Origin of the sequence: Bacteroides sp. 43_46 (assembly GCF_001915455.1) — a bacterium.
Lineage (GTDB): Bacteria > Bacteroidota > Bacteroidia > Bacteroidales > Bacteroidaceae > Bacteroides > Bacteroides caccae.
In genome coordinates this window covers 1-57671 of the sequence record NZ_MNQN01000123.1, presented here as the reverse complement: position 1 = coordinate 57671, position 57671 = coordinate 1, and the positions used below count along the sequence as shown (strand labels likewise).

The following is a 57671-nucleotide window of genomic DNA, read 5'->3' as shown; positions in this document are numbered from 1 at the left end:
TAGCATCACCGGGATCAGTTTGGAGAGAGAAGAGTTTTTACTGTTTTCCATTGTTATATCTACTATTTTATAAATTCTGTGTCCTTATGGCTTAACCGGTCCGCCCCTACGGGAATAAACCCGTTTACCGCTTATACAGTTGATGTTTCATACTGATATAATAGGATGAAAGCTACGGTAATGTTGGTTCGCCACGGCCGTGACGAATTCTTTCCATGGCTATGGAGAGATCTCTTCATGGCTGTGGAGAGAAGTTACCACGGCCGTGGTGAGGTATTAATACCGTAAGCCTGACAGAAGTATACCGTTGCCTTCAGTGTACTAATCCGTAGGGGTAGACATACTCTGCCGTAGGGAATCAGGAAAAGAGCGCATAGATTAAATGGCAGAAGCTTATTGCTTCAACCGGTAGACGATAAACGAGTCTACCTTGTAGGCTCCGCCTTTGCTGTAAAAATCGATGTGATTGTAAGGTTCCGAAGGGAAGACCTGATTGGTCATTGCGAAACGCCCGCCGTCACCAAATGCTTCCACGCTTGATTTATCTACAAACAAATGAAGCTTCAGCTCATTCTTACCGCTTTCAACAGCTGTCCACGTCAGTGCCGGAAAATTCTCGTTGAAGCCGACATCACCACTTTTACGACGGTCCATAGAGAATCTATTCTCTTTCATATCATATTGCATATCCACTTCTTCGCCCTTGTCATTGTAAAGGCGGAAGCCGATAATGTCCGCATGCTGGCGCTTGATAGACAGTTCTATTTCGTAGGCGCCTTCGTTGACCGGAATCATTTCTTTTACCGTACGTGTTCCGTTCACTCTGAACGAACGTTTCTTTGAGATGCCACGCAGTTTCTGCAATTCGGGAGACGGGTCAGATTGGAGATAAGTCTCACCGCCGACGGTAAAGAGGCCCAAATCGCGGGGAACGGAGTTCGGACTGCGGTATTGGGAAGTCGGAACATCGTTGGCATATTGCCAGTTGCTCATCCATGCGATAGCGATACGGCGGTTGTCGGGAGCATCGCTCCAAGTCACGGTTGCATAATGGTCTTTTCCCCAGTCCATCCATTTGGTTTTGGAGGGAGATTCGTTTACAAATTCTTTTCCGTTGAAGGTTCCTACAAAATATTGAGTGGCACTTCCTCCGAACGGACCGCCGGGATTCAAATTACAAAGCAACACCCACTTCTTTTCATTCGTCCCTTCTACCGGAAGTTCAAACAAATCGGGACATTCCCATACGCCACCATGTGCGCCCTGGCCTTCTCCGAAACTGCTTTCGTACGTCCAGTCTTTCAGATTGGGAGAAGAAAAAATCTGCATCTCCTGTCCTACTGCCAATATCATAATCCAGCGCCGGGTTTCTTTATGCCAAAAGACTTTCGGGTCGCGGAAGTCACGTGCATCGGATGTCAGTACGGGATTGTTCTCATAGCAGGTGAAAGTGCGTCCGTTGTCGGTACTGTAAGCAATGCTTTGTACTTGCCGGTCGCTGTTTTGCGTATAAATGGCGATGATAGCTCCCGCACCGAAACCGGCAGTGTTATCGGTATCGACAACAGCCGAACCGCTGAAGATAGTTCCCAATGCATCGGGCGCAATGGCTACGGGGAGATGTTGCCAGTTTACGAGGTCTTTGCTGATAGCATGTCCCCAGCTCATATTTCCCCATTTGGAGCCGTAAGGGTTGTATTGGTAGAAAAGGTGGTATTCGCCATCCTTGTATACCATTCCATTGGGGTCGTTCATCCAACCGTAAAGAGGTGAGAAGTGATAGGTGGGACGGAACTTTTCGCGGTTGCCGGTATCGAAGGTGTCGGCCAACTTCATCTCCTTGCAGCAAACAGCAGAAAGTTTGCCCCGTACAGGGTCGTTCGAGCCCAACTTAAACTTCAATAGTACGTTTTTGCCGGTATAGCCCGAAAGGTCCAGCGGAACGAAATAGTCCACTCTGTTCACCGCCAGACGAACGTCCGCAGCCTTCACCTCTTTATTATTAACGATCATACTGACACGCACATCAGGCATCACCTCCTCAACGGGGAGAAGCAAATATCGTTGGTTCGTGTTTATCTGTACCAGACAATGCCCTTCGCCCAGGTCCTTGATTATCAAGGAAGGTGCGTCGGCAACAGCGTCCGGAAATGAGAAAATCATCATAGCCAGCATTGCCAATAAGGTCCGTAACTGTTTAAACGAGAATAATACATTCATATCAATATGGTATTAGATTAATTATTAGTATTCATAGCCTTTCATTTGTCACAATGCAAAGATAGGCGTAACGGATAGCTACACCTATCACTTTTGTTTCAAAAGATAGAAAAAATGTTACCTGCCTATTTCTTAGCGCTTAGATAATGCAATATGTTCTTCGTCATGAGCATGATATTATCCTGATAAACGTTCAGATTACTATTCTGGTTCCATTCGTAAGCAGCCAGTCCGAGAGCGATGCAAGTTCCTTGATATTCCGTTGTCGGGGCAAATTCCACCATTCCGGCACAACAATAGTCCGTCACATGACCCCATGTTGCCAAAACGGTAGCGTTATTTTCCTCTTCAAACGCTTTCACCACATTTCCTGCATTGGGGTAAAGGCCGGGGAAACCATAAGAATTCAAATCCCACATACAGTTATGGTCTTCACGCTGTCCGGGACCGATCAACGGGAATGTTTCGTGAGAGAATTGGTCGGAAGTAACCATACCGGCAAAAGCAGGATGCGAGCGATGGTCATACTCCATTCCGATATTGGCATTAATCGTCCAAATGTCTGCACCTGATCCGCCTTCACCGTCTCCAAATATTCCGGGAGCCCGTTCGGTACGTCCCAAAGGTACAACCAACTGAGTCGCATGATTGCTCAGGAACAGGTTTCCACCATTCTTATAATAGGTTGTCAACGCGGCAACCGCATCGGCAGACAAAGGTAACTTGTCCCAGCCGGCTCCAATACCCACACGGTCTATATGTACCCAAATAACATCATAAGCAGAAAGATCCTCGCCAGCCAATGCAGCGGCAGTAATGACTTTGCCATTTACAAACTGTTTCTTGAACCATGCATAGGAGGCCTTTTCATCATCATCTTCTATCTCTTCGGGAGTGTCATACGTTATCACATAAGCTGCGTTCGTAAAGTCCTGCGCTTCAGACGGTTTCACCTTTATATTTTCTTCTGTCACTCCGCAATCTATCACTTCGGACGATTCGCTGACATAAAAGACTTGATTGCTGTTCGTATTTTCTATCGTGAAACTTGCGAAACGGTTATTTTCCCCTTCCGCAGCATTCACAGTCACGGGGTTTTCTATACCGTCACTCCAATCCGCATGAATGGTGTTCGACGTGAAGTGGTTATATTCTCCTTTCACATGAATCACTCCATAGTCCGCCTCTTTGCCATTGAGTTGATTATCGCTCCTGTTTACGGTGAACACGTTGTCACTTATCAGATTGTTTTGCCCGCTTATATCAAAGAAGGTCATTTTGTTTCCTGTAAATTCATTATCCGAGATATTCACCCGGCTGCAACCTGTAAAGCTGGCACAACGGTCATCTTCCGCCGTCAGTTTGTTGTGAGAGAATATCAGGTTACTTTCACCGGAGATACGCGCCGCCACACCGCCCTGCGCTGATCCGAAGAGGGAGTTGGTCACCATATTCTGTATGCCACCGTTCATTTCAATACCATTCACTGCGTCGGTTGCATCTATCCGAGCCAATGTAATGGCATCACATCCCTGGAGTTTAATACCCTGGTACATATTCTCCATTCTGATGTTGAAGAAGTGCAGGCGATCGTTATCGTGCTCGACAAAGATTCCGGTTCCCTGATGATCGGCCTTTCCCACAAGTGTAAGTCCGTTTACCTCCACACCGCTGATACGGTTCTTACGTCCGTCTATATCGGCAACAGGGGCAACGTGTAATGCATATTCGGCATTTCCCAGTATCAGGCGACTTTCCCGGGCATCGGCAGCAGTAGCAGCGACGTCGTCATTCACGCCTTTCAGCGTCACGAAATTGCGGGTGAGCTGAATGGGACTATCCAAACGAAACGTTCCTTCGGGAATAAGTATCGTACCTCCCTCGGGCGGAAGGTCGGCTATTATGGCATTGATGAGGTCGGCACAATCGGTAGAGCCGTCGGTCGGAAGCCCGAACTGGGTTATATCTATTATCTTCTGACCGTTACATTCATCACAAAGCGTATAGTTATCGTCATTACTGCAAGATGTGCCCAGTATAAAGAGCAGTCCGCTTATTAAGAATTTATTTATCTTCATGGTGTTATTATATTAATAATGGTATATGATAGGAAGGTTATTCTACTATGCTCACCTTATCGGATGATACACAATTGGAGACTTCGGTTTGTGCGTTCACCAGAAATACCCGACAGCTCTCCAAGTTGTCAACAAAGCAATTCTTGAACACGTTACCGGTTCCCTGAACGGCATTTACAGTCACAGCGCCGGCATAAGCCCATTCGCACGACAAGCTATTGGATGTAACCATATTATTGTTGCCCTTTACGTTGATGATGCCAAAGTCGTCGCCGTGGTCGAGCAGCTGGTTCTGAACAGCTCCCGTAAGCCAGAAGATGTTCTTATTCACCGTATTGTCATTACCGTTCAACACCAGAATACCATTATAGTAGCTCTTGAAGTTGTTGCCCTCAATCACACAATTATTACAAGCGTCAAGTATCAGATTTTCACGTCCGTCGGGATAGACCTGATTATTGATGAACGAAAGTTTGTTCACTTCCTGCACCTTGCAAGTAATCCCCGCAGGTTGAGCACCCAATTGGCAGTTCTTCACAACAATATTTTCACCGCCAATCAACTCGATACTATTAGGGAGTTCGCATACCCAGCAATTGACTATCTGCATATTTTTTGCCTGTTCTATCTTAACACCGGTATGCAAATTTATACCGATAATATTAGAAAGCATTCCATTATCGGTCGCGCCGACAAAGTGTATGCCGATGTTCCTGGCTTCCGTGCCGCCTGACACCATCAGGTTCATAATCTTTACGCCTTTCATGCCCGTCTCCACTTTTATGGCAGCCTCGGCATTACGCGCCACCAATTTACTTCCACCGCCAGGACCCAAGAGGTCATTTATTCCATTCACGTCAATATTGCTGCGCATACCGGGATTCAATCCCTTGATCGTCACATTATGCTTATTGATTACAATGGGAGCGTCAAGTACAAAGTCACCTTCGGGAATCACCAATACTCCCCCTTCGGCGGGCAACGAGGCTATTGCACTATTTATAGCTTTCGAACAGTCGGTCTTTCCATCGCCAACAGCTCCGAATGCAGTAACATCACCTTCGATGTCAGTATGGGTACCATAGCACAACAGGTTATTGTCATCACTATCGCAGGCCGTGAACATACACAGGCAGAAGGCGCTCATCAAGTATCTTTTTATTTTCATCATATCTATATTTAAGGAGTTTATATTAGTTAAACTTACCATATCCTGGGTTTTGTACATAAGTACCTTCAGAGAAGTTATATTGTGCATTGGGAATGGGTAAGTATTCATCCCTGCCACCGATGAAGCGGGCACCGCGATAATAAACACGCTTGTTTTGCTCCACAACGATGTAACTGTTCATGGTTTCCTCAGCAATCCCCCAACGTACCAGATCGAAGAAACGGTCACCTTCCATGGCAAACTCCATGCGACGTTCCCAACGTAATGCTTTGCGGGCAAAGTCCTGATTCCAACCTTCAGCCGGATATTCGCCTATCAGGTAATTGGCCGCATTTTGTTCGGGATGCTTAAAGTCCTTCACATAAGGACTATTCTTGGCACGCAGACGAATACGGTTAATAATCTTGCGGGCTTCTTCCAGTCCGGCAGCTTCGCCAATCTCTATCAAGGCTTCAGCCTTCCACAATAATACATCAGCATAGCGGATTATCTGCCAGTTAAGATGAGAGGCTCCCCAAGGCCACCCCTGGAACATATCTTCACTTTCAGGCGAGATGTAAAAGCGCTTGGTGCAGTTAAAGCCATATTCGCCACTGTTACGTATCCAATTTGCTTTGCAAGGCTCAACTGTGTAAGTTTTCCAGGTAATGCCCGGACGACCGGTAACAAAATCCAGACGGGGATCTACTGTTGCCTCAACGTTAGTGAGCTCATTCCCTTCGTACGTTCCATAATCACTGTTGTTGAAGGTATCAAACAAAGGCAGTCCATAGGCATCTGTCTTATACGCGTTTATCAGATTCTGACTGGGCAGGAAGAATCCGTCGCCACCGTAAGGACCTTTGGGGGCATTGAGCAGGTTGCTCCAATTTATGTTTCCGGCACCTTCGGTTTCATCATCCATCGAATATTGTACGGCAAACACAGACTCTACCCCATTTTCATATTCCAGTTGGTCGAGCTTCTGGAAGTCATTCAAAAGATCATACGCCTTCCCTTGCGCACCTACTTTATCACAAAGAGCCGCTACTTCAGCAAGCAACTGTTTGTCGACAGCAATGACCTGATTATTCTCATCTTGTTGGTAAGCCTGATAAAGTTTGGCTTTGGCAGCGTATGCGTATGCTATGTTCTTGGTGATACGGCCTATTTGGGATTGAGTGTCAGGCAAGTCGTTAGCGGCGTCAAGAAACTCCTGCGCAATCTTGCCAAGAAGTTCTTCGCGGGTAAACTGATTGTTGGGGATGTATTTATAATCATCAATATCCACGTTTTCGTCAAAGTAAGGTACTTGTTTGAAAAGGCGAACCAGTTCGAAGAAGAAATGTGCACGAATCACTTTCATTTCAGCTTTACGGCTCTTAAGTACCGGCAAGGTGTTCTCATCAAGTGTATTCATGACTCTCAATGCACTGTTGCAACGTTGCAAGCAACAATAAAGTTGAAACCATTTTTCATCGGCATTAGCCCATGTAGCATCTATCTTAAAAGTTTCAAGCAGTGTACAAAAGTCACCATCGTTTACACCACCGCCACCTTTATAGGCATTGTCCGAACGTACTTCACCATACGTCCAATTGGTCATCGGTACCCAGTGCATATCACGATTGGGACCTTTCAGCCCGGCGTAAGCCGAAGTGACCAGGAGTTCCATACCTTCAGCCGACGACAACAAATCGTCATTGAGTGTACCCTGAGGTTTAGTATCAAGAAAACGACTCTCATCACAACCGGCCAATAGTGCCACAACACCTGCCGCAAGGATATATTTCAATTTCATAATGTTCTGTATTTAGGATAAAAGATTAAAAACCAAGTGATAGACCGAATGTGTAGGTACGAGGCTGAGGATATGGATAGCCCAATCCTTCAGGGTCGGCACCAGTATAATTAGTCAGCGTGAAGACATTCTGCGCTTGCAGATATACACGCAAATTAGAAAGACGTGCTTTCTTAATCCACTTATCGGGGAAGGTGTAGCCCAGTGTCAAAGTCTTCAACTTCACATAAGAACCATCTTCAATAAAGAAAGTAGAACTGCGTGTTTCCACATTATTATCAACCACCGTCAGTGCAGGGATATTACAATTATAGACTCCGGTTTGCTCATACACATTCCAAGCATTCATTGCATCAATCAGACGCGTAGAGTGATTGCCCGTCCAGCCTTGGAAAAGATCCGTATAGAACTTTGAGTTATTCCATGCATCGCGAATCATACCGTTGAAGAATACGGAAAGATCAAACCCTTTGTAGGATGCACCTATGTTCAGACCACCGATAAACTTAGGCTGGTCACTGCCTTGCCAGTCCATATCGGCAGTATTGATGATGTTGTCGCCATTAAGATCCTTATAGCGAATACGTCCCACACCGGGAGCACCAATCTGTACATCATACTTGCTCAGGTATTCATATACCTCTTGCTTGGTCTTGAATATGCCATCGGCTTTATATGACATCCATGAACCGAAAGGCTGTCCTACAATGGTTTTATCCACACCATTACCACCTCCCCAAGTGTATTTGATGACATCCGGAAGTTCGGTTATCTTATTTTTGTAATAAGAGAGGTTGAATGAGATGTCATATTTGAAGTCCTTTATTTCGTCCCTCCAGGTCAAAGTCGCTTCTACACCGTTATTATCCATACTGGCTGCATTATACCATTTATAACCACCTTCACCGATCACACCGATATATGGTTTCTGAATTAACATATCAGTGGTTTTCTTCTGAAAATAGTCCAGAGTCACCCCCAAACGAGCGTCGAAGAAGGCTGCATCAATACCGAAATTCAATTGTTTAGTTTCCTCCCACTTCAAATCGTTGTTGCCCGAACGGTCTTTCTGTACGCCGGGTACCACCGTCGCCCCGTCGCCGTTGAAATTGTAGGAACCATTGGACATATTGGTGTAATAGAGATTGTATGTAGCATTATTGTCAATCTGGTCGTTACCATTAATACCCCATGATGCACGCAGTTTAAGGTCTGACAGCCAACTTTGTGTACGTTCCATAAATCTCTCGCGTGAAACTCTCCAGCCGGCTGATACCGAAGGAAAGATTGCTGAATTGTTACCTTTACCGAAACGTGAGGAAGCATCACGGCGTACCGTTCCTGATATCAGGTACTTATCATCGAACGCATAGTTCACCTTACCGAAGTAAGAAACCATAGCATAAGTGGAAGCATTGTTACTCACACTTTTTCCTTCGGTCACTGTGTCCAGATAGCGATAGTCGAGGTCTTCTATCACCAATCCGCGACCATACCCCTGCAAATGTTCACCGTTTTCTTTCTTGGCCTCGGTTCCTATCACAGCACTGATATTGTTCTTTCCTAATTCTATGCTATAATTGGCGGTATTCGACCATACCCACTGCACACTATTATCCTGCCGCACAGTCAGCTCATTTATATCGACCTTACGATCGGCTTCGCTCCACTTCGGGACGAAGGTTGAGTTGAAACCGGTAGTGTAGTTCAATCCAAACTGACTCTTCAATACCAGGTTTTTAATTGGCTCTACTTCCAAATAAGCACTGCCAAAGATACGCCAGCTTTTATGACGATTATCAGCTTCGTTATCTGTCAAGCGAACGGCATTCGGCTTATCCCCCAATATGTCTACGTAACCACCGGCATATCCTCCGTTTTCATCATACACAGGAATAGCAGGATGCTGGGCAATCACAAGTTCTTCTATACCGGACGGATTGAGATGTTCCAACCAGTGGTTCACGGAAATGCTTTCACCCACACGTACTTTGCCATCAACAAAGCGGAAATTAGAAGCCAGGCGAGAATTAAAACGTTCATAGTCAGTGTTGCGACAAAGACCATCCTGATTCATATAGTTTATAGTAAGAGCTACATTACCGTCTTTGAATCCCTTAGAGAGAGAAAGGTTGTAATTCTGCATCAAAGCCGTACCGAATATCTCCTTTGCCCAATCGGTGTTACCCGATTTTATTTTGACTCCGTTCTGGTCGAAATAATATTCCTGCAACTGGGCTTTTTCCCCATTTCCATACACTACACTGTTCGGATGAGTTCCGTAAGTGTTTTTATAGGCTTGCCAATAAACATCTCCCCATTGGTAAGCATCGAGCATATCAACACCACCGGCAAAAGTCTGGGCAGTGAGTGACATATCAAAACTCACTTTCACATCACCTTCCTTAGCACGCTTTGTGGTAATGATAATGACACCGTTGGCGGCCTGCGCACCATAGATCGCTGCAGAGGCCGCATCTTTCAGCACCTGAATGGATTCAACATCATTGGAAGAAATAATTGAAGCGACATTGTCATGTGTCTGAATGCCATCTATCACATAAAGAGGGGAAGAATTATTAATGGTAGTAATACCGCGCAACTTAGTATCCGTGTTCCCACCACCGGGTTTACCATCGGTTGTTACATTCATACCGGCTACACGACCCTGCAAGCCCGACATCACATTACCTGTGGGAATATCAGCCACTTCTTTCATCTTCACCACGGCTACCGAACCTGTCAGGCTGGCTTTCTTCTCAGCCATATAACCTGTCACAACCACTTCATCAATCATCTTGGAATCTTCTTCCATTACTATCTTCAACGAAGGTTTTGCTGCAATAATCACTTCTTTATATCCTATATAAGAGATAGCTAATGATGCATTCTTCGGCACACTAATAGTAAAGTTACCGTCCAAGTCTGTAATAGTCCCTGTTGATTTCGAATCGTTTTGCACCACGGAAGCACCGATAATCGGTTGCCCGTCCGTCTTGGAAGTCACATTTCCCTTTACCGTTATGTTTTGCCCCCAAAGGACTGACACGAAAGCAAACAGGAAACAAACACTACAAAGAATTTTTTTGTTCTTCATAATACTGAGCATTAGTTTAATGTTATTAATTTAAAAGTACGAATATTCTCTTTATCGCTGTTGCAAATTACGGTTGATTTATGTCAATCGGCTAAAAAAAATGTTTCAAAGGCTGTAATATTTGTTGCATACCTCCTTATTTTATGGGATTTCAGAGGTGTTTCTCCTTGTCATAGGCTTAATCTATGTACTTTAAAAGTATCGACTTTGAATGTCCCGCCCTTGCTGTAAAAACACATACGATTGTATGGCTCTGTCGGGAAAACAAGATTGCTCATCGCTATCTTTCCTTCGTTCAAAAAGATCTCTACCGAACATTTATCTACGAAAATATCCAATCGGTACTTATTCTCTTTTCGGACAGGTGCCCATGTAGCTAATGCAAAATCATCAATGTAGTTGATAGAAGTCGTTTTCCGACGGTCGTGCACCTCTATCTCATGTGTCACACTGTTTTTGCCAAAATCTACGATACCACTCTTTGTACGATCCATTACCAGTTTCCTTTCAGGAAGATTAAAGTAAATATCCACCTTCTCACCTTTATCATTGAACAGGCTGAATCCAATAATTTCAGCTTTTTCTGCCATAATGTCCAATGAAAGTTCGTAAGCACCTTCATTATCCGGTAATAAAGATTCAATATGATAATCATTTGCAACGGTAAAAGCAGGAATTTCTTTTGTCTCTTTCCTTAGATTTTTCACTTCCGCTACCGGAGCTGCAGAAAGATAAATATCACCGCTTTGCGTATAAAGCCCCAGTTCACGCGGCAAGGCGTTGACGCCACGAAACGGTTTGGTTGGGACATTATTACAATATTGCCAGTTACTCATCCAAGGCACTACAATCACACGTCTTCCCATATTCGAAAAGGAAACTGTCGCATAATGGTCTTTTCCCCAGTCCAACCATTTCGTAACATCCGGTTTGCTATCACAAATAAATCTTGTTCCGTCAAAATCACCTATGAAATATTGGGTCGCACTGCCTCCGAAATAACAGCCGGGATTTACATTGACAATCAATGCCCATTTCTTATGTTCCGTATCACCGTCTACCGGTAACTCTACCATATCCGGACACTCAAACTGACAAGGCTGTACGCCATAACCTTCACCAAAGCTACTCATATAATTCCAGTCTTTCAGATCTTCTGAATCATAGAAACGCATCTCTTTATCGGCAGCAACAATCATTATCCATTTATTTCCCGGAGCATACCAGAATACCTTCGGATCACGAAAATCTTTCCTTCTATCGGAAGAACGCAAAATCGGATTCTTATCATATTTGGTAAATGTGCGACCGTTATCATTGCTATAAGCGAGACATTGAATCTGCCCGTTTTTATCGCTGGCAGAAGTATAAAAAGCTAATATGGCACCTGTACCGTAACCTGCCACATTTTCCTGATCAACAATAGAACTGCCGGAAAATATATGTCCCAACGTATCACGAACTATAGCAGGTGCCAAATGTTCCCAATGCATCAAATCTTTGCTTATCGAATGCCCCCAATGCATATTCCCCCATTTAGAACCATAAGGATTATACTGATAATATAAATGATATTCTTCATCTTCATAAACCAGCCCGTTCGCATTATTCATCCAACCATAAAGGGGAGCATGGTGATATACAGGGCGAAACTTATCTGTATGGGACGGATCGAATGTATCGGATAATTTCATTTCTTTCCAGCAAAGAGCATCTCCAAGGCTCTTTTGCACACGTACTGTTACAGTTTTAGCATCAGCAGGTAGGACAAACGGAACCCAATAGTCTACTTTAGTCTGTGCAAGCCGAATATCCATATCAGTATCCGCTGCATCTCCTATGTCCAGACGAACCCGGCTTTCTTCCGCTGCCTCTTCGATCGGAAGCAATATATAATTAGTAGGATTGGTGATGTGAATGAGAGTCAGGCTGTCTCCTTTCTGTTCCAACATAAATTTGCTTTTATTCGTATGGCAATAAATCAGTCCGTAAGAGACCGCCAATGCAAGTACCGCACCTTTACATAATTTCATCCAAGAGGTTGTTTTCATGGTAACAAAGTATTCTGTTTTATACAAGTATCTAATCAAAATTGACGGAGGCAAAAATAGGTCATATCTTCACCTCCGTCTATCAACTTTGTTTCAAAGGGTATCACTTTTGATGCAAGTCCTGAACATTTTCTTTTTTGCCTGTCACATCGCAATGAAGCTATCCCTCTCTTTGCATACCTGAATTTATTTTCCTACTTTTGAGACAAAGCTTTATTCTTCTGCTTATGCCAGCTAATAGAATACTTTCTTCGATGATCTGGTAAGAGTAACTAAAAATTCCGGAAGCAAAGCAGAAATAGTGAGCTTCAAAGTAGCGGCTGCCGAACAGTATAAGTAACTTACTTCTTTCATCTAAAAAATAGAGCTATAGAGATGTAAGAATCTGTTTATTTTTCGACCAAATTTCTTGCACATTCGTACCCTTCCTCATAAAATTCTGTCAGTTTCTGCACATCCCGTTCAATACGATCTACCATCACAGGATTCTGCGGACGGATAACGAAAATCTTTCCTTCATCCTCCATTTTCTCAACCATTTCCAACTGTTCATTGTAGACAGCACAACGGCGGCTGAGTGCTTCACGGAGTTTAGGATATTTCCGGTATACAAACGAAGGGACACGAATATCTTTTGAATCTTTCCGGTATCCCCGGTTGCGGGTAAGTACTACGACATTTCTCGTATAACCATCAGCAATCGCTCTTTGCAAAGGAATAGAATCTACAATTCCCCCATCAAGCATGGGAATATTATCTACATAAGTAATAGGACATACAAAAGGCAGACTACTAGACGCACGGACAATGTCTATCACCCGGCGTTTATCTTTCTTTTCTTCAAAATAGTTAGCTTCCCCTGTGATACAATTGGTAGTTACCATAACGAAACGTTCCGAAGAAGCGAAATAAGTTTCGTAATCATAAGGAAGAATATGTTCCGGAAACTCATTGAACAACAGATCGAAATCGAGAATATTCCGTTTTTTAAGCAGATGTTTCAGACCGATATAATTGTATTTCTCCAACAAGTCAATATTACTGTATTTAGCACGTCCTCGTTGGCGCGATGCATAGGACAGCCCGTTGCACGCACCGGCAGAAACTCCTATCGCATAAGGAAACCGGATATCATGATCCATAAAATAATCAAGCACGCCGCAAGTAAATACTCCGCGCATTCCCCCGCCCTCCAACACCAACCCTGTAGATTCATCAATTTTCAAGTTCTTCATCTTAATCTTCCCAATTTTATATTTATCACTCTCTTTACATACCCCGTTTTATTACTGTTTGTTGCATATATATTATAAAAACAAACAAAAAAGGCAGAACATTTGGCAAAAATAGCAAATATTTAAACAAAACCTTGCTTTTTTGCTTCAATCTACGTAACTTTAGGCTAGCTTAATTGTTTTAAGGAGGAAATTATAAAAAAGTCCTGCCCGCAGGCAAGCACCATGAGAATACAGTTTGAGATTAAAGAAAAGTTGCCGGAAATTATTGAAGAAATCATGAATTCCGGAAAATGGCAAACTTCCGTGAAAGAAGAACTTAGCGGTCGGACGACCGTTGTGATCCGTGACCAAGCGTATGGCTCAGAAGCAACCATTGAAATCTATGCCAAATCCATTGAGATTAAAACCGCATGGTCAAAGTACTCCTACCGTATATTTGTCGCTAACGATATTGTATGGTGTGAATATAACGGGGCTTATCGTGGCCTACTGGAACAAGTACTCTTACCAACCATTACCCCTAAGGAAAGCTTGCTTGATTCTGACGTAACCGAAAGTTCACTCTATGGACGTGAACATAAAAAATTAAGAGAATATGCTGAAGACAATCTGAAACTGAAACAATTCCGACGGGAAAACTTCAATGAACAGAGAAACGGAACAGCAGCATTTGATCATCCGAAGCGTGTATACGACGAATTTATTAAAGAAGATTACGTAGTAACACCTAAAGACAATAAATAATGAAGAAGAGGGTATCCCCAAAGGATACCCTTATACTATTATCTATTTTATTTTAATTTAGCTCTGTAAGTCTTTTCCGAGAAAGTGATATTCAGGAAGAAAGCCAGTTTCTGTCCTTGAAACCTCCCTGAACTTACCTTAAATTGATCTGTATATTTTACCCCTAACGAAAGCGTACTGCGGCTACGGTATTCAAAATTAATTCCGGTACTGAGATAATAATTAGTTGTCGTCTTATTCTGAATAGAAAGATACGAATTCCCTATTCCGGCCCCGAGTAACAGACGTACAGGTTTCCGATAGGGATTCCCTAATGTATAACTCCCTCCCAACATCAAACGGTGCTGGTTATGAAAACTAACACTAGAACGAGAAGACTCCAACCGACTCCAGTCAACAAACTTATAATCGGCGGAAGCCATCCAACGCAACGTATTATAAGATACCCCTACTCCGAAAAACTGCGGTAAGCAGGTACGATACTTCTTACCTTTTTCTGTAATACTCCCACTACTACTGCTACTACTTACCGAATGATCGTTGTCTTGAAGCAAATCCTGGGAATATCCATATACAGCACCCGCTACCAACGAACGGTCACGCTCTATCTCATAAGTATACTGTAATCCAAAATCAACATACACTGTATGTTTATACGAACTGTTTGTTTCCGTAGCACTTCCCTGACTCTCCGATTGCGTAATAGTACCACCCACATAAGAAAAGTTAGCTCCCAGCGAAAGCCCTTTCCACAACTGATGAGCAACGCTGATTCCAACTTTGGATAATCCGCCTTCCCCTTGAAAAAGTGAAGTCACAGTCTCGCCATTTGTACCCGCTACATCCTGCTCGAGCGATATGGCATACCCCACACTACTGACAGGAGCCATAAAAATAGCCCCATACCACCGGGGAGCAATACGAAACCCGGCACCCAAATTATTAAGATTACCATTAAAAGAATGATTGTTTGCACCGGACTGTGAATACTTTTCATACGCTCCGCTAACTCCCAAATCGAAGAAAAAATACTGCGGCATCAATCCCGTCAAAGAAGCCGGGTTCGCACTATTATAAGCATTTTCTCCCCGCAATGCGATACCAACTCCCCCCATACCGGAATAGATTCCTCCTTCTCCGGTAGACAATTCACCCAGTCCGAACATAGAAGCCGGAGAGTTCGTCATGTTTTGAGCAGTAAGATTCAATAAGTTTGCACTTAATATGAAAATAGATAAAACTTTTCTTTTCATTTCGTATATGTCTTGTAATAAATAGTGAGAGATACATTATTATTATGGTCATTCACGGGGTGTTTACTATCTCCGAAAATGACTCCCTGAACTGTGTTATAAAAATCATTGTCGGAGAGAAACAACTGTAATTTTTCGCGGCTCTGTCCTGCCGTCCCCAGATTATTCTGAATGAACGAGGTAATATCAAATGAATAATGAGTATCCTCATAATAGACATTGTCTTCTACCAGATTTCCTGTTTGTACGGAATTTCCGGAAAGGTCCGTTATGACACTTTGGGTTGAATTATTCTGGTCTGCCGTATAGAGAGTCAATGATTTCGGCAACGGATATTTTCCGTTATAAGTACCTTTTATAGGATAGAGTTTAAGTACCGCACTTTCAATGGAGACAAGTCTCCCTTTCTGGTTCAGATTATTCAGATGCGGAAATTCGAGATTGATATACATACCGGTCAATCCTTGCAGATACACCTGATGATCACTTTCAGAAGAAAAAAGATTATAATCAGTACCGGCTCTGAGAGATTCTATGGGAGTACCGGTACGGTCGTGTTCCACCTTTGTATAATTCAATGAACTGCTGGCCTTAAACACTAAAGTCTGTTCCGTAGGCTTTTCTTTGAGTTCATGATAATAAAGAGTCAGACAAAAACTGGAATCATTCACCTGAAAGCCGTTAATGCACGTCCCATTTTCATCGGGTATAAAAGCTATTCCTTTAAAAAAAGCGCGGAAACGCTCCTGCGATTCCATACATTCTTCATCTTCCAACATCAGATTAAACCATTTTTTTCCCCATTCGTCAGGCAGACGTAATTCATGCATCTCGTTACGGTGTCCGGGAGTAGGACGTATAGAAAGAGTAGCAAGAAGATTATTCCGGTTATAATTAACATTGGTCTTATTAAAAAGGTAACCATCATCTTCCAATGAGATTCCTTGTGACAGACTAAATAACTCAATACGATGATAAACCAGTGTATCGCCCAGATAATTCCCTGAAGAATACCATTTGAAGGTAATAGAGTCAAACTGATATTCAGTTGTTTCATTAAGAGAATGAGAAGGTACTTCATATTCCGCATAAAACGAAGTCTTAATTTCTCCATATAGATTGTCTTTATATCGCCCGATCTGGCAAACCGTATCTCCCGAAGTTGCCAAAGAGTCACTTAGCAAAGTACTTAACGTTACTGTACACGTATCTGTTACAGCATTCATAAAAGAACTATCCACCCATTTAGCCCCAATGGAAGAGGATTCATCCCTGCAAGAGAATAGGATACAAAACAACAGTAAAGAATAAAAAAGTGTAATAAATAGTCTCATAACGAATCTTATTTTTGAGTTGCAAAGGAACCCCTTTAGGAAAATATCCCCAAAATTTATCGACTATTACCCGCTATTTATAGACTCGCATTTTTTAGATAGAGGAAATAAAGCTGTTTGTCGATAACTTTTTTCTCAAAACACATTGATAGCTACATTTGCGCCAAGTTTAAAATGTAATAAAACGAATGGAAATAATGAAAAAACTACAACTATTATTAGTGTCGGTAGCTATGCTATCAATTTTCTCATGTTCGGATGATGATGATGACACATTAGGAGTGTGGTATCGCCGTTCCGACTTCGATGGAAGGGCAAGAGAGGATGCAGCCGGATTTGTGATAGGTAACCGAGGGTACTTATGCGGAGGATATCGGGGAAAAGACCAACGGGAAAAAGACTGTTGGGAATACAATATTGATAATGACTGGTGGACACAATGCAAAGATATGCCCGACGATGCAACAGCCCGGAATGGCGCTGCCGGATTCGCAGTAGGCTCGAAAGGATATGTGACCACCGGATACACCGTATATAAAGATGATGATCCGATGCATACCGGAGGATACGCATATCTAAAAGACACATGGGAATATGACCCGGCAACAAATGAATGGAGACAAATGGATGATTATCCCGGAGATGCGCGAATCAATGCAATAGCCTTCACTATCGGTAACTACGGTTATGTGGGAACCGGACAATCCAAAGACGATAAACAGACAAAGGATTTTTATCGTTTCGACCCGACAGCCCCTTCAGGTAGCCAGTGGAGCATTGTAAACGGATTCGGCGGTCAGAAAAGAACCGGCGGCTTATCCTTTATCATCGACAATGTAGCTTACATCGTAGGAGGAACCAACAACGGTCAGGATGTTACCGACTTCTGGAAATTCGATCCCAGCAAGAGTGAAGAAAATAAATGGACCCGTCTCCGCGAAATCAAGGATGACAGCAGTGATGATTATGATGATGATTATAATTCAATCACCCGGACATACGGCTGCGCTTTTGTTATAGACGGCCAGGCTTATATCACTTTAGGGCAGACATCCGGTTCAAGCCTACGAAATAACTACTGGATATATGACCCCAACACAGATTTATGGCGTAGTAGTGACACGGAAGATGATTTTGACTATACCCCTTTCGAAGGAAGTGCACGCACAAAAGCGATTTGTTTCTCTACCGGCAAACGGGGTATTATAACTACCGGAGGAAGCAGTGGATACTATTATGACGATACTTGGGAATTACATCCGTATGAATGGGAAGAAGATGACTAAGAAAAACAGCAGCCGGCTCTTTGTTGCAGGAATATTAACAGCTGCCATTTGCCTGGCGTTTTCCGTAGCAGCCACCTCCGACACGCATTATTCGATCGAAATAATCGAAGTAAACGGAGGATACGGTTATCAAATATCCTACAACAACCATATAACCATATTCCAGCCTTTTATTCCCGCCATTTCGGGGAAAAAGCCTTTCATGGAAAAAGAGGATGCCAAAAAGGTAGGGAAATTAGTCATGAGACGCATGAAAACCGGAGAAAACTATACTGTTACCCGTCATGATTTAGAGAATCTCGGAATTAAAATAAAATAAATAAAAAGCGGAAAGTGAATTGAAAATAATTCTCTTTCCGCTTTTTGTTCATGAAAAAATAGAATATACACTATTTTTTATTCTTTTTTTATGCAAATTGTATACAGGAATATGGAATTACCCCAAGGATTCTCTATCTTTGTAACCAAAACAAATTTAATATTAATGTCATAAGAATGAAAAAGAGTATCCTTATCGCTGCTCTAGGCCTATTCAGCCTGAGCACAATGGCACAAGACGCAAAACCCGAAGAGGGCTTCGTTTTCACGACAGTGAAAGAAAATCCGATTACTTCAATCAAGAACCAAAACCGTTCGAGCACTTGCTGGAGTTTCTCAACTCTCGGATTCGTTGAATCAGAATTGCTACGTTTAGGCAAAGGCGAATATGATCTGGCTGAAATGTTTGTGGTACACAAAACGATGCAAGACCGTGGAGCCAATTATGTACGTTATCACGGTGACAGTTCTTTCTCGCCGGGAGGAAGTTTCTATGATGTGATGTACTGCATCAAAAATTACGGTATCGTTCCACAGGAAGTAATGCCGGGAATCATGTACGGCGATACTCTGCCGGTACACAACGAATTGGACGCTGTTGCTTCCGGCTACATTAATGCTATCGCTAAAGGTAAACTAAGTAAACTGACTCCGGTATGGAAGAACGGTCTGGCAGCCATTTATGACACATACTTAGGAAAATGTCCTGAAAACTTCACTTATAAAGGAAAGGAATATACACCGAAAACTTTTGCCGAATCACTGGGACTGAATCCGGACGACTATGTTTCATTGACTTCCTATACACATCACCCGTTCTATTCTCAATTTGCTATCGAGATTCAGGACAACTGGCGCAATGGCCTCTCCTACAACTTGCCTATCGACGAGTTTATGGCTGTAATGGATAATGCAGTGAAGAAGGGATATACTTTTGCATGGGGTAGTGACGTCAGTGAACAAGGGTTTACACGTGATGGTATTGCCGTAATGCCGGATATAAACAAAGAATCTGAACTTTCCGGTTCGGATATGGCCCGTTGGACTGGCCTGACCACTGCCAACAAACGTCAAATAATGACAACCAAACCACATCCAGAAATTAACGTCACTCAGGAAATGCGCCAGGTGGCATTCGACAACTGGGAAACTACCGACGACCACGGAATGGTGATTTACGGTATCGCTAAAGACCAGAACGGAAAAGAATATTTCATGGTAAAAAATTCTTGGGGTAAATCAGGTAAATACAACGGTATATGGTATGCTTCCAAAGCATTCGTCGCTTACAAAACGATGAATATCCTTGTACACAAAGACGCACTGCCTAAAGAAATTGCTAAAAAACTGGGAATCAAATAAAAGGAGTATCTCCACTTCTTAAAATAAAAGTCTCATTAGCTATAAATAGCTTCTGAGGCTTTTATTTTTAAGTAGTTATTTTCCGGACAACATACCGCATCGGATAAAGCATGACCAATGTTTAAGAGAAGCTTAGCTTACTGATAAATTCCGTAAACCGTTCTTTGTAATTATCACCCACAGGGATGTACGTATTCTTATCGAAGATAATACGGAGACGGGAGATTTCGGTAATCTTACGCAAGTTGACAATATAAGAACGATGCACACGCATGAAATGTGCGGGAAGCCGTTCTTCCATTTTCTGAAGACTGGCAAGTGTGATGACAGGCTTGTTCTCCCCCTCCACAAAAATACGGACGTATTCGCTCATACCTTCTATATAGCGGATATTATTAATATCGATGCGGACTACCCTGCAATCGCTTTTCACAAACAACGAATCGCCTTTTACCTGCGAAGCATTTCCCAGTTCACTCTGTTGCTCCAACAATTTATATTCAAACTGTTTGCGGGCCTTATCCGCCGCCTTCAGTAAGTCCTGAAACTCAAATGGTTTCAACAGATAATCCACCGCATCCAACTTGAAGCCGTCCACCGCATATTCGGAATAAGCGGTAGTGAAAATCACCAGCGGAGGACTTATCAAAGAACGGATAAAATCCAGCCCGTTCAAATCGGGCATATTGATATCTACAAATATCAGGTCGACATCTTCGTCGGACAATACCTTCATTGCCTCAAACGCATCCTGACAAGGTTTCACTAACGACAGGAAAGGGACGCGGGATATATAATCCGATAACTGTGCCAATGCCAACGGTTCGTCGTCAATTGCTAAACATTTCATTATAATAAAGGTATAATAAGTAATACATCAAATTTATTCTTATCCTGTGTGATAGAAAGCGTATAATCATTACCGAACAGAAGTCTTAGCCGCTTACGGATATTATCCAGCCCGATGCCGTGGTGTTGTTCGTCAGCCCTTCCGTTATTGCTATTCGTACAGCGAAAAGTCAATCGGTTTCCCTCCTCTTGCTGCACAATGACACGGACGAAAGAATCATTCCGGTAACTGACTCCATGCTTGAAAGCGTTCTCCACAAAAGAAATAAAAAGCAAAGGAGGTATCTGTACTTCAGGAACTTCGATGGGAAACTTCATTTCAATGGAGACTTTATCAGTATAGCGCAATCCCATTATGGCAATATAATTCTCCAGAAACTGAACCTCCCGTTTAAGAAGAATTGTTTTGTTACTAGCCTCATACAGCACATAACGCATCAGTTTGGAAAGCTCTACAATCGTACTTTTCGCCTTCCCCGTATCAATATCTACCAATGCGTGGATATTATTCAGCGTATTCATAAAAAAATGCGGGTTTATCTGATACTTCAGATATTGCAATTCGGACTGCAAGCGCTGGTGTTCCAGTTCCTTCAACATTTCTTCATCGCGAAAAGACTTGAAGAAAAGTTTAATGGCTATATTAAATCCTACCATAAGAAAGGCAATCATAAAATGAATAAGATAGCGAACTGTGATAGGAGGATAAGGAAACGGAACAGGTTTAAGGAGAGCCTCCGGACGTTGAAACTTTTCCACGGGATATTTCACCTGGTCCGGTAGTTCCCAATTAGCCGTCTCTTTCTTCCGCGCCTTTTCTCTCATTTCAATAATCTGATTCCGTCGGCTTTCCTTTGCTGAATGATACACAGGCTCCTGTCTGAATTCTTTCGGGAAACGCCCTTTCATCGGAAACGGAACAATCAAAAAAATAACACCTATTGCAAAAACTAAAGAAAGTGTATATTGCCAATATTTTTTTTTAAAAAGGAAATAAGGAACCAGCACATAGTTATTCAACAGAAAAAGCATAAAAAAAGGAAGAATTCCCAACCAGGAGTCACGTACAAGCGTGCGAACTTCTTCTTTCTCAAGTCCACCACTTACGGCAAAATATTCTCCGATCAACGGAAGAAAGAAAATAACACTCCAGATTACTCCGTAAATGCTTTGTTCCAATAATTGTTGCTTGCGCACTCTTTCCATGCCTCATTGTTCCATGTTAGCAGAAACAAAGATAAAACCGACACTCCTTTCATACAAAAACAATCGACCAAAGGACATATTTCAACGACAGTACATCAATCAGTGACGAATTTCACAACTTACAAAGTTGCCTGTAAATACATGTAGAGAATCTAAATAAACCTTAAAATGGATGTGATATTCTAAAAAGGCTCTTTTCTTAGTTAGAAGTAGGAAAAAATAAGAACGGTTTCTTACACGCGAAATGTGTGGGACGCCGTTCTTTTATATACATATACCTTGTCTTGTTCTATCTTATTCCATTCTTCACTATGTTTCTTAAAAGAAGAACATATTACATTAAAAATAGAACATTAATTCAAATGCTTTTATATCATTTTTCTCCGTATAATTAAAAATAGAACATTAATTCATAAAAACAGACCTTGTAAATTAATAGATGTTAGCCGAACTTTGCAAAGTTTTATTAATTACGCAATAAAAACAAAAAAGAATGAAAAACTTACGAAAACTATTTTGTGTAGCTTGCGCAGTATTTTTCTTTACATCATGTGAAGAAACCTATAACGACAAGTTATTTTGGCCGGGAGAAATCAGCCAGGAATATGGCTCGTACATCAAGCCGTATACACTGGATTTAACTTACAGCGGCGAGAAACTAATCGGAAAGACTGCCAGTTTCAAAACGGAAGATAGTGAAACGGGAACACTGACACTAAACGGAATTATCCCGGGAGAAGTTACTACTCCTATCAGTCGCATCAAGCTTAATGAAAACGGAGAAAAAGATGCCTATACCTTTAGCGGAACGAATATCACGATGGGGGGAGTAACGGTGAAGTATAATGGAATCATTACTCCAAAAGCAATGAAACTCTCACTGGATGTCACAATGGCTCATGCCAATAATCTGGCTCATACTTATGCATTTCCTGCATATTCACATACTACAAATGAAGAAGCAACCATTCGTAATAGTGGAGCAAGCTATGTGAATATTACAACGAAAGAAGGAGCCGAATCCATTGCTCCTATCGTTTTGCAAATGCAGCAAATGGCAACTAATATATTAGATGTACTCTTTCCGTATGTACTAAAGAATATTACATTAGAAAAAGATGGTATTGTTACTGCCAACTACACCACAAGTCCCATAGACATGAAAGAGATCATGGAGGTGGCTAATGCAGGTAAGACGGATGCAGAATTCCGTGGATTAATCGGCCAACGTACTTATGTTTCTTCCCCGAAAGGTTTGGCCTACTGGAATCAGACGGGTGATAAGGCATTTGTAGTACAATTGAACATACCAGCCATTATTTCACTCATCGCCGAGAATAACGGTCAGCAAATTGATCCCCAACTTATTGCAGGTATCAGCGAAGCTCTTTTAAAATCGGACCCTGCCCGATTGAAGCTAGCATTAAGTACGCTCAACATGATTTTAAACAATGAGATAATCACCTATATTTTAAAAATGGATGATAACACTTTTGTAACTTTACTTTCATGGATGAGAAATGGTATTCCAATGGGTATTAGTCAGGCTACAAAAGATCATACTTATATCTATTTAAAAAAAGAGACACTAACTCCATTTATCAATATCATTGATATTTTATTAAAAACAAACTTAGATGAGGTTGTAGCATTATTCGACAAAATGGAAATCGGCGTAGACCTTACTATCCAAAAATAAATCATTTTAAAATAAAAAACGATGAAAAAATTATCTATCTTATTCATAAGCTTCCTTACCGTAATATCCGCATTCTTAACATCTTGTGACGAAGACCACTATGGACCGGCTCCAGTAGACGTGACAGCCAATTATTCAAACAAGATTTCGAATCCTAATCCCAATTTAGTTCTTACATACAACGGTGATGCAATGAACGGGAAATCTGTTGATTTCAGTACTGTTACAGGAGAAACTGCTATCATTACTCTCTACGATATTCTTCCGGGAGAAAAGGCAATAAAGATTACATCCATTCCCCTTTCCGGAGATACAGAAGGATACTCTTTTTCCGGTAATGGTATGGGAAATGAAACATTGACTACTTTTAGATACGAAGGACGTGTAACAAAAGGAAAACTCACCTTAAACATATCCAATATCCAAATGGGTAATGCCGATTTGTGGGCAAATACTTATAAGTTACCCGAAGTCGTTAACGGCGTAAAAAAAATATTAGTTGGTGACACTTGGGGAAATGAATATACATGGCAGGAGGTTGATGGCCAAGTATTAAATGCGTCATGCTATTTCCATGCAGATGTAGAAGCTACAGAAAGCGGAGCTACAACCCAAACATGGGGTAATGGAATCCAAAATATAGTAAGTTACATTTTGCCACAAGTTCTGCAAGACATCACTTTAGGAGCAGACGGAAATGTAACGGCTTCCTATTCAAATGATCCGTTGTCAGGAGTAGATATAGACGTTATTTTTGGATTTCTAGAAACTCCATTAACACAGGAGATGATTACTCCCAACATTGCTGACCGTAAGTATATCCCTTCTCCAAAAGGGTTTGCTACTTGGTTTCAAAAAGACGGTAAGTTAATATTAAAATTAAACTTAGCTAATATCATTTCCTCAATAGCCAGCAGCAGCGATACATATATGGATGTGAACATAATCAATGCTATCATTGATGCTGTATCTCAAATGGATGCCATGAAAGTGAAAGAATTGCTAACCACACTTAATCAAAGTTTAAACAATGAAACACTTGGATTCTTGGTCAATGTCAACGACACTTCCTTCAACGCTATTTTCAATTGGTTAACTACCGGAATCCCGATGCAGGTTACTTCAAAAGAAGGACATACTTATATTTACTTAGATAAAGAAGGATTTACTCCCATAGCTAAATTACTACCAGATCTTAGTCCGCTAATAGTTAGTATGCTTCCGGAGGATATGCAAGGGCTGGGATTTATAATTTCAGCATTCTTAAATGGTATTTCAGAAGCTTTTCTATCTCCTGAGAGAATAGAGTTTGGTTTAGAACTTGTTCCGAATAAATAAAACGTAAGAAACAATGAAGAAAATATATATACTAACTTTATTAATCTGCCTTACTTGTTTTGGGACAAGCTTTGCCCAAACACTGAAAGGACATATATACGACGCCAAGACCAACGAACCGTTGGTCGGAGCAGCTGTTACCTACAAGCTCCACGGCAATCAGGGAGTAGTATCCAATATTAACGGAGAATATGAAATCAAACTTCCCGAAGGTGGAGTCGACCTCGTATTCAGTTATGTAGGCTATGATGATGTACTGATGCCTATCGTTATCAATAAACGCGAAGTAGTCACCAAAGACGTCTATATGAAAGAGAGCACTAAACTGCTGGAAGAAGTGGTAGTGAGTGCTGGACGCTTCGAACAGAAGCTAAGTGATGTAACAGTTTCTATGGATGTGGTGAAATCCGGTGACATTGCCCGCCAGGCACCGACAGATATTTCATCTACCCTCCGTACCCTGCCGGGGGTTGACATTGTAGACAAGCAGCCTTCCATGCGTGGTGGCAGCGGGTGGACTTACGGTGTAGGTGCACGTAGCCAGATTCTGGTAGACGGAATGAGTACACTGAACCCGAAAACAGGAGAAATCAACTGGAACACCGTACCTTTGGAAAATGTAGAACAGGTGGAAGTTATCAAAGGAGCTTCTTCTGTGCTATACGGTTCCTCAGCATTGAATGGTATTATCAATATTCGTACCGCACGCCCGGGTTTAACGCCCAAGACACGGTTCAGCACATACGTAGGCATCTACGGTGATGCAGAGAATGATGAATACCAATGGAGCGATAAGAATTTCTGGAAAGATGATAAATATGCAGTAAAACCTATTCTGCGTGGCAGTCTCCTAAGTGGAGTACGGAATCCGATTTACGAAGGTTTCGACCTCTCCCACTCCCGTCGTATCGGTAATTTCGACATTAGTGGAGGGATCAATCTTTTCACCGATGAAGGATACCGTCAGCAAGGATATAACAAACGTTTCCGCATGGGTGGCAGTTTGACCTATCACCAACCGGATATGGGACTGAAAATTCTGAATTATGGTTTTAATGTAGACTTCCTTTCCAATCAATACGGGGACTTTTTTATCTGGCGTTCACCGACCGAAGTATACAAGCCTTCTCCTTTCACCAATATGGGACGCGAAGAAAACAACTTCCATATCGACCCGTTTATCAATTATGTAAACCCGGAAAACGGAACTTCACATAAAATCAAAGGACGTTTTTATTATAGCGCAGATAATATCGTCCGCCCAACCGAAGGTTCATCTATCACAGATATTCTGGGAAACATGGGAACCGATGCGAATACGATTAAAAATATCGTAAACGGCGATTACAGCTCACTATACCCCGCATTGGTCGGTATCGGTTCGGGAATTATCAACGGCAATCTGGATGATGCCATGAACGGTGCATTCACTTCACTGGGAAACATCTTTCCCAATGCAACAACTGCCGATTATTGCGACCTTATCTCATGGGTTATGGATAACGGGCTGCCTGATCTTAGCGGAATACAGAACGGACAATTGCCAAGCGATCTCGTACCGTGGCTGTCTAATGTTATCAATCCGTCTCGACTCAACCCGAAAACTCAAACAGACAAGAACTTTGACTATTATCTCGACTATCAGTTCAACAAGAAATGGAACGGTGGCGCACAGATCACTACGGGAATGACTTTCGAACACATCCGTTATGACTCTGCTGTAATGGATGAAGTGTACAAAAGTGATAATGCAGCCCTCTTCTTCCAATATGACCAACGTTTTTGGGATCGTTTGAGTGTATCCGCAGGCGTACGTGCCGAATACTACCGCGTAAACAACCACCGCCGCGAAGCAGAAACAAAGGTATTCGGAACAAAAATTCCGTTCCGCCCCGTTTTCCGTGCCGGATTGAATTATCAATTAGCCGATTACAGTTTTATCCGCGCCAGCTTCGGACAAGGTTACCGCAACCCGTCTATCAATGAGAAATATCTCCGTAAAGACATTGGCGGAGTCGGTGTTTATCCGAATCCGAACATTAAACCTGAGAAAGGATTTAATGCAGAATTAGGTTTCAAGCAAGGATACAAGATCGGTAACTTCCAGGGATTTGTCGATATTGCCGGATTCTATACTCAATATAAAGATATGGTAGAATTCCAGTTCGGCCTATTCAATAATGCAAACAATACGATGATAAATAGTATTGGCGATGTATTTCAGATGTTGACAGACGGCAAGGGCTTCGGTATCGGAGCACAATTCCATAATGTATCGAAAGCACAGATCTATGGAGTGGAGATTTCAACAAACGGTGTATATAACTTCAACAAGAACACAAAATTATTCTATAATCTGGGATATGTATATACCGAACCGCGTGACGCGGATTACCAGGAACGCAATGCTGTAGAAGGACTGTATACCGACCCGCTTCAGATGAAAGAGAAATCAAATACGGGTAAGTATCTGAAATATCGTCCGAAACATAGTTTCAAAACAACGGTAGACTTCCAGTGGAAACGCATCAATGTGGGTGCCAATGTGGCATGGAAAAGCAAAATCCTTGCAGTGGATTATCTGATGCTGGACGAGCGTTCTAAAACACAAAACGACTTAATGGATTATGTACGCGGTATCCTTTTCGGTTATTCAAAAGGAGAAACACTCGCTACCTACTGGAAGAAGCATAACACAGATTATGCAACCGTTGACTTCCGTTTCGGTGTAAAAGCAACGAAAGAAGTTGCTTTCCAGTTTATGGTAAACAACTTGTTTAATAAAGAATACAGTTACCGCCCAATGGCAGTAGCTGCTCCCCGTACTTTTGTGCTGAAAATGGACGTCACATTCTAAATAACTCTTATTATTTACACATTAATAAAGGAACGGCTGCTCAATGCAGCCGTTTTTTTGTTTCATTTGTTACTAATCAGCCATATATTCCGTATATTTGTCACCCGTAAATCAGGAAGAACAACTCGATAAAATGAAAAAGCAAATCGTACTTATTGCAATCTTATGTTGTACAGCCTTTGCACAAGCACAAGAAGTTTTTGTAAATGCCGATTTTGTCAGTAGTTACATTTGGCGGGGAATAGACTCGGGCAATGCCTGTATCCAGCCAACACTAGGTCTTAATTGGAAGGGACTGACAGTTTATGCCTGGGGTTCAACAGAGTTTCGCAACAAAAACAATGAGATTGACTTGTCGCTAGAATATGAATATAAGAATCTAACCCTTTATGCTAACAACTATTTTACCCAGACAGAAGAAGAACCTTTCAAATATTTCAATTACAGTTCACACTCCACCGGACATACTTTCGAAGTCGGAGCCGGATATATATTTAGTGAAAAGTTCCCGCTTTCCGTCAGCTGGTATACAACGTTTGCCGGCAATGATTACCGGGAAAACGATAAACGCGCCTGGTCCAGTTATTGCGAGCTAAGCTATCCCTTTAGTGTGAAAGATGTCGATATGAGTATTGAAGCCGGCTTCACACCGTGGGAAGGTTTCTACTCTAACAAGTTCAATGTTGTCAACATCGGATTATCCGCAACCAAAGAGTTAAAGATCACTTCCGGCTTCTCCCTTCCTATTTTCGGAAAACTGATAGCCAATCCCTACGAAGAACAAGTCTATTTCGTTTTCGGACTTAGTTTATAGCAAGACATATTTATTAATAAATCACTAATAATTACCCCCATGAAAAAACACCCCTTGATTCTTTGCGCAGGAATTACTTCTCTTTTATTGAGTGCCTGCAATCCGGTAAAAGCTCCGGAAGCAATCTTACCCGTTCCCGAAGCCAAACAAGTGGAATGGCAGAAAATGGAAACCTACGCTTTTGTACATTTCGGACTTAACACTTTTAACGACCGTGAATGGGGATACGGAGACTCCGATCCTAAAACATTCAACCCTGCGAAGCTCGACTGTGAGCAATGGGTAAAGACCTTTGTAGAATCGGGCATGAAAGGAGTAATCCTCACTGCCAAACATCACGACGGTTTCTGCCTGTGGCCTACCCAACTGACAGAGTATTGTATCCGCAACACTCCCTATAAGAATGGACAAGGAGACATTGTGCGCGAGTTATCGGACGCCTGCAAAAAATATGGTATCAAATTCGCCGTTTACCTATCCCCCTGGGACAGACACCAAGCTAATTACGGAACTCCCGAATATGTAGATTATTTCTATAAACAACTCCATGAACTACTGACCAACTACGGTGATGTCTTTGAAATCTGGTTCGACGGCGCCAACGGAGGCGATGGCTGGTATGGCGGAGCGAAAGATTCACGTACTATCGACCGCAAAACATATTACAACTATCCGCGAGCCTATAAAATGATTGACGAACTGCAACCGCAAGCAGTTATTTTCTCCGATGGGGGACCCGGTTGCCGTTGGGTCGGAAACGAGAAAGGATTTGCCGGAGCCACCAACTGGTCTTTCCTCCGTGCCGGAGAAGTTTATCCCGGTTATCCCAACTATCGCGAACTGCAATACGGCCATGCTGACGGTAATCAATGGGTGGCAGCCGAGTGTGACGTTTCTATCCGTCCGGGTTGGTTCTATCATCCGGAAGAAGACGGCCGTGTGAAAACAGTGGACGAACTGACCGACTTGTATTACCGTAGCGTAGGACATAACGCAACGTTATTGCTGAACTTCCCCGTAGACCGTGACGGACTCATTCATCCGACAGACTCCGCCAACGCCGTTAACTTCCATAAGAACATACAGAAACAATTAGAAAAGAATCTGCTGGCCGGCCTTTCCCCCAAAGCATCGGACGAACGGGGAAAAGCATTCTCCGCTAAAGCTGTCACAGACAACGACTATGATACTTATTGGGCTACCAACGATGATGTAACTTCCGCCACTATTGAATTTGACTTGCCTCAACCGGAGAAGATCAATAGAATGATGTTACAGGAATATATCCCTCTGGGACAACGTGTGAAATCATTCGTAGTAGAATATAACCAGGAAGGTGAATGGCTTCCCGTGAAGCTCAATGAAGAGACAACAACCGTTGGTTACAAACGTCTCCTCCGTTTCGAAACGATCACGACCGATAAGCTCCGTGTCCGTTTCACGGATTCACGTGCATGTCTCTGCATCAATAACATCGAAGCATTCTACGCAGGAGCAACTTCCGATACATACTCTACAAAAGCGGAAGAACTGAAGAGTTTCCCGTTCACTCTCAGCGGAGTAGACACAGAAGAAGCACAAAAATGCATGGACAAGAATGACCAAACGGCCTGTTTCGTCAATGGAAACACACTGTTAATCGACTTGGGAGAAGAACGTACGATTACTTCATTCCATTATCTTCCCGACCAAAGCGAATATAATAAAGGTGTAATCGCCGCATACGAAATATCTGTCGGTATGGATAGCAATGCTGTCAATCAAGTGGTAGCAAAAGACGAATTTTCTAATATAAAGAATAACCCGATCCTGCAATCTGTCTACTTCACCCCACTCAAAGCCCGCTATGTCCAGCTGAAAGCAACGAGGATGATACATGACGGAGAACCATTAGGATTGGCCGAGATCGGTATACAATAACATAAAAAAAGAATTTTATACTTACATACAAATTTAGCAGTTCTTATTGTCAGACCATCATTTCTATTCTTAGCATATTGATTTCCATTAGACACTGACGATAAGCCCTGACAATAGGCTGGCAATATTATCTTATACATTTTATTGTCAGCCTATGATTTTATTACTCCCTCATAGTTACTGTCCGTCCGGCTTTACTTACCTTCCGTGACAAGCCCCCTTTAAACATACGTTATACAACCGCTATACTTCTGTTAACCAATAAGTATTGTTCTGTCGGGATACCGATATAGTTACCTCGCCACGGCTGTGGAAAGAATTCGCCACAGTTGTGGTAACTTCTCGTCACGACCGTGAGGAGAAGTTACCACGGCCGTGACAAACTAAAGATGAAGGCACTCTAACAGTACTATACCGGCATTCCGACAGTACTATACCGGTTTCCTTTCCTATAAAGTCCTGCTTAACCACTCTGCAAATAAGCAACTTGCCAGAAAAGCAGTAGTAATATCGAGCAAGAACAAATTCAATAAATATACTTTCACCCCCCAACCAAATCTATAAAAATCCTTCTTCTTTTGCTCAAAATCCTTAAACCTGTGCATTTTTTACTCGGATTTCTTGTCAGAACCAAGTGTTTGCGTAAATTTGCACGCTGATAGTTAACCGGATAGTTTGAATAGCAAGAGATTACTACTTGACTACTGGCTACTACCTACTTGTAGAAATACTAATACTAAAATTAATAACATGAGTTTGAAAATTGTTGTATTGGCAAAACAAGTTCCCGACACACGTAATGTTGGGAAGGATGCCATGAAAGCCGACGGAACCATTAACCGTGCGGCACTCCCCGCTATCTTCAATCCCGAAGACTTGAATGCTCTCGAGCAAGCTCTTCGACTGAAAGATGCCCATCCAGGCTCTACCGTTACCATTCTGACAATGGGACCGGGTCGTGCTGCCGACATTATTCGTGAAGGACTTTTCCGTGGTGCAGATAACGGTTACTTGCTGACCGACCGTGCTTTCGCCGGTGCAGATACACTGGCTACTTCTTACGCGCTGGCTACTGCTATCCGCAAAATAGGTAACTGTGACATTATTATTGGTGGTCGTCAGGCTATCGACGGGGATACGGCGCAAGTAGGTCCGCAGGTAGCAGAAAAGTTGGGATTGACCCAAATCACATACGCAGAAGAAATTCTGGAAGTAGGTAAAGACAAGATTACAGTGAAACGCCACATCGACGGTGGTGTTGAAACCGTAGAGGGCCCGTTGCCTATCGTGATTACTGTCAACGGCTCGGCAGCTCCTTGCCGTCCGCGCAACGCGAAACTGGTGCAGAAGTACAAACATGCCAAAACTGTTACCGAAAAACAGCAAGGTAACCTTGATTATACTGACCTGTATGACAAACGCGACTACCTGAATCTGGTAGAATGGAGCGTAGCCGACGTAAACGGTGACCTCGCACAATGTGGTCTGTCCGGTTCGCCGACAAAAGTGAAAGCCATTCAGAACATCGTGTTCCAGGCTAAAGAGAGCAAAACCATTAGCGGCAGCGACCGTGACGTGGAAGACCTGATTGTTGAACTGTTAGCTAACCATACTATCGGATAATCATGAATAACTTATTTGTATATTGCGAAATAGAAGAAGGTAACGTAGCAGACGTTAGCCTTGAACTTCTGACCAAAGGTCGTTCGTTAGCCAACCAGTTGAACTGTCAGCTCGAAGCTGTGGTTGCCGGAACAGGCCTCAAAGATATTGAAAAACAAATCCTTCCTTACGGAGTAGACAAACTCCACGTTTTCGACGGAGAAGGACTTTATCCTTATACTTCACTCCCTCACACCGCTATCCTGGTGAACCTTTTCAAAGAAGAACAACCACAAATCTGCCTCATGGGTGCCACCGTTATCGGTCGCGACCTCGGCCCGCGTGTTTCTTCCGCTTTGACCAGCGGACTGACTGCCGACTGTACTTCTCTGGAAATCGGTGACCACGAAGACAAGAAAGAAGGCAAAGTTTATAAAAACCTGTTGTATCAGATCCGTCCGGCATTCGGCGGCAACATCGTTGCAACGATTGTAAACCCGGAACACCGCCCGCAAATGGCAACCGTTCGCGAAGGTGTGATGAAGAAAGAAATCCTCTCCCCGACTTATCAGGGAGAAGTGATCCGCCACGACGTGAAGAAATACGTTGCCGACACGGATTATGTAGTAAAGGTAATCGAACGCCATGTGGAAAAAGCCAAGAACAACCTGAAAGGTTCTCCGATTATCGTAGCCGGCGGTTACGGTGTAGGTTCGAAAGAAAACTTCGACTTGCTGTTCGACCTAGCTAAAGAACTTCACGCTGAAGTAGGTGCCAGCCGTGCCGCTGTGGATGCAGGTTATGCAGAGCACGACCGTCAGATTGGACAGACAGGTGTTACGGTTCGTCCAAAACTTTACATTGCCTGCGGTATCTCCGGACAGATTCAGCATATCGCCGGTATGCAGGAAAGTGGTATCATCATCTCTATCAACAACGACCCGGACGCTCCGATCAACACGATTGCCGATTATGTAATCAACGGAACGATTGAAGAAGTTGTACCGAAGATGATTAAGTATTATAAACAAAATAGTAAGTAAGGAACAATGGCTAATTATTATACAGACATACCGGAACTCAAGTATCACTTGAACAATCCGATGATGAAGCGTATTTGCGAACTGAAAGAACGCAATTACAGAGATAAAGATGAATTCGATTATGCTCCGCTGGACTTCGAAGATGCCGTAGACTCTTACGACAAAGTACTGGAGATCACAGGAGAAATCACAGGAGAAATCATTGCTGCCAACGCAGAAGGCGTTGACGAAGAAGGTCCTCACTGCGCCAACGGACGTGTAGAATATGCTTCGGGTACGAAACAGAACCTCGACGCCATGGTGAAAGCCGGCTTGAACGGCATGACCATGCCCCGTCAGTTCGGTGGACTGAACTTCCCGATTACTCCGTACACCATGTGTGCAGAAATCGTAGCGGCTGCTGATGCCGGTTTCGGCAACATCTGGTCATTGCAGGACTGCATCGAAACATTATACGAATTCGGTAATGCCGACCAACACAGCCGTTTCATCCCTCGCATCTGCCAAGGCGAAACAATGTCTATGGACTTGACGGAACCGGATGCAGGCTCCGACCTTCAGTCGGTCATGCTGAAAGCGACTTACAGCGAAAAAGACGGCTGCTGGTTGCTGAACGGTGTAAAACGCTTCATTACTAACGGTGACGCGGATATCCACCTCGTACTGGCACGTTCGGAAGAAGGAACCAGAGACGGTCGCGGTTTGTCTATGTTCATCTATGACAAGCGTCAGGGGGGAGTTAATGTCCGTCGTATCGAAAACAAACTAGGTATCCACGGTTCTCCTACTTGCGAACTGGTATACAAGAATGCAAAAGCTGAACTTTGCGGTGACCGTAAGCTTGGCTTGATTAAATATGTAATGGCGTTGATGAACGGTGCCCGTCTGGGTATTGCCGCACAATCGGTAGGATTGAGCCAGGCTGCTTACAACGAAGGATTGGCTTATGCCAAAGACCGCAAACAGTTCGGAAAGGCAATTATCGAATTCCCGGCTGTTTATGATATGCTTGCCAGCATGAAGGGTAAGTTGGATGCAGGACGTGCACTGCTGTATCAAACAGCACGCTACGTAGACATCTACAAAGCACTGGATGACATCGCCCGCGAACGTAAACTGACTCCGGAAGAACGTCAAGAACAGAAGAAATACGCCAAACTGGCCGACAGCTTCACTCCGCTTGCCAAAGGTATGAACTCCGAATATGCCAACCAGAATGCTTACGACTGTATACAGATACACGGTGGCTCGGGCTTCATGATGGAATATGCTTGCCAACGCATCTACCGCGACGCACGTATCACCAGTATCTACGAAGGTACAACTCAGTTGCAGACCGTAGCCGCTATCCGTTACGTAACGAATGGCTCTTACATCGCTACTATACGCGAGTTCGAAGCTATCCCCTGCTCACCGGAAATGGAACCGCTGATGTCTCGTCTGAAAAAAATGGCAGATAAGTTCGAAGCAAGTACCAACGCAGTGAAAGAAGCACAAGATCAGGAACTGCTCGACTTCACAGCCCGCAGATTAATGGAAATGGCTGCCGACATCATCATGTCTCACCTGCTGATTCAGGATGCAAGCAGATCTTCCGAACTGTTCTCTAAATCTGCACACGTATATCTGAACTATGCGGAAGCAGAAGTGGAAAAACATGCTAACTTTATCAGCAACTTCGATAAAGAAGACTTGGCTTTCTATAAGAAGTAACAGAATATTATACAACGCAAGGGCTGGATTTGCCTGCCCGAATATGATAATCTTTACGTATTCGGGCGGACAAATCCGGCCCTTTCTGTTTGATATCCCCTCCCCTTCGTTCGAACCGGCTATGTCTCACCCAATTAAGTTTCTCTATATCTATAAAAATATACCCCACTTATTTCTACTTTTTCTCATTATTATTCCATACATTTGTCTGTCAGGAAATAGGCAATCATTTACAACAATTAAAAGAGAATAATATGGCATTTAGACTCAGGCCTTTACATGAGGACACACTACAATTTGCTGGCTTATCAAACACACAAATTCTGATTTTAGCCCTTGAAGCTTCTCAAAAGTTAGAATGGAATATTGAAGAACTCACTCTTGAAGGTGTCCGTTTTGATGTCCCTATGAGTATAAAATCCCATGGAGAGGAAATTACAGTCTCTATTCAGGAAGGAAGTGACGGAGAAATATCTGTTCGCAGTCAAAGCATTGCCATGCAACTGGTAGACTATGGCAAGAACAGAAAAAACATCCAAAGTTTGCAGAAGGCAATGGAAGAAATAAAATCAACTCTTTCTCCGGAAGAATTAGAGCAAAAAGCCAAAAAACTGGAAGATGATTTTAACCGGCCGTTGACCGAGGAAGAAGAAGCATATCTCAAAGAAATAGAAAAGAAATCATCCTTTATCAGTTTCTTCATTCCCCGGAAAGGATTTATAGCGACTCCTATCCTAATGGACCTTAATCTTCTGATCTTTATCTTAATGGTGGCTTTCGGAGTGGGAATCCTGGAACCTTCCACACTGGCCTTACTGAAATGGGGGGCTGATTTTGGACCGCTAACCCTTACCGGAGATTGGTGGCGCGCCATAACCTGCAACTTCATACATATCGGCGCTTTCCACTTGCTGATGAATATGTATGCTTTCATGTATATCGGACTTTGGTTGGAGGACCTGATAGGAACGCGGCGTATGTTCATCTCCTATCTGCTCACCGGGGTTTGTTCGGCAGCCTTCAGTCTTTATATGCACGCCGAAACAATCAGTGCCGGAGCTTCAGGAGCGATCTTCGGACTTTACGGCATCTTTCTGGCTTTCCTCCTTTTTCACCACATCCCGAGAGCACAACGGAAAGCATTATTAATTAGTATCCTTCTTTTCGTAGGCTACAATCTGGTATATGGCATGAAAGCAGGAATCGATAATGCCGCACATATCGGTGGATTGCTCAGTGGTTTTCTTTTGGGAATCATTTATGTAATCAGTTACAGATTTGAGAAGAAGGATGCACAAAGAACTATTTCTATTGTAGGGGAACTGGGGATCTTCGGAATCTTCCTGTTCAGTTTCCTCGGACTTTGCCAGAACATCCCTTCAACATATCGGGAAATACGTAAGGAATGGGAAAGCGGAATCGTGGAAGCTTATCTTAACGGTGAACTGGAAGAGGAAAATGACAACCAGCCTGCAACGAATACGCCAAGCAAGTCGTCCACCCTGCAAATGCCACCTTATACCCCTGTCGGCAACAATGACACATGGCTTTCTTTCTATGATGCAACAACAAATTTCAGTTGCCAATATCCTACAAACTGGCATAAGATAACAGGTGCGCGAGGACTGACTCCCACTGCGGAACCTCCTTTTCTAATGCTCGTCAATGGAGGAAACCAATTAACTGCCGTCGCGCTTACCTATGACACACGGAAAGAGTTTGAACGCGTAAAAGAACTGACACTCCTGCTCCCGAGAAATGCAAATGGAGAGCCTTCGGAGGATTATAAACAAAGCAACGTAACGATCAACGGCCTGTCTATGACACAGACCTCGAATCCATTGCATATCGGAGCTCCCGATGAGCCAGGGCATGACGTACAGCAAATTGCATTACGTTATTTCCAGGAAGATCAACTAAGAGTCTTTTCCATAGTAATGCTTGTCTACGACAAGGAAGCACAAGCAGACTTGGAAGCTATTGTATCAAGCATTCAAATAACCAAATAAAGTAAACAATGAGAGTATACATTCAAGTAAAACAACTGGGAAAGCGAAAGTGCTGCATTGAAAAGCTGCCCGTCGACTTTTCTGTTCCTCCCACCAATGTGCAGGAGTTGATTGCAAGTATTGTCAGCTGGCAAGTAAGCGAATATAACGATCGCATGCAACAGAGTGAAGTATTGCAATATCTCACTCGGGAAGAAGTTGAGGACAAGGCTGCCTCCGGAAAGGTAGGCTTCGAAGTAAACTATAACGGCAGACCGGCCGCAGAAACTGAAGCAATCGTCAATGCGCTGCAATCTTATGAGGACGGAATTTTCCGTATCTTTATAGATGACACGGAAGCAGGCGGGCTTTCTTCTCCTGTTGTATTAAAAGAAGAAACTACACTGACCTTTATCCGACTGACTATGCTATCGGGAAGATTATGGTAAGTATCTATAATAACCCCAAAAAAACAGATAATCATGAGAATCATTTACAATGAAGATTTGAATAAACGAATCATCCCGTATGTGGACAAATTAATAAAGAATAAAAAAAAGCTGGATAAAGAAACGGCTGTTCTCTTCGATGTATTCATTCAATATCTTGACATGGATACCCGTTACGGGACGTATGGCGAGCAATTGGAGCCTTGTATCACCGAAATCATCCGAGAGGAAAGTATCAGGAATGTCGCCCATCTTTTTGACGGAAAACTAAATAAACTACTTCTCTACTTATTGGGGGACGAATATGCCGGGCTGTTTCATACTTACTTGAAAATCAAGGCCCGTTGCCCGTATACTTGTGGGTATTCACGACGTTCACAACGTTCGGTTGACCCGACCCTGCATCTCAACCATGTGACAGATGCACTGACCCAGTTTCTGAAACTACGTGCAACCGGGTTTAACGAACAGGCCATACTCAACGGAGGAAGAACACCGGAAGAAATAGAAACAATCAAAGACGCTATGAGTTGCCAGAGTTGGATGGCTGCCCAAATAGCGGAAGGAAATGCCACCGTCATTGAGTACTTGCAAAACGTGCTGACCAGCGAAAACAATGCCAACCGTCTGAATCAGGGACACCTTCAAGCTATCGCTGCCAGCGGATACCGTCCGTTGCTCGAACTGGAAGGGAAGTTATTGTTGGCTGCCAAACTGCAAGAAGGACTCCGGCAAGCTATCGTAGAGACAATGGACGAAGGCTGTCCCGAAAGCTACCTCTACCTATTTTCCATTATCTACGACAACGGACTTCAACGCTTTGCTTCCGTGAAACGCGGCATAGCAGTCAGTACAGGTATCGGCGAACAGGACAGCAGTGACCGTATCACCAATAAATATGTAGAACTCATCCGGCATTTCCTGAATAATCAAGAGGACGCCCGCGAGGCTCTCCAAAGCAAAGACACAACCAAGCTTTACCTGGCATTATGGAGTATCGGATTCTATAATACGGAAGACATTCAGGCACTTATACCGCAAATCATCAAAGAAGGTGCTAAATATCAGGTAGAAACTCTCCTCTATTTCCTGCGTTGCACGCAATATACAGGGATGAACCATCGCATCAGCAAAGAAGCGCTGGAAGTATGGCACAACGAACCTTCGGTGGTTGCATCCATTCTTCCTCTCTATATGAACGGGATCCATCTCAGCCGGTACGGCAATTATCAAGAAGGTCCGCAACTTATCGACTACTTCGAAACAAAAGAAGAAGCGGTCCGCCACTATGAATACCTGAAACAAGTCTATCAGTCAATCTCTGCCAAAGAGACTTACTCTCCGTACATATTCTTCTGGGAAAGTGCATTCCTCACCCGTTCGGACATTGTACTCAAAATGGCATACATCACCTGGATGCTGCATGACTCGGCATTAAGGGACGATCTCTGTGCTTATCTGCCTACTCTGGAAACTTATATGAGAGCAGGATATATCGGCATTGTACTGAATCCTCCCACCAGCCAATTACAAGAAGAATACGTACTTCAATCACTCGGTGACCGTTCGGTAGATGTACGCGACGAAGCTTATAAAGTATTGTCCGATATGACTTTATCACCCGAACAGAACCTGAAGGTAGAGGAATTGTTACGATTCAAATACAGCGAGATGCGTATTAACGCTATCAATCTGCTGATGAAACAGCCGAAAGAACAACTGGCAGACAGTATCCGCCGCTTACTGACAGATAAGGTATTGGAACGCCGTCTGGCCGGTCTGGATATGATGAAGACTATCCATAATACAGAATTTCTACAGGATATCTATCAGGAACTTCTTCCTGTTGTCAAAGAAATCCGAAAACCGAACGCCAAGGAAAAGGTATTGATAGAGTCTCTGATTGGCGACGGAACGGAAAAGACAGTCACACAGCACTACACGAAAGAGAACGGTTTCGGACTGTACGACCCTGCCCTGGAAGTCAACCTGCCGGAAATCACTCCGGACAAAGGATTCAATGTGAGAAAAACATTTGAACTTATCTGCTTCGGAAGGGCAAAGCTCATCTTCAAGAAGCTGAATAAATACATTGAAACATATAAGAACGCGGAGTTTAAGAATAGCTACGGGGAAGCGTGCCTGATAGGCAATAGTGTCTTGATAAACTGGAGTAACTACGGAGGATTGAGCGGACTCGGACGTCCGGAACTTTGGAAAGCCTTCTATGAAGAAGAGATAGGCAGTTATGACAAATTACTGATGATGAGCTTCATGCTTGCATCGACAGGAACTCCCCAGGATGAAGACGATTATGACGAGGAAGATGAGGAAGACAGAAAAGCAGACCAGAAATCGGCCAATAGCTTCGATCCGCTTATCAACCGGATGTATACAGGTGTCGTCTATCGCGGGCTGCAAAAAGAACTCCGCAAGCTGACATATTACGATCAGATTAACGATATCATCGAAGCACTGGCTCATGAATACAGGGATGAAGCTGCCTATCAACAGTTATCCGTCAATATGCTTCTCCAATTATTGCCATTGCTGAATACAGAAAACATTTTCCGTCAATATACCAACAAGCACGCATGGCTCAGGGATAAAATGGAATACGGAAAGAAACAAATCGTTTACCCGATACACAACAACAAGTTTGTGAACTTCTGGCTCGAAATACCTCAAAAGCCGATCAGCGATGATCTGTTCGTCCGCTACTTCACCGTACGCTACCAGCTCTACAAGCTCACCAATTACATGGAGCATACACCCGAACTGGAAGAAACGGACTCTTACCTCCAGGCTACGGACTTCGCCCGAGCATGGATGCTGGGATTAATTCCGGCCGAAGAAGTTTACCGGGAAATGATGGGACGTGTCAACTCCCCCAGCCGCGTAGAGGCTATCACAAAAGTATTGAATGACAATTTCCGTTTCAGTAAAGAGAAAGAAAGGTATGCCGATATCAAAGGAATCGACTTCTCTCTGTTCCGTTCACTGGCACAAAAGGTGGTCGACAGGATTCTGGAAATAGAATTGAAACGGGGAGATTCCGAAACGCAGGTAACCAGTCTTGCCGAAGAATTGTCTTATGTCTACGGAGCCAAAACGTTCATCGGCATCCTGCAGGCATTCGGCAAAGATACCTTCATTCGCGACAGCTATAACTGGAACAATACGAAACGCGGAGTATTGAGCAGCCTGCTCCACGCCTGCTATCCACTGCCGACAGACACCAGTGCCCAACTGAAAAAGCTTGCAAAACAGGCTGAAATCAGCAATGAACGACTGGTAGAAGCTGCCATGTTCGCCCCGCAATGGATAGAACTTACCGAGAAGGCGATCAATTGGAAGGGACTGACAAGCGCAGCTTATTATTTCCATGCCCATACCAATGAGACCTGCGATGACAAAAAGAAAGCGATTATCGCCCGCTATACCCCGATTGATGTGGAAGACCTCCGGGAAGGCGCATTTGATATTGACTGGTTCAAAGATGCATTCAAGACTATCGGCAAACAACGCTTTGAAGTAGTCTACAATGCCGCCAAATATATTTCATGCAGCAACAGCCACACCCGTGCCCGCAAGTTTGCCGATGCAACCAGCGGCACGGTAAAGGCGGCAGATGTAAAGAAGGAAATCATTGCCAAACGGAACAAGGATTTGTTGATGAGTTACGGACTGATCCCATTGGGACGCAAAGCAGACAAGGAATTGCTGGAACGTTACCAATACCTGCAAAAGTTCTTGAAAGAAAGCAAGGAATTCGGTGCACAAAGACAGGAAAGCGAAAAGAAAGCCGTCAGCATCGCACTGCAAAACCTTGCACGTAATTCCGGCTACGGAGACGTCACCCGCCTGACATGGAGCATGGAAACGGAGCTGATTAAAGAACTGCTCCCTTACCTGACTCCCAAAGAGATAGACGGTGTGGAAGTATACGTGCAAGTCAGCGAAGAAGGCAAGCCAGAGATCAAGCAGATCAAAGCGGGCAAAGAGCTCAACAGTATGCCCGCCAAACTGAAAAAACATCCGTATGTAGAAGAACTGAAAGCGGTGCATAAGAAGCTGAAAGACCAGTATACCCGTTCGCGCATTATGCTGGAGCAAGCAATGGAAGACTGTACCCGTTTTGAAGAAAGCGAGTTGCGCAAGCTGATGCAAAATCCCGTTATATGGCCGTTGCTGAAACATCTGGTCTTTATCTGTAACGGACAAACAGGTTTCTACACTGACGGATTGCTGGTGACGGCAAACGCCGTCTGCCTCCCGTTAAAAGCGAAAGACGAGTTACGCATCGCCCACCCCACCGACTTGTATGCAAGCGGCAACTGGCACGCATATCAGAAATTCCTGTTCGATAAAGCAATCCGCCAACCTTTCAAACAGGTGTTCCGCGAGCTCTACGTTCCTACTTCCGAAGAGGCGGAAGCAACACAATCCCGCCGCTACGCCGGCAACCAGATTCAACCGCAGAAAACAATTGCCGTACTGAAGGGACGTCGTTGGGTAGCCGACTATGAGGACGGACTTCAAAAGATCTATTACAAAGAGAATATCATTGCCAATATTTACGCAATGGCCGATTGGTTCTCGCCTGCCGACATCGAAGCTCCTACGTTGGAATATGTTTGTTTCTACAACCGAAAGGATTATAAGCCCATGAAGATTTCGGAGATTCCTCCCGTTGTGTTCTCCGAAGTAATGAGGGATGTAGACCTTGCCGTAAGCGTGGCGCACGCCGGAAGTGTAGATCCGGAAACCAGTCACTCTACGATCGAAATGCGTAGCGTATTGGTGGAACTGACAATGCCGTTGTTCCATTTCAACAATGTGAAGGTGGAAGGCAACTTTGTCCGTATCGAGGGCAAGCTGGGCAAGTACAACATTCACTTGGGAAGCGGTGTGATTCATCAGGAAGGAGGCGCACAGATTGCCGTTCTCCCGGTACATTCACAAAACCGCGGACGCTTGTTCCTGCCATTTGTGGATGAGGACCCGAAAACGGCTGAAATACTGACGAAGATTATCTTCTTTGCAGAAGACGACAAGATAAAAGATCCAAGTATATTAAATCAAATCAAGTAACAACCGATATGGCAGAAAATTTATCAATCAACGCGGGAAGCAAGGAGGAAAAGTATCGTGAACTACTCCCGCAGTTATACGCATTAATAAGTACGGAAACGGATTTCATAGCCAATCTTGCGAATCTTTCCGCCGCATTAAAGCAGACTTTCAATTTCTTCTGGGTAGGCTTTTATCTGGTGAAAGGCGATGAGCTTGTGCTAGGTCCGTTTCAAGGGTCTATCGCCTGCACTCGTATCCGTTTTGGCAGAGGAGTTTGCGGCACGGCCTGGAAAGAAGCACATACGCTGATTGTTCCTGATGTAGAACAATTTCCCGGCCACATTGCATGCAGTTCCGATTCCAAATCGGAAATAGTTGTACCGATGATGAAAGAAGGGAACGTGATCGGAGTGCTGGATATTGACAGTGATTCATTGGATAGTTTCGATGATATTGATGCGCACTATCTGGAAGAAATCTGTACATATCTCCGATAGTCATATTCTCCCGGAACAGTCTTATTAAAACAGAGGCTCTGATTGAGTGAATCAGAGCCTCTGTTTACTATAAATGAAGCCTCTGTTTAGTACAAACAGAAGCTCTATTTTTCTACCGGTCAGTATCTTCTATTTCCCGTTTGCGGTATAGCGTAAGCTGCTTACGGAGTGAGTCCATTTCGCGTTTCATCTCCTCCATTCTTTCCAACAAGTGATGAATGGCGTCAATGCCTTCCATATTAATGGACAAGTCATAATACATCCTGCTATAACGTTCCACGTCCGGAAGTTCGGACACGAGCAGATAATGTTCACTACCTTCAGTGTGCACGTTAATTAAACCGCCTTCTTCCAACAATTCAATGAATGAAGGCTCAATATGACATTTGTGACAGTATTCACTGACAATAATTAATTCGGTCTGCATGGTACTCATTCATTTTAGTTCATACTCTGTAATTGACGGAACAATTCCTTCTGTGCATCCGTCAAATTCGTAGGAATCTTAACGGAATAGGTCACAATCAGGTCACCGAATTGTCCTTCCTTCTTATAAACCGGGAATCCTTTTCCTTTCAAGCGTACTTTCGTACCGTTCTGTGTTTCCGGCTTTATCTTCAGTTTCACTTTACTGTCCAAAGTGTCGACTATCTTCTCACCTCCCAATACGGCAGTGTAGAGATCTATTTCCACATCAACATACAGGTCGTCGCCCAAGCGTTTGAAAACAGGATCTTCGGCAATGACAAATGTAATGTACAAGTCGCCTGCAGGTCCCCCGTTGATACCTTCGGCTCCGTAGCCCTTCAGCTTAATCACCTGACCGTCGGCTACACCGGCAGGAATAGTGATACGTACCTGTTTACCGTTGACGGTCAATATCTGTTTATGCGTCTGAGCAGCATCACGAAGCGACAGATGAAGCTCCGCATTAAAGTCCTGTCCACGGAATCCCGCAGCACCTTGTCCCTTGCCTCCCCTGTGGCCGAACATCGACTCGAAGAAGTCAGAGAAGCCACTGGCGTTACCTCCGGAAAAGCCTTCTCCATCGGAGCTATACCAATATGTTCCGTTACCATCGGAAAAACCTTGTCCTCCGCCACCGAATCCGCCAAAGCCGCCCGCACCACCAAAGCCTCCGGCCTGTTGCTGCGCTCGTTTCTGTGCTTCGAATTCATCAGCATGCTTCCAATGTTCTCCGTACTCATCATACTTTTTACGTTTCTCAGGGTCACTCAGTACCTCATTGGCTTCATTGATTTCCTGAAACTTATCCTTTGCACTAGGGTCGTTAGGATTCAAGTCAGGATGATACTTCCGGGCCAACTTACGAAAAGCCTTTTTGATATCATCTTGTGAAGCACTCTTGTCAACTCCAAGAATCTTGTAATAATCTATATAGGCCATGTTTTATGAATTTAATCGTTCATACATCATATTGCAAATAACACGCCAATCTGTCTTTTGGATGAAAATTTTAGCAAGTATTAAGTTTAGGTGTTGATTTCCTGTTTTTCCAACATATAGAAGTCCTGTTTCTTCATCCCTAAATCATCCAACGGACGAGGTTCGTTATGGTCGTTCAGATAGACTCTCGGCCTCATTTTATAAAGAGGGGTTGCCACAGATTGCGAATCATCCCGGTAAGGAGTTTTTATTCCTCCCAAGTCCAGCATCGTCGGAAAGAAGGAACTGCTGGAGGAAATATTCTTTTCTTTATTAGCCGTCACAGCTTCCCAGTGTTCGGGATAGGTTTCCCGATAACTGTCGGACATCCAGATAAGAAACGGAATATGAAGCTGATAATAGGACGGTACAGGTGAGGCATGAAGGAAAAGATGACGGGGGTCGTCAAAAATATCTTCTCCGTGATCGGATGTATAAATCAAGGCTGCATCTGTACCTTGATTCTCCAACATACCGATAAGGCGTGCCAATAAGCTGTCCGTGTAACGGACAGAGTTATCGTATGCATTTACCAGATTATCCCGAAATTTCCTTTCCGCCTCAACCGGATAGTCCGGTGTAAAGAAAGCGTCTCCCGACGGATAACGTTCCCGATAGTTGAAATGAGAACCATAGGTGTGAAGGACGATAAATTGTTTTTTTGCACCTTTGGCCAATTCCTGCTCTACCAATTTCAAGAGTTCATTGTCAGAAGGATTATAGGAAAAATCCAACGAATCCTCTTTTATAAAATCAAAGGTATCGGCTTCCCTTCCGAAAAAGTCGATGAAAGAATGATTAAAACGTTGGTTAGAGAAAAAAACTGTCCGGAAGCCCGCTTCTTTAAAGGCAGTAATGATTCCTTTCCGATGGTAAATAGAGTCATAACTGCAAGCAGTAACGTCAGACAATAACATAGGCACACTTTTATGCGTGGTATTCGATTCTGTCAGCACTTTCGGGAAAGCAACCAATCCCGACTGCTGGACAAGCAACGGATTCGTTTCCCGTTCATAACCATACAGTTGCCAGTTTAATGCACGGGAGGTTTCGCCCACTACCATCACGTACACCTCTTGTTTCTCCTCCGGATGCGTAGCTTGGGCATGGAAGGTAAAGTCTTTGGAAGTGTGGTGATAGTTCTGCGTCAAGGCAGTCCGCTGAAAAGCAAGCCCTACGTTATAACAGACATTCAAAGGGTATAAGTCCGATTTCAGTTCATAGCCGGGATCCTGTACGTATGCCCCGGCAAGGCTGAGAAGGGAGACTCCGAAGACGACGAAAGCCCTTTTACGTTCTCTGCGGATAAACGCTGCCGATAACATTCGTTTTCGGACGATTGAAATGGTAGCCAACACCAAAGCCGGTATATACAGTATCACCACAACGACAATGGCAGGCGTCAGATTGCCAAGCAGTTCCATAGCTTCGCTCGAATTGGTGGTCACCAGGTTCAGAAACATATCGACAGCAATAATGGACTGCCCGAACAGATAGAGCAACACAATCTGGAACGCTCCGAAAAAGAGAAACAGGAACAAAATCCAAAGCATTTTACCGCAATTTCTCGATAGTGTCATTAGCAGGTAATAACATCCAAAAGGTAACAGGACATTGCAGACCTTTGCTATAAACGACAGCGGCTCCGTAAAACAGAGCACAATATTAGGTACAATCAGGATGAACAGAAACAAGTAAAACAGATGTTCCTGATCCTCCAACCATTTCTTTATGTTCTTAAAAAGCTTCATTTATATTAAAAATAAATCCGGTCTGGTGTTTACCAAAACCTAAATCCAAACGTACATTTACTCTCTTTTTAAATTCCCAACGATAACCAAAACCATAATTAGGAAGAATATGTTTCGGAGTAAACGCAGAAAATTCCGGGAAGATTGTTCCTGCCCCTGCCCATACAGCTACCCCATTTCGCTTCCAGACATGCTGGCGAAGTTCTATTTGTGCATCCATAGCACACTTGTCACGATAACGTCCTTCATAATATCCGCGCATCGAATAAGAACTTCCCAATGTTGCCATTAATCCCCAAGGGGTATCTCCATAAGTCAGCAGAGTGTGAAACTGTCCGGCCAATATCCCTCCCTTCCATATAGGGTGATAATAACTGGTGGTCAGTTCCGTACTGCTGAAAGCATATTTATTACCAAAGAAGGCGGGGCTGAACCGTTGGTCTATCCTCAGATAATATCCACGATAAGCATTGGTCAGGAAATCACGTGAATCATAAAGAAGGGAAAGGCCGAGACTCGTATTCGTTGTCCGTGCCGCCATTCCTTCCCAAAGCTCCGGTTTTTCTAAATCCCGTCCGTCAATATAGTCGAATACGGCCATTGGACCGATATAAAAGTTCTTTGCCATTCGGAACATAAAATCGACTTTTACCTGTGCCTGAAAACGTTTATAGTCACTTTCGTTATCGGAGTTTGCCCCATTGTCGTATCCTCTCCCCCAATAAAGGCTGGGGAAAGAATAAAAATAAAGGTTATAATTCAACCGATATTTATCCTGCGGAAACAAATGATTTCCACGAACTCCCAACAAATAGAAGCCGACAGTCGACACATCTCCATAAAGAGAAACATTTGAGGGAGGAAGAATCGTATCAGCAGAATCGGTACGATACAAGCCTGCCGCCACCAGCCCGAGCCCAAACTTGGTATCACTAGAGTAGTGAGGACCACCTATCACACTGAAATCAAACTTTTTATTCTTTTTCTCCTTGTTGGCGTCATTGAAGTAGTCAAGGAATTTCTTGAAGAAGCTGCGCTTTGCCGGAACAGAATCGTTAACGGCCGCAACAGATATAGAGTCTTCCGGCAGTTCTATTTTAGTAGAATGCGTCTGCGCACTAATAAAGGTTTGTGTCAATAATAATAGTGCGAATAAGATTAGCTTGTTCTGTCTAGTATTCATATATAATAAGAAGTTGAAAACTCTAGAGACAAAGTTAGTTTCAAACTTCTTATTACAACAGCGTTATGTGGGCTTTTGTTGTCCCCTTTTTCCCTTTTAACGTTTTAAAAGTCGAATGAATTCATCAACATCTTCTTCCGTTGTATCAAAAGAAGTTACTAGACGAATTTCATCCTTATCTTCATTCCAAAAATAAAAGAAATAAGATTCCAACATTCTATCAATAATAGGACGGGGCATTGTAAGGAACAACTGGTTACTTTCTACCTTTTGAGTAAAAGTTACTTCCGGGAGTTTCTTTAACTCTTTGTAAAGCTTAGCTGCCATTACGTTGGCATGCGTGGCATTCTTCAACCAAAGTTCATCCGTCAGATAAGCGGTGAACTGGCAAGAGAGATAGCGCATCTTCGAAGCCAGTTGGGCAGACTGCTTACGGACAAAACGGGCTTCTTTCTGCAAGTCCTTATTGAATACAATAACACACTCCCCCATCATCAGTCCGTTCTTCGTTCCGCCGAAACTAAGGACATCCACTCCGCAATCCACAGTCAGCGCCTTAAAAGAAAGCCGGAGGGCGGCACAGGCATTGGCAATTCTAGCTCCGTCCATGTGGACATACATACCGTTCAAATGAGCAAAGTCCGTCAGACGTTTCAGTTCCTCGGGCGTATAGATAGTTCCCATTTCCGTACATTGGGAGATGTAGAGGGCTCTCGGTTGAGAATGATGCTGGTCACCGAAACCATGCAAGTAAGGTCGCATCAGCTCGGGAGTCAGTTTACCATCGGGAGTAGCAATCGGACGAATCTGACAACCTGTCATCTTCACGGGAGAGCCGCATTCGTCAACATAAATATGGGCTGTTTCGGCACAGAAAATAGAATGATACGGACGCGTCATTAACTGCAACGCCACCACATTGCTACCCGTTCCGTTGAATACAAACAACGGCACACAGTCTTGTGTAAAAGTCTCTTTTATTTTTGCAACGGCTTCTTCCGTCCATTTATCGTCTCCATAGCCTAATGCATGGTCTGTGTTTGCCCGGTTCAACGCTGCCATTACCAACGGATGCACACCGGAATTATTATCAGAGGCAAAACTTCTCATTGTTTCCTTACATTTTAAATTGGATGGCAAAGTAACAGATTTATTTTCAAAAATCAAGTAGCACGAAGATATATCTAAAAACAAAAATCCCCGACGCACTAACTACACGTTACCACTCCGGGAATTTCTTTGTTTTCAGCAAGTACCAAACTCCTTTAGCCGATGTAAACATTTACACAGAGATATACATAGAGTTCTTCATCACATTGGTCAAACTCTATCTTATTCTCTCTTGATAACCAGCCTAAAGCGGCACCCAGCTCTTTATCTTTCAGCCCGGATTTCCTTTTCAGAGTTCCGTAGCCCCATTTCTCATTATTGCTAAGCAGCTGCCAAACTTTACCGGCATTCAAACCGATTTCATTTCTGTCCATTTTTCTAGAGTTATTTAGAGGTTTAAAACATTAGGTTAAGATTTTACCTAGAAAGATAACAAAAGGACATTACATTTGTTTATGCTACTTTACCAAAAACCTGTTACTAATTTATTTTTAACATAAAAGCCGCGATGTGTACCGACACAATACCGGTATTAGCGTATGTTAAAATAGAACTTTTCTTTGCAGACATCTGTTATTATCAGAGAATCAATCCTAAACCTATTACAGATATGGCAAAGAAAATAGCAGAACAACTAATAGACACTCTGGCAGAATCGGGAGTGGAACGTATTTACGCCGTGACAGGCGATAGTCTGAATGAAGTAAACGAAGCTGTCAGGAAGAATAATAAAATAAAATGGATACACGTGCGGCACGAAGAAACGGGAGCGTATGCCGCCGCAGCAGAAGCGCAACTGACAGGACGTCCGGGATGTTGTGCCGGTAGCAGCGGTCCGGGACACGTGCATCTTATCAACGGTTTGTATGACGCACAACGGTCGGGTGCACCGGTGATAGCTATTGCCTCCACTATCCCAAGCAGAGAATTCGGTACTGAATATTTTCAGGAGACCAATACAATCAAGCTTTTCAATGATTGCAGTTATTATAATGAAGTAGCCACTACTCCCAAGCAATTTCCGCGTATGCTCCAGTCGGCCATTCAGACAGCTATTACTCGTAAAGGAGTAGCCGTAGTCGGCTTACCGGGAGATCTGGCAAAGGCATCGGCCGTTTCTGTCGATTCGTCAGTCCGGAACTATTTCACCCGGCCGGAAGTCTGTCCTTCGGAAGAGGACCTTATACTGTTGGCCGATTTATTGAACAGTCATGAACGTATCACCTTATTCTGTGGCATCGGTTGCCGTGGGGCGCACGAAGAAGTGATTGCCCTTTCCGAGAAACTGAATGCCCCGGTAGCATATACTTTTAAAGGAAAAATGGAAGTGCAATACGAAAATCCGTACGAGGTAGGAATGACCGGATTATTGGGAATGCCTTCAGGATATTACAGTATGCACGAAGCGGAAGTACTTCTCATGCTCGGCACGGATTTTCCTTACTCTGCTTTCCTGCCCGATGATATCAAAATAGCCCAGATAGATATAAAGCCCGAACGCCTGGGACGCCGCGCCAAAGTAGACATCGGACTTTGTGGAGATGTGAAAATGACTATTCAGGCATTATTACGTATGCTGACCCCGAAAACAGATGATACTTTCCTGTTGAAACAGCTCAAAAGATACGAAGAGGTAAAGAAAGATTTAGCTGCCTACACGAAAGATAAAGGAGAAGTGAATAAGATTCATCCCGAATACGTGATGTCGGAGATTGACAAACTTTCTTCAGATGACGCTGTATTTACAGTAGATACGGGGATGACTTGCGTATGGGGAGCGCGGTATCTGCAAGCGACAGGTAATCGCCACATGCTGGGTTCTTTCAATCACGGTTCTATGGCAAATGCTTTGCCGCAGGCTATTGGTGCTGCCTTGGCTTACCCCGAACGCCAGGTAGTCGCATTATGCGGTGACGGAGGTTTGTCTATGACTTTAGGAGATCTGGCAACGGTGGTTCAGTACAAACTGCCGATTAAAATTATCGTATTCAACAATCGTTCGCTGGGAATGGTGAAACTGGAAATGGAAGTTGACGGGCTACCGGACTGGCAGACAAATATGTTGAATCCCGACTTCGCTCAAGTAGCGGAAGCGATGGGAATAACAGGTTTCAATGTCAGTGACCCGGAGGAGGTATTAACGACCCTATACAATGCCTTTGAAATGGACGGTCCGGTACTTGTTAATATTATGACCGACCCGAACGCACTCGCCATGCCTCCCCAAATTGAGTTCGGACAAATGGTAGGCTTTGCCCAGTCGATGTATAAGTTATTAATCAACGGGCGTTCGCAAGAAGTTATTGACACAATCAATTCTAACTATAAACATATACGGGAGGTATTTTAGATTATCGGATAAGGTGATTATCATTTTATTTTCTTATGTTTGTAATCATCAAAAAGTATAAAGCACATGGAAAAGTCAGACTTTTCACCTTTGCCCCGGCAAGCTCTCTATGCGAATAAAAGACAATGGAATCAATTTCTTTCCATTTTCTTGTTAGCGGCAGGCATTGGTTTTACAGTAGCAGGCATTATCTTCTTCTTTGCCTACAATTGGGATGAACTCCCCAAATTCGCCAAACTGGGAATGGTAGAAGTTTTACTGGCAACCTCTGTCCTGCTCGCCGTATTCACCCGGTGGAGTACGCTCGTCAAACAGGTTCTCCTTACCGGAGCAACCTTTCTGACAGGTACGCTTTTTGCCGTATTCGGGCAAATCTATCAGACCGGAGCCGATGCATACCACCTATTCCTCGGGTGGACACTTTTTACCTTTCTTTGGGCAGTAGCTATCCGTTTCGCCCCGTTGTGGCTGACATTTATCGGACTACTCAGTATAACAATATGGCTGTATGTAATACAAATAGTACCCGGTCATTCGTGGACCAGCGCTTTGCTCACCAGCGCAGTAACCTGGATATGCGCCACATCAACGATCGTTGCGGAGCGAATGAACATAAAAGGGCAGTTGAATAAACGAAACCATTGGCTGATCAGCCTCCTGTCGTTGGCTACAATTATACATACCAGTTATCTTACAATGGCAGCTATCTGTGAAGATAATACCATTCTATCCGTCCCATTAGCAAGTACCATTCTTTTGTTTTCGGTAGGATTGTGGTTCGGTCGGAAACAAAAGAATCTGTATTATCTCGCTACCATTCCTTTTGCAACTCTAATGATCCTGCTGACTACCTTTATATCACACAGTAATCTCAGAAATGTCAATCTATTTCTCTTTGCAGGAATTATCGTTATCACAGGAACGACCTTGATTATATATTCTATTCTCCACCTAAAAAGGCAATGGTATGGCACAGAAGAATAACCTGACAATCCAAGTAGTGTCAATTATCGGAGGAATCCTGACTACTATCTTCTTTTTGGGATTTCTGGTAGTTGCCTCGATTATCCGCACTGAAACATCCAGTCTGATAATCGGATGTTTATTCATCATTACTACCCTGACAATAAGTCGCCGGCTCACAGTTCCTTTTCTGGATGCAATGAATATCACTCTGTACATCGCCGGATGTGCACTGATTGCTTATGGACTAAACAAAAGTACAAATGCTCTCTTTATTGCACTTGCGATAACCGGCATTTTCACTTTCTTCTTATCGAAAGGTTTCATCTTACCTTTCCTTTCTGTCATTCTATTTATTATTTCTTTTCTTGGAGAGTTAGCTTATTTATCTTCGTCAATACAACTTTTGCAAATAGCAGTAGTCCCGGTTTTAGCAGTTTTCCTGTTCACCAATCTATACGAAAGGAATATCCTGACCGGATTAAAGGAAAACTTAGTTTCCAAATACACACCTTTCCATTCCGGCTTATTCGTTTCCTGTATCTGCTTATTAGCCGGATTGTCTGTTAATTATGGAATACCCGCACCCTATTGGTTACTATCTATCTTTATCTGGATCGGGATTCTTCTTATTATTCAACGTATCATGCCGGTAATGGAAGTAACGAACCCGGTAAGTCAGATCGGAATATGCATTCTCTGTATCCTTATCTGCCTGCCGACAATGTTCGCCCCATATCTGTCGGGTAGTCTCTTACTGATACTGATATGTTTTCATTATGGCTATAAAGCAGAATGTGCCGCCGCACTCCTACTCTTTATCTATGCCGTTTCCAAATACTACTATGATTTGAACCTAAGCCTGCTTGTGAAGTCAATCACGCTTTTCTTCACAGGAATCATATTCATGATCGCTTGGTATTATTTCACTCAAAAAAGAACGAAACATGAAAAAACAGAGTCGGATACTGATTATCACTAACCTGTTACTTTTGTTAGGATACCTCAACTGGTCCATTTACCAGAAAGAACAAACACTGAGAGACGGTCAACTCGTATTGTTTGAACTGGCTCCCGTCGACCCTCGTTCACTTATGCAAGGTGATTACATGAGCCTCCGTTATAGAGAAGCTACATCGGACTTACTCGGCGATACACAAGTAGCTACACATGGATATGCCGTATTAAATATCGACAGTAACCGGGTAGCCCGTATTGTCCGACTTAAGGATGCATTGGAACCTTTGAACGATAACGAACTGATCATCAACTATAAAATTGTAAATGATCGTTTATTTCTTGGTGCCGAATCTTTCTTCTTTGAAGAAGGTCAAGACACCCTTTATCAAAAGGCAACATACGGAGGCCTGAAAGTGAACGCCAAAGGAGAAAGTTTACTTGTGGGATTGTATGATAAAGACTTTCTGCTGATTAAGCCTGATAGATGAATATCGAAAAGCCCGGACTTTCACAAGCCTGGGCTCTTTGTATTCTTAAAACATCTCCTTATCTATAGGGAAAAAGGGACTAGCAAATTGCTTCTAGCGTAATAAGTGAGATGCCTTAAGAGCTATAAAGGGATGTCCGTGGGAAATAAGGGAGGCATCCCTTCCAAGGAACAGTGATTTGAATGGTACACTTTCACAAGCATCTCCATTCAGCTGTTTCCTTTTATAGTATTTCATTCTGTAATACAAATACTTACACGATTTTCTTTCGGAGTAGAATAAGGTTGTACTGTATCTCCTTTGAAGTCAACTTTTATTCTGTCTGCCGCAATGCCTTTAGATTTCAATGCTTCAGCAACATTCTTGGCACGAGCCTCGGACAACTTAAAGTTTATTGTTGCATTACCTGTATTTACATCTGCATAACCTGTTATGCAAATCTTTGCCGCAGGATTTTTCTCCAGATACTCAACCAAAGAGCTAATTTTTTGCTGTTGCTCATCCTGAATACGAGCAGAGTTCAAAGCGAAGAAAATATTCTGCTTCATAGGTTCTACAACTATTTTGTCTTCCTTCGGCTTCGATTGCTCCACTACCGGAATCGGTTCAGGACGCTGCTCCACTGTCGTAACAGAAACAGGTTGTTCGGGTTCATAAGAAACAGGAGCCACCTTCCTGGAGCTTTTTCCTAATGTGAAAGAGAGCCCAACCAATCCATTGAATTGCCAATCAGCATTCACACCTTTCTTAGAGTTAAACTTGTCAGACAACATATTTGTATTCAACTCAAAGTTGATAGCCACATGATCATTCAGACGAAGATTTGTCCCCAGCCCGATACGTCCTGAAGCATACAGTTTCTTACCTGTCCACAAACGTTGCAAATTGTACCCGCTTGCGTTCAAAGCTACAGCCTCATCATTGTCAAAAGCGCCATTCAAGCCTATACCCAGAAAAAGATATGCATTGAATATACGTTTTGAATGGAAACCATAACACAAGTTACTTAGATCAAACATAGCATCTAGGCCACCCTGCAAATATTTATATTTATAAGTAATTGCCGGATTTACCCAACCTCCTTTAGCCTGCCAGCCACTTGCTTCTGCCCGAACTGCAAACAACGGAGTAAACTTATATCCCAAAGCTACCGCTACGGACGGAGATACCAAATCTCCGAAAATCGCTTCACCTAAAGTATAGGCACCTCCTCCTTGCAGAGACAGAAACCAATGTGGATTGAACTCAGTTTTTCCTTCCTCTTTTTCGGAAAACTGTTCTTTTGTGTAACCAGACTGCCAAGCAAAGGCAACATTAACGTACGTCAGGAATAGAACCAACAGAATGTGATATTTAATCTTCATATTTATTATATAATTCAACTCAAAACAGAGGACGCCCCGTTTGTTTACTGGAACGTCCTCCGTAATTTATCTACAAATCAAGTTTCTTTATAAGAGAATCATGACTTTGTTATTTAATTGCTTTTTCTGTCAATGTTACAGGAATCTCACATTTTACAACTGACAAATCTTTGAATGTCACAGTTGCAATTACCGTAAGGTTGTAATCTCTAGTCAAAGTAGAACCTTCGTTTTTCCAAGTAACTACACCTGTAGTAGCATTAACCTTTAACTCTGAATTTGCAGACATATTCTTGTCAAGTATAGCCCAATCACCTTCTTCAACGAAAGCATATTCAACACTTACCATGTCAGCATTCAGTTTATAAGTATTTGTAGCTTTATCACTCAACACTAATGTAGTAGCAGTAGAGCTATAAGAGTAAATAGCGCTTCCTTCGTTATCCTTCACAAGAACTTCAGGCATAGTGGCTCCGGTGTTTACACCAATTCCATTACCAAAGATCTTTATGCCGGTAGCTTTTGTAGCAACAAACGGATTAATGAATACGATGTTATATGCAAAATCACATGTTTCACCATTTTCCAAAGTTACCTGATAAGTCATGTTCTTAACATCATCACGTTCGGTCATCGGCTCAGTCAACTTAACTGTCTGATCTGTTGAGAATGAAGCCAGAGGAGACGGAGATACACCTGTTACACCAGAAGCCCATTGGAACTGAAGTGCTTTTACATTATTAACTTTATTATAGTATGTGAAGATATTCTCACCTGCTTCATTATTTTCAAAATGCTCGCTCACTACAGAAGACATTTCCCAACCGGAGTTTTCCTGTCCTTTGACTACAATACAATCCTTATAAGTCTTTCCATCAGCAAGAGACTTATATGTCTCGTTATAATACAAAGGATTATAAGTATAAGCAACACATTCTTCCTTCACATAGAATACTTGTTGAAGTACAATATCACCATGAGATGTATCATTAGAAGGAATAATAATCTTAACTGAGTATTTAGCACCCTTACCGTCTACGTTTTTGTAAGTATTCTGAGTCTTGATCAGATTATTGATACCCACTTTGATAGCAGATGTCTTAGTTGCATCATCGTTCAATTTAATATTCAGAAGAAGACCTGATTCATCATTTATCACTACATCTGTACTCTGTTCTGCCTCTTGATCAATAATAGTCAGTTCCTGACCATTTTTGTCAGTTACAGTAACCAATACATTATATTTATGATCATCACCACCATAATAATTCCAGAATGTAGTAGAAGTCAATTTTGCAGTACCGTAAATCTTATTGTTGATAGCCTGATAGTCCATGCTGACATTATCAAGATTATAGTCATTAGTGAATGCTTTTTCACCACCTTCTAACTTATGATAATCAGCTGCTTTATCAGCAGACATATCAATAATTCCATAATCAGGTTTTTCGTCCGGAGCCTGAGATGTTTCTGTAATCTCCAATTTGATATAAGATGAAGCTACGAGTTTCTTTTCACCTGCATTGCTAGTTAAGAAAGCGTCTACTCTAACAACAGGAGTACGTCCGATAGCCGGAGTTCCGTTTTTCACTTCAGGATTAACTTTAATAACACCGTTACCGGCAATGTTTTCTCCTTCTTTTACGATAAACCATTGTTGATTTGTCTTTTCGTCATCTTCAGCCAAATAGTTCTCAGGTATTGAGAATTCATAACTCATGCCTTTGAATCCCAATGCTGCCAACCAATTATCTTTATCATTAGAATACAATCCTACATAATCTTTCAAATTAATAGTAGCATCATATTTAAATGTAGCGTTTGCAGCAGCGTCCAATGCAACAAACTGTTTGATGAAATCATCTGATTCACCATCTTTATTGATAGATTTTGTACGCTCATAGAAAGTAATAGCAGCATCGTCACCTTCCTTAGTTTTTACGCTATCAGCAAGTACCAAGTCAATCTCGCTAGATGTAGCATATACATAATCAGATGTCATTGGTTTTTGACCATACCATGCCTGTAAAGCAGCAATGTTATATTCAGCATTTTGAGCCAATGCATTCGGATTAATTGTTGTTCCGATAGTTACAACACCATCCGCCACCTTCGTCTCGTCAACATTCAGCAACACTTTCTTGTCACCAACTGCACGGGTTTTCACTTTACGATCGATAAAGCCGAATACAGTTTTTCCGTCAACATTTGCATCTTCCGGATTCAAGCGATAATTCAATGCCACAACATTTGATTTACCCCAATCTTTCTGTGCAATGAATTCGCCACTAGTAGTATTAAACTTAGCTTCATTTAAATAACTCTCGATATGATAGAAAGGCTTACTAGTAGTTGCATAAGGAACATCTGTACTTACTACATCAGGAATGAATGCGATAGAAGATAAAGCAATGCCTGAAGTGATGTCTATTGCTATACCATCCGGTGCTCCTTCAACTCCTTGAAGTGTCAATACATTACCATTAAGAACAGCAGTAACTCCACCTTCAGATGCTGCGGTTTTCCAACTAATATCTGTTGCTTCTACCAATTTACCATCCTGATAAATATCAAAACAGCCAGTTTCTTTGTTAGGTACATAGTACTTACCGTTTTCACCAGGTGTACCTTCTCCACCAGCCGGTCCGGCAGCACCGGGTGCTCCATCTACTCCGACAGCTTTATATTCGGTTTTCACACCATTTTTGTACCAATAGCCATCTTTCTCACCAATCGTCCAAACATCAGCATCCGCACCATTTTTACCATTAGTCAGTTCATAGCTTTTGCCGTCACTAAGCGTCACAGTAATTCCGTTCTCTCCTTTCACAACATTTGTTATAACGGAACCGCTGTTAACCTTTGTCTGCAACTCCTCGAGTGACACCTTTACAGCGTCAATCTGTGTTTGCAGATTGTCGATGTCATCATCGTAGTCCTTACAACCTACATAGGTGACAGTAGAAAGTGCCAGCGCCCCGAAGAACATCACTTTTACAAATTTTCTTTTCATAACTACTTAAAAATTACATTAATAATATATTATTAAACACTAAGTTTCAATAATAGACAG

41 protein-coding genes (1 of these 41 running past the window's edge) are annotated in these 57671 nt (G+C 42.9%); 21 read left to right on the top strand and 20 right to left on the bottom strand.

Features of this window, described 5'->3' with window-relative positions:
• Positions 1–51, bottom strand: the beginning of a protein-coding gene (locus BHV72_RS14180) for an MFS transporter (RefSeq protein WP_005681639.1). Its footprint begins 1119 nt before the window's first position; only the first 51 of its 1170 coding nucleotides appear in the window; it begins with the start codon at positions 49–51; the stop codon falls past the left edge of the window.
• A 114-nt stretch (positions 52–165) separates the two neighbouring features.
• Between BHV72_RS14180 and BHV72_RS14175 the strand changes: the two genes are divergently transcribed.
• Positions 166–288: a hypothetical protein gene (locus BHV72_RS14175; RefSeq protein ID WP_259301309.1), complete on the top strand. Its 123-nt coding sequence runs from the start codon at positions 166–168 to the stop codon at positions 286–288.
• Positions 289–393: 105 nt separating this feature from the next.
• On the opposite strand, the gene BHV72_RS14170 is transcribed toward BHV72_RS14175, so the two are convergent.
• The 7 genes from BHV72_RS14170 to BHV72_RS14140 form a co-directional block, all read right to left on the bottom strand.
• Entirely contained in the window at positions 394–2220 is a 1827-nt protein-coding gene (locus BHV72_RS14170) for a glycoside hydrolase family 32 protein (RefSeq protein ID WP_286856225.1), read from the bottom strand.
• A gap of 125 nt (positions 2221–2345) precedes the next feature.
• Positions 2346–4298 (bottom strand): DUF4960 domain-containing protein, encoded by a 1953-nt coding sequence (locus BHV72_RS14165; RefSeq protein WP_286856224.1) that lies wholly within the window; start codon positions 4296–4298, stop codon positions 2346–2348.
• Between the two features lie 37 nt (positions 4299–4335).
• The gene (locus BHV72_RS14160; RefSeq protein ID WP_286856221.1) at positions 4336–5469 is read right to left on the bottom strand and encodes a glycosyl hydrolase family 28-related protein; all 1134 of its coding nucleotides are present in this window, start codon (positions 5467–5469) and stop codon (positions 4336–4338) included.
• 22 nt (positions 5470–5491) lie between these two features.
• Positions 5492–7249, bottom strand: coding sequence for a RagB/SusD family nutrient uptake outer membrane protein (locus BHV72_RS14155; protein ID WP_286856219.1), 1758 nt, complete (start codon positions 7247–7249; stop codon positions 5492–5494).
• Positions 7250–7274: 25 nt separating this feature from the next.
• The gene (locus BHV72_RS14150) at positions 7275–10358 is read right to left on the bottom strand and encodes a SusC/RagA family TonB-linked outer membrane protein (protein ID WP_286856218.1); all 3084 of its coding nucleotides are present in this window, start codon (positions 10356–10358) and stop codon (positions 7275–7277) included.
• Positions 10359–10516: 158 nt separating this feature from the next.
• Positions 10517–12397 carry a glycoside hydrolase family 32 protein gene (locus tag BHV72_RS14145; RefSeq protein ID WP_286856216.1) on the bottom strand — a complete coding sequence of 627 codons (1881 nt, stop codon included), beginning with the start codon at positions 12395–12397 and terminating at the stop codon, positions 10517–10519.
• 389 nt (positions 12398–12786) lie between these two features.
• Positions 12787–13632, bottom strand: coding sequence for a patatin-like phospholipase family protein (locus BHV72_RS14140; protein WP_022042420.1), 846 nt, complete (start codon positions 13630–13632; stop codon positions 12787–12789).
• Positions 13633–13857: 225 nt separating this feature from the next.
• Here BHV72_RS14140 and BHV72_RS14135 point away from each other — a divergent pair, with 225 nt between their 5' ends.
• The gene (locus BHV72_RS14135) at positions 13858–14379 is read left to right on the top strand and encodes a hypothetical protein (protein WP_005678345.1); all 522 of its coding nucleotides are present in this window, start codon (positions 13858–13860) and stop codon (positions 14377–14379) included.
• A 47-nt stretch (positions 14380–14426) separates the two neighbouring features.
• Here BHV72_RS14135 and bamG read toward each other — a convergent pair whose 3' ends face one another.
• Together bamG and BHV72_RS14125 are read right to left on the bottom strand one after the other, a co-directional pair.
• Positions 14427–15632 (bottom strand): BamG family beta-barrel-assembly machinery protein, encoded by a 1206-nt coding sequence (bamG, locus tag BHV72_RS14130; RefSeq protein ID WP_122134253.1) that lies wholly within the window; start codon positions 15630–15632, stop codon positions 14427–14429.
• Positions 15629–16966 carry a DUF4270 family protein gene (locus BHV72_RS14125; RefSeq protein WP_195414604.1) on the bottom strand — a complete coding sequence of 446 codons (1338 nt, stop codon included), beginning with the start codon at positions 16964–16966 and terminating at the stop codon, positions 15629–15631. Before BHV72_RS14125 ends, bamG begins: the two co-directional genes overlap by 4 nt.
• 197 nt (positions 16967–17163) lie before the next feature.
• On the opposite strand from BHV72_RS14125, the gene BHV72_RS14120 reads away from it, so the two are divergent.
• From BHV72_RS14120 to BHV72_RS14110, 3 genes are all read left to right on the top strand, one after another.
• Positions 17164–18252 carry a Kelch repeat-containing protein gene (locus BHV72_RS14120; protein ID WP_022042423.1) on the top strand — a complete coding sequence of 363 codons (1089 nt, stop codon included), beginning with the start codon at positions 17164–17166 and terminating at the stop codon, positions 18250–18252.
• Positions 18245–18571, top strand: a complete 327-nt coding sequence (locus BHV72_RS14115) for a DUF4907 domain-containing protein (RefSeq protein WP_070100383.1) — start codon at positions 18245–18247, stop codon at positions 18569–18571. Before BHV72_RS14120 ends, BHV72_RS14115 begins: the two co-directional genes overlap by 8 nt.
• A gap of 176 nt (positions 18572–18747) precedes the next feature.
• Complete coding sequence (locus tag BHV72_RS14110) at positions 18748–19932, top strand: C1 family peptidase (protein WP_022042425.1); 1185 nt, start codon at positions 18748–18750, stop codon at positions 19930–19932.
• A gap of 121 nt (positions 19933–20053) precedes the next feature.
• On the opposite strand, the gene BHV72_RS14105 is transcribed toward BHV72_RS14110, so the two are convergent.
• Complete coding sequence (locus BHV72_RS14105) at positions 20054–20782, bottom strand: LytR/AlgR family response regulator transcription factor (protein ID WP_005678337.1); 729 nt, start codon at positions 20780–20782, stop codon at positions 20054–20056.
• Positions 20782–21987: a sensor histidine kinase gene (locus BHV72_RS14100; protein ID WP_055171628.1), complete on the bottom strand. Its 1206-nt coding sequence runs from the start codon at positions 21985–21987 to the stop codon at positions 20782–20784. The genes BHV72_RS14105 and BHV72_RS14100 overlap by 1 nt, the downstream gene beginning before the upstream one ends.
• Before the next feature lie 493 nt (positions 21988–22480).
• On the opposite strand from BHV72_RS14100, the gene BHV72_RS14095 reads away from it, so the two are divergent.
• From BHV72_RS14095 to msrC, 12 genes are all read left to right on the top strand, one after another.
• A complete protein-coding gene (locus BHV72_RS14095; RefSeq protein WP_022042427.1) occupies positions 22481–23686 on the top strand; it encodes a DUF4925 domain-containing protein in 1206 nt (401 codons plus the stop codon).
• A gap of 21 nt (positions 23687–23707) precedes the next feature.
• Positions 23708–25024: a DUF4925 domain-containing protein gene (locus tag BHV72_RS14090; RefSeq protein WP_055171625.1), complete on the top strand. Its 1317-nt coding sequence runs from the start codon at positions 23708–23710 to the stop codon at positions 25022–25024.
• A gap of 13 nt (positions 25025–25037) precedes the next feature.
• On the top strand, positions 25038–27881 hold the full coding sequence (locus BHV72_RS14085; protein WP_055171623.1) for a TonB-dependent receptor: 2844 nt from the start codon (positions 25038–25040) through the stop codon (positions 27879–27881).
• A 133-nt stretch (positions 27882–28014) separates the two neighbouring features.
• A complete protein-coding gene (locus BHV72_RS14080; protein ID WP_005678332.1) occupies positions 28015–28695 on the top strand; it encodes a hypothetical protein in 681 nt (226 codons plus the stop codon).
• Positions 28696–28734: 39 nt separating this feature from the next.
• Positions 28735–30615 (top strand): alpha-L-fucosidase, encoded by a 1881-nt coding sequence (locus tag BHV72_RS14075; protein ID WP_122264844.1) that lies wholly within the window; start codon positions 28735–28737, stop codon positions 30613–30615.
• A gap of 750 nt (positions 30616–31365) precedes the next feature.
• Entirely contained in the window at positions 31366–32238 is an 873-nt protein-coding gene (locus tag BHV72_RS14070; protein WP_005681654.1) for an electron transfer flavoprotein subunit beta/FixA family protein, read from the top strand.
• A 2-nt stretch (positions 32239–32240) separates the two neighbouring features.
• Entirely contained in the window at positions 32241–33260 is a 1020-nt protein-coding gene (locus tag BHV72_RS14065) for an electron transfer flavoprotein subunit alpha/FixB family protein (RefSeq protein WP_055171620.1), read from the top strand.
• A 6-nt stretch (positions 33261–33266) separates the two neighbouring features.
• Positions 33267–34973 (top strand): acyl-CoA dehydrogenase family protein, encoded by a 1707-nt coding sequence (locus BHV72_RS14060; RefSeq protein ID WP_195309957.1) that lies wholly within the window; start codon positions 33267–33269, stop codon positions 34971–34973.
• Positions 34974–35227: 254 nt separating this feature from the next.
• Entirely contained in the window at positions 35228–36982 is a 1755-nt protein-coding gene (locus BHV72_RS14055) for a rhomboid family intramembrane serine protease (RefSeq protein WP_055171616.1), read from the top strand.
• 8 nt (positions 36983–36990) lie between these two features.
• Complete coding sequence (locus BHV72_RS14050; protein WP_055171613.1) at positions 36991–37410, top strand: hypothetical protein; 420 nt, start codon at positions 36991–36993, stop codon at positions 37408–37410.
• Between the two features lie 33 nt (positions 37411–37443).
• Positions 37444–42504, top strand: coding sequence for a DUF4132 domain-containing protein (locus BHV72_RS14045; protein ID WP_286856208.1), 5061 nt, complete (start codon positions 37444–37446; stop codon positions 42502–42504).
• A gap of 8 nt (positions 42505–42512) precedes the next feature.
• Entirely contained in the window at positions 42513–42983 is a 471-nt protein-coding gene (gene msrC / locus BHV72_RS14040) for a free L-methionine (R)-S-oxide reductase MsrC (protein ID WP_286856205.1), read from the top strand.
• A 112-nt stretch (positions 42984–43095) separates the two neighbouring features.
• On the opposite strand, the gene BHV72_RS14035 is transcribed toward msrC, so the two are convergent.
• From BHV72_RS14035 to BHV72_RS14010, 6 genes are all read right to left on the bottom strand, one after another.
• Positions 43096–43410 carry a chaperone modulator CbpM gene (locus tag BHV72_RS14035; protein WP_005681659.1) on the bottom strand — a complete coding sequence of 105 codons (315 nt, stop codon included), beginning with the start codon at positions 43408–43410 and terminating at the stop codon, positions 43096–43098.
• 14 nt (positions 43411–43424) lie between these two features.
• Complete coding sequence (locus tag BHV72_RS14030; protein WP_005678320.1) at positions 43425–44390, bottom strand: DnaJ C-terminal domain-containing protein; 966 nt, start codon at positions 44388–44390, stop codon at positions 43425–43427.
• Positions 44391–44476: 86 nt separating this feature from the next.
• Positions 44477–46180, bottom strand: coding sequence for a phosphoethanolamine transferase family protein (locus tag BHV72_RS14025; RefSeq protein ID WP_286856202.1), 1704 nt, complete (start codon positions 46178–46180; stop codon positions 44477–44479).
• A complete protein-coding gene (locus tag BHV72_RS14020) occupies positions 46167–47363 on the bottom strand; it encodes a BamA/TamA family outer membrane protein (RefSeq protein ID WP_005681660.1) in 1197 nt (398 codons plus the stop codon). The genes BHV72_RS14025 and BHV72_RS14020 overlap by 14 nt, the downstream gene beginning before the upstream one ends.
• 96 nt (positions 47364–47459) lie before the next feature.
• The gene (locus tag BHV72_RS14015; RefSeq protein ID WP_122134260.1) at positions 47460–48473 is read right to left on the bottom strand and encodes a threonine aldolase family protein; all 1014 of its coding nucleotides are present in this window, start codon (positions 48471–48473) and stop codon (positions 47460–47462) included.
• Positions 48474–48628: 155 nt separating this feature from the next.
• Entirely contained in the window at positions 48629–48847 is a 219-nt protein-coding gene (locus BHV72_RS14010) for a winged helix-turn-helix domain-containing protein (protein WP_005678315.1), read from the bottom strand.
• Between the two features lie 236 nt (positions 48848–49083).
• On the opposite strand from BHV72_RS14010, the gene BHV72_RS14005 reads away from it, so the two are divergent.
• From BHV72_RS14005 to BHV72_RS13990, 4 genes are all read left to right on the top strand, one after another.
• Positions 49084–50823 carry a thiamine pyrophosphate-dependent enzyme gene (locus tag BHV72_RS14005; protein WP_122295626.1) on the top strand — a complete coding sequence of 580 codons (1740 nt, stop codon included), beginning with the start codon at positions 49084–49086 and terminating at the stop codon, positions 50821–50823.
• A 66-nt stretch (positions 50824–50889) separates the two neighbouring features.
• Complete coding sequence (locus BHV72_RS14000; RefSeq protein WP_122134261.1) at positions 50890–51807, top strand: DUF2157 domain-containing protein; 918 nt, start codon at positions 50890–50892, stop codon at positions 51805–51807.
• A complete protein-coding gene (locus BHV72_RS13995) occupies positions 51791–52768 on the top strand; it encodes a DUF4401 domain-containing protein (protein ID WP_286856198.1) in 978 nt (325 codons plus the stop codon). Before BHV72_RS14000 ends, BHV72_RS13995 begins: the two co-directional genes overlap by 17 nt.
• A complete protein-coding gene (locus BHV72_RS13990) occupies positions 52734–53234 on the top strand; it encodes a GDYXXLXY domain-containing protein (protein ID WP_005678309.1) in 501 nt (166 codons plus the stop codon). The genes BHV72_RS13995 and BHV72_RS13990 overlap by 35 nt, the downstream gene beginning before the upstream one ends.
• A 233-nt stretch (positions 53235–53467) precedes the next feature.
• On the opposite strand, the gene BHV72_RS13985 is transcribed toward BHV72_RS13990, so the two are convergent.
• Both BHV72_RS13985 and BHV72_RS13980 read right to left on the bottom strand, forming a co-directional pair.
• Positions 53468–54598, bottom strand: coding sequence for an OmpA family protein (locus BHV72_RS13985; protein ID WP_122264847.1), 1131 nt, complete (start codon positions 54596–54598; stop codon positions 53468–53470).
• Positions 54599–54707: 109 nt separating this feature from the next.
• On the bottom strand, positions 54708–57611 hold the full coding sequence (locus BHV72_RS13980; RefSeq protein WP_286856196.1) for a PL29 family lyase N-terminal domain-containing protein: 2904 nt from the start codon (positions 57609–57611) through the stop codon (positions 54708–54710).
• Positions 57612–57671 lie beyond the last annotated feature (60 nt).

Bases quoted from the DNA above. Each gene is read 5' to 3' on its own strand.
- BHV72_RS14100 (WP_055171628.1), bottom strand. From the start codon at position 21,987: ATGGAAAGAGTGCGCAAGCAACAATTATTGGAACAAAGCATTTACGGA.
- BHV72_RS14015 (WP_122134260.1), bottom strand. From the start codon at position 48,473: ATGAGAAGTTTTGCCTCTGATAATAATTCCGGTGTGCATCCGTTGGTA.
- BHV72_RS14050 (WP_055171613.1), top strand. From the start codon at position 36,991: ATGAGAGTATACATTCAAGTAAAACAACTGGGAAAGCGAAAGTGCTGC.
- BHV72_RS14055 (WP_055171616.1), top strand. From the start codon at position 35,228: ATGGCATTTAGACTCAGGCCTTTACATGAGGACACACTACAATTTGCT.
- BHV72_RS14070 (WP_005681654.1), top strand. From the start codon at position 31,366: ATGAGTTTGAAAATTGTTGTATTGGCAAAACAAGTTCCCGACACACGT.
- bamG (WP_122134253.1), bottom strand. From the start codon at position 15,632: ATGAAAAGAAAAGTTTTATCTATTTTCATATTAAGTGCAAACTTATTG.
- BHV72_RS13995 (WP_286856198.1), top strand. From the start codon at position 51,791: ATGGCACAGAAGAATAACCTGACAATCCAAGTAGTGTCAATTATCGGA.
- BHV72_RS14075 (WP_122264844.1), top strand. From the start codon at position 28,735: ATGAAAAAACACCCCTTGATTCTTTGCGCAGGAATTACTTCTCTTTTA.
- BHV72_RS14115 (WP_070100383.1), top strand. From the start codon at position 18,245: ATGACTAAGAAAAACAGCAGCCGGCTCTTTGTTGCAGGAATATTAACA.
- BHV72_RS14110 (WP_022042425.1), top strand. From the start codon at position 18,748: ATGAAAAAGAGTATCCTTATCGCTGCTCTAGGCCTATTCAGCCTGAGC.
- BHV72_RS14045 (WP_286856208.1), top strand. From the start codon at position 37,444: ATGAGAATCATTTACAATGAAGATTTGAATAAACGAATCATCCCGTAT.
- BHV72_RS13990 (WP_005678309.1), top strand. From the start codon at position 52,734: ATGAAAAAACAGAGTCGGATACTGATTATCACTAACCTGTTACTTTTG.
- BHV72_RS14020 (WP_005681660.1), bottom strand. From the start codon at position 47,363: ATGAATACTAGACAGAACAAGCTAATCTTATTCGCACTATTATTATTG.
- BHV72_RS14105 (WP_005678337.1), bottom strand. From the start codon at position 20,782: ATGAAATGTTTAGCAATTGACGACGAACCGTTGGCATTGGCACAGTTA.
- BHV72_RS14150 (WP_286856218.1), bottom strand. From the start codon at position 10,358: ATGCTCAGTATTATGAAGAACAAAAAAATTCTTTGTAGTGTTTGTTTC.
- BHV72_RS14175 (WP_259301309.1), top strand. From the start codon at position 166: ATGAAAGCTACGGTAATGTTGGTTCGCCACGGCCGTGACGAATTCTTT.
- BHV72_RS14145 (WP_286856216.1), bottom strand. From the start codon at position 12,397: ATGAAAACAACCTCTTGGATGAAATTATGTAAAGGTGCGGTACTTGCA.
- BHV72_RS14165 (WP_286856224.1), bottom strand. From the start codon at position 4,298: ATGAAGATAAATAAATTCTTAATAAGCGGACTGCTCTTTATACTGGGC.
- BHV72_RS14140 (WP_022042420.1), bottom strand. From the start codon at position 13,632: ATGAAGAACTTGAAAATTGATGAATCTACAGGGTTGGTGTTGGAGGGC.
- BHV72_RS14135 (WP_005678345.1), top strand. From the start codon at position 13,858: ATGAGAATACAGTTTGAGATTAAAGAAAAGTTGCCGGAAATTATTGAA.
- BHV72_RS14095 (WP_022042427.1), top strand. From the start codon at position 22,481: ATGAAAAACTTACGAAAACTATTTTGTGTAGCTTGCGCAGTATTTTTC.
- BHV72_RS14060 (WP_195309957.1), top strand. From the start codon at position 33,267: ATGGCTAATTATTATACAGACATACCGGAACTCAAGTATCACTTGAAC.
- BHV72_RS14035 (WP_005681659.1), bottom strand. From the start codon at position 43,410: ATGCAGACCGAATTAATTATTGTCAGTGAATACTGTCACAAATGTCAT.
- BHV72_RS14065 (WP_055171620.1), top strand. From the start codon at position 32,241: ATGAATAACTTATTTGTATATTGCGAAATAGAAGAAGGTAACGTAGCA.
- BHV72_RS14125 (WP_195414604.1), bottom strand. From the start codon at position 16,966: ATGAGACTATTTATTACACTTTTTTATTCTTTACTGTTGTTTTGTATC.
- BHV72_RS13985 (WP_122264847.1), bottom strand. From the start codon at position 54,598: ATGAAGATTAAATATCACATTCTGTTGGTTCTATTCCTGACGTACGTT.
- msrC (WP_286856205.1), top strand. From the start codon at position 42,513: ATGGCAGAAAATTTATCAATCAACGCGGGAAGCAAGGAGGAAAAGTAT.
- BHV72_RS14090 (WP_055171625.1), top strand. From the start codon at position 23,708: ATGAAAAAATTATCTATCTTATTCATAAGCTTCCTTACCGTAATATCC.
- BHV72_RS14025 (WP_286856202.1), bottom strand. From the start codon at position 46,180: ATGAAGCTTTTTAAGAACATAAAGAAATGGTTGGAGGATCAGGAACAT.
- BHV72_RS14080 (WP_005678332.1), top strand. From the start codon at position 28,015: ATGAAAAAGCAAATCGTACTTATTGCAATCTTATGTTGTACAGCCTTT.
- BHV72_RS13980 (WP_286856196.1), bottom strand. From the start codon at position 57,611: ATGAAAAGAAAATTTGTAAAAGTGATGTTCTTCGGGGCGCTGGCACTT.
- BHV72_RS14085 (WP_055171623.1), top strand. From the start codon at position 25,038: ATGAAGAAAATATATATACTAACTTTATTAATCTGCCTTACTTGTTTT.
- BHV72_RS14120 (WP_022042423.1), top strand. From the start codon at position 17,164: ATGAAAAAACTACAACTATTATTAGTGTCGGTAGCTATGCTATCAATT.
- BHV72_RS14000 (WP_122134261.1), top strand. From the start codon at position 50,890: ATGGAAAAGTCAGACTTTTCACCTTTGCCCCGGCAAGCTCTCTATGCG.
- BHV72_RS14170 (WP_286856225.1), bottom strand. From the start codon at position 2,220: ATGAATGTATTATTCTCGTTTAAACAGTTACGGACCTTATTGGCAATG.
- BHV72_RS14030 (WP_005678320.1), bottom strand. From the start codon at position 44,390: ATGGCCTATATAGATTATTACAAGATTCTTGGAGTTGACAAGAGTGCT.
- BHV72_RS14155 (WP_286856219.1), bottom strand. From the start codon at position 7,249: ATGAAATTGAAATATATCCTTGCGGCAGGTGTTGTGGCACTATTGGCC.
- BHV72_RS14160 (WP_286856221.1), bottom strand. From the start codon at position 5,469: ATGATGAAAATAAAAAGATACTTGATGAGCGCCTTCTGCCTGTGTATG.
- BHV72_RS14010 (WP_005678315.1), bottom strand. From the start codon at position 48,847: ATGGACAGAAATGAAATCGGTTTGAATGCCGGTAAAGTTTGGCAGCTG.
- BHV72_RS14005 (WP_122295626.1), top strand. From the start codon at position 49,084: ATGGCAAAGAAAATAGCAGAACAACTAATAGACACTCTGGCAGAATCG.